General features: G+C 63.9%; 50 protein-coding genes (2 of these 50 cut by a window edge). 20 read left to right on the top strand and 30 right to left on the bottom strand.

Annotated features, from left to right (window positions below):
* On the bottom strand, positions 1 to 1689 hold the 5' portion of the coding sequence (locus tag B9A23_RS10480) for a TonB-dependent receptor (RefSeq protein WP_084278827.1). 1107 nt of this gene lie to the left of the window's left edge; only the first 1689 of its 2796 coding nucleotides appear in the window; the start codon lies at positions 1687 to 1689; its stop codon lies beyond the left edge, outside the window.
* Between the two features lie 390 nt (positions 1690 to 2079).
* Here B9A23_RS10480 and B9A23_RS10475 point away from each other — a divergent pair, with 390 nt between their 5' ends.
* A complete protein-coding gene (locus B9A23_RS10475; RefSeq protein WP_368655937.1) occupies positions 2080 to 2604 on the top strand; it encodes a c-type cytochrome in 525 nt (174 codons plus the stop codon).
* 107 nt (positions 2605 to 2711) lie between these two features.
* Here the strand turns inward: B9A23_RS10475 and hemA are convergent, their stop codons facing one another.
* From hemA to bchF, 14 genes are read right to left on the bottom strand one after another with little or no spacing between them, the layout of a single operon-like run.
* Positions 2712 to 3932, bottom strand: coding sequence for a 5-aminolevulinate synthase (gene hemA / locus B9A23_RS10470; RefSeq protein ID WP_084278825.1), 1221 nt, complete (start codon positions 3930 to 3932; stop codon positions 2712 to 2714).
* A gap of 35 nt (positions 3933 to 3967) precedes the next feature.
* Positions 3968 to 4747: a putative photosynthetic complex assembly protein PuhE gene (gene puhE / locus B9A23_RS10465; RefSeq protein ID WP_084278824.1), complete on the bottom strand. Its 780-nt coding sequence runs from the start codon at positions 4745 to 4747 to the stop codon at positions 3968 to 3970.
* Positions 4741 to 5829 (bottom strand): magnesium-protoporphyrin IX monomethyl ester (oxidative) cyclase, encoded by a 1089-nt coding sequence (acsF, locus tag B9A23_RS10460; protein ID WP_084278822.1) that lies wholly within the window; start codon positions 5827 to 5829, stop codon positions 4741 to 4743. Before acsF ends, puhE begins: the two co-directional genes overlap by 7 nt.
* Positions 5826 to 6116 (bottom strand): hypothetical protein, encoded by a 291-nt coding sequence (locus B9A23_RS10455; protein WP_084278821.1) that lies wholly within the window; start codon positions 6114 to 6116, stop codon positions 5826 to 5828. Before B9A23_RS10455 ends, acsF begins: the two co-directional genes overlap by 4 nt.
* The gene (gene puhC / locus B9A23_RS10450; protein WP_084278820.1) at positions 6113 to 6610 is read right to left on the bottom strand and encodes a photosynthetic complex assembly protein PuhC; all 498 of its coding nucleotides are present in this window, start codon (positions 6608 to 6610) and stop codon (positions 6113 to 6115) included. Before puhC ends, B9A23_RS10455 begins: the two co-directional genes overlap by 4 nt.
* Positions 6607 to 7230, bottom strand: a complete 624-nt coding sequence (gene puhB, locus B9A23_RS10445) for a photosynthetic complex putative assembly protein PuhB (RefSeq protein ID WP_084278819.1) — start codon at positions 7228 to 7230, stop codon at positions 6607 to 6609. The genes puhC and puhB overlap by 4 nt, the downstream gene beginning before the upstream one ends.
* The gene (gene puhA / locus B9A23_RS10440) at positions 7227 to 7991 is read right to left on the bottom strand and encodes a photosynthetic reaction center subunit H (RefSeq protein WP_084278817.1); all 765 of its coding nucleotides are present in this window, start codon (positions 7989 to 7991) and stop codon (positions 7227 to 7229) included. Before puhA ends, puhB begins: the two co-directional genes overlap by 4 nt.
* A 37-nt stretch (positions 7992 to 8028) precedes the next feature.
* The gene (locus B9A23_RS10435; RefSeq protein ID WP_084278816.1) at positions 8029 to 9453 is read right to left on the bottom strand and encodes a BCD family MFS transporter; all 1425 of its coding nucleotides are present in this window, start codon (positions 9451 to 9453) and stop codon (positions 8029 to 8031) included.
* The gene (bchM, locus tag B9A23_RS10430) at positions 9453 to 10157 is read right to left on the bottom strand and encodes a magnesium protoporphyrin IX methyltransferase (protein WP_084278815.1); all 705 of its coding nucleotides are present in this window, start codon (positions 10155 to 10157) and stop codon (positions 9453 to 9455) included. The genes B9A23_RS10435 and bchM overlap by 1 nt, the downstream gene beginning before the upstream one ends.
* Positions 10157 to 11053, bottom strand: coding sequence for a ferredoxin:protochlorophyllide reductase (ATP-dependent) iron-sulfur ATP-binding protein (gene bchL, locus B9A23_RS10425; RefSeq protein ID WP_084278813.1), 897 nt, complete (start codon positions 11051 to 11053; stop codon positions 10157 to 10159). The genes bchM and bchL overlap by 1 nt, the downstream gene beginning before the upstream one ends.
* Before the next feature lie 9 nt (positions 11054 to 11062).
* The gene (locus B9A23_RS10420; protein ID WP_139797420.1) at positions 11063 to 14683 is read right to left on the bottom strand and encodes a magnesium chelatase subunit H; all 3621 of its coding nucleotides are present in this window, start codon (positions 14681 to 14683) and stop codon (positions 11063 to 11065) included.
* Positions 14673 to 16241, bottom strand: a complete 1569-nt coding sequence (gene bchB / locus B9A23_RS10415) for a ferredoxin:protochlorophyllide reductase (ATP-dependent) subunit B (RefSeq protein ID WP_084278811.1) — start codon at positions 16239 to 16241, stop codon at positions 14673 to 14675. The genes B9A23_RS10420 and bchB overlap by 11 nt, the downstream gene beginning before the upstream one ends.
* Positions 16242 to 16244: 3 nt before the next feature.
* Positions 16245 to 17540 carry a ferredoxin:protochlorophyllide reductase (ATP-dependent) subunit N gene (locus tag B9A23_RS10410; RefSeq protein WP_084278809.1) on the bottom strand — a complete coding sequence of 432 codons (1296 nt, stop codon included), beginning with the start codon at positions 17538 to 17540 and terminating at the stop codon, positions 16245 to 16247.
* On the bottom strand, positions 17537 to 18049 hold the full coding sequence (gene bchF / locus B9A23_RS10405) for a 2-vinyl bacteriochlorophyllide hydratase (RefSeq protein WP_084278808.1): 513 nt from the start codon (positions 18047 to 18049) through the stop codon (positions 17537 to 17539). The genes B9A23_RS10410 and bchF overlap by 4 nt, the downstream gene beginning before the upstream one ends.
* Positions 18050 to 18439: 390 nt before the next feature.
* Between bchF and B9A23_RS10400 the strand changes: the two genes are divergently transcribed.
* Genes B9A23_RS10400 through B9A23_RS10370 form a run of 7 tightly spaced genes read left to right on the top strand, consistent with a single transcriptional unit; the run spans position 18440 to position 24812 of the window.
* The gene (locus B9A23_RS10400; protein ID WP_217806596.1) at positions 18440 to 19168 is read left to right on the top strand and encodes a cobalamin B12-binding domain-containing protein; all 729 of its coding nucleotides are present in this window, start codon (positions 18440 to 18442) and stop codon (positions 19166 to 19168) included.
* 12 nt (positions 19169 to 19180) lie between these two features.
* Positions 19181 to 20602, top strand: coding sequence for a transcriptional regulator PpsR (ppsR, locus tag B9A23_RS10395; RefSeq protein ID WP_084278807.1), 1422 nt, complete (start codon positions 19181 to 19183; stop codon positions 20600 to 20602).
* Positions 20603 to 20651: 49 nt separating this feature from the next.
* Complete coding sequence (chlG, locus tag B9A23_RS10390) at positions 20652 to 21554, top strand: chlorophyll synthase ChlG (RefSeq protein ID WP_084278806.1); 903 nt, start codon at positions 20652 to 20654, stop codon at positions 21552 to 21554.
* Entirely contained in the window at positions 21554 to 22867 is a 1314-nt protein-coding gene (locus B9A23_RS10385; RefSeq protein ID WP_084278804.1) for a BCD family MFS transporter, read from the top strand. Before chlG ends, B9A23_RS10385 begins: the two co-directional genes overlap by 1 nt.
* The gene (locus B9A23_RS10380) at positions 22864 to 24060 is read left to right on the top strand and encodes a geranylgeranyl diphosphate reductase (RefSeq protein WP_084278801.1); all 1197 of its coding nucleotides are present in this window, start codon (positions 22864 to 22866) and stop codon (positions 24058 to 24060) included. The genes B9A23_RS10385 and B9A23_RS10380 overlap by 4 nt, the downstream gene beginning before the upstream one ends.
* The gene (locus B9A23_RS10375) at positions 24057 to 24551 is read left to right on the top strand and encodes a TspO/MBR family protein (RefSeq protein ID WP_084278799.1); all 495 of its coding nucleotides are present in this window, start codon (positions 24057 to 24059) and stop codon (positions 24549 to 24551) included. Before B9A23_RS10380 ends, B9A23_RS10375 begins: the two co-directional genes overlap by 4 nt.
* A 9-nt stretch (positions 24552 to 24560) precedes the next feature.
* The gene (locus B9A23_RS10370) at positions 24561 to 24812 is read left to right on the top strand and encodes a hypothetical protein (RefSeq protein WP_084278797.1); all 252 of its coding nucleotides are present in this window, start codon (positions 24561 to 24563) and stop codon (positions 24810 to 24812) included.
* Positions 24813 to 24975: 163 nt separating this feature from the next.
* Here B9A23_RS10370 and pufC read toward each other — a convergent pair whose 3' ends face one another.
* The 10 genes from pufC to B9A23_RS10320 form a co-directional block, all read right to left on the bottom strand.
* On the bottom strand, positions 24976 to 26073 hold the full coding sequence (gene pufC, locus B9A23_RS10365; protein WP_084278795.1) for a photosynthetic reaction center cytochrome PufC: 1098 nt from the start codon (positions 26071 to 26073) through the stop codon (positions 24976 to 24978).
* Positions 26070 to 27044, bottom strand: coding sequence for a photosynthetic reaction center subunit M (pufM, locus tag B9A23_RS10360; protein ID WP_084278793.1), 975 nt, complete (start codon positions 27042 to 27044; stop codon positions 26070 to 26072). The genes pufC and pufM overlap by 4 nt, the downstream gene beginning before the upstream one ends.
* 14 nt (positions 27045 to 27058) lie before the next feature.
* A complete protein-coding gene (gene pufL / locus B9A23_RS10355) occupies positions 27059 to 27883 on the bottom strand; it encodes a photosynthetic reaction center subunit L (protein WP_084278791.1) in 825 nt (274 codons plus the stop codon).
* Positions 27884 to 27985: 102 nt separating this feature from the next.
* Positions 27986 to 28171, bottom strand: a complete 186-nt coding sequence (gene pufA / locus B9A23_RS10350; protein WP_039336613.1) for a light-harvesting antenna LH1, alpha subunit — start codon at positions 28169 to 28171, stop codon at positions 27986 to 27988.
* Between the two features lie 66 nt (positions 28172 to 28237).
* Positions 28238 to 28393 (bottom strand): light-harvesting antenna LH1, beta subunit, encoded by a 156-nt coding sequence (gene pufB, locus B9A23_RS10345; RefSeq protein ID WP_082013438.1) that lies wholly within the window; start codon positions 28391 to 28393, stop codon positions 28238 to 28240.
* A gap of 160 nt (positions 28394 to 28553) precedes the next feature.
* Positions 28554 to 29999, bottom strand: coding sequence for a chlorophyllide a reductase subunit Z (gene bchZ, locus B9A23_RS10340; RefSeq protein WP_084278790.1), 1446 nt, complete (start codon positions 29997 to 29999; stop codon positions 28554 to 28556).
* The gene (gene bchY / locus B9A23_RS10335; protein ID WP_084278789.1) at positions 29996 to 31531 is read right to left on the bottom strand and encodes a chlorophyllide a reductase subunit Y; all 1536 of its coding nucleotides are present in this window, start codon (positions 31529 to 31531) and stop codon (positions 29996 to 29998) included. Before bchY ends, bchZ begins: the two co-directional genes overlap by 4 nt.
* 3 nt (positions 31532 to 31534) lie before the next feature.
* The gene (locus B9A23_RS10330; RefSeq protein ID WP_084278788.1) at positions 31535 to 32524 is read right to left on the bottom strand and encodes a chlorophyllide a reductase iron protein subunit X; all 990 of its coding nucleotides are present in this window, start codon (positions 32522 to 32524) and stop codon (positions 31535 to 31537) included.
* Positions 32521 to 33486 (bottom strand): chlorophyll synthesis pathway protein BchC, encoded by a 966-nt coding sequence (bchC, locus tag B9A23_RS10325; protein WP_084278787.1) that lies wholly within the window; start codon positions 33484 to 33486, stop codon positions 32521 to 32523. The genes B9A23_RS10330 and bchC overlap by 4 nt, the downstream gene beginning before the upstream one ends.
* A 118-nt stretch (positions 33487 to 33604) precedes the next feature.
* Positions 33605 to 34732, bottom strand: a complete 1128-nt coding sequence (locus B9A23_RS10320) for a methyltransferase (protein ID WP_084278786.1) — start codon at positions 34730 to 34732, stop codon at positions 33605 to 33607.
* Between the two features lie 89 nt (positions 34733 to 34821).
* Between B9A23_RS10320 and crtD the strand changes: the two genes are divergently transcribed.
* Both crtD and B9A23_RS10310 read left to right on the top strand, forming a co-directional pair.
* Complete coding sequence (gene crtD / locus B9A23_RS10315) at positions 34822 to 36369, top strand: 1-hydroxycarotenoid 3,4-desaturase CrtD (protein ID WP_254895072.1); 1548 nt, start codon at positions 34822 to 34824, stop codon at positions 36367 to 36369.
* A complete protein-coding gene (locus B9A23_RS10310; RefSeq protein ID WP_368655938.1) occupies positions 36342 to 37205 on the top strand; it encodes a hydroxyneurosporene dehydrogenase in 864 nt (287 codons plus the stop codon). The genes crtD and B9A23_RS10310 overlap by 28 nt, the downstream gene beginning before the upstream one ends.
* On the opposite strand, the gene B9A23_RS22770 is transcribed toward B9A23_RS10310, so the two are convergent.
* From B9A23_RS22770 to B9A23_RS10290, 5 genes are read right to left on the bottom strand one after another with little or no spacing between them, the layout of a single operon-like run.
* Entirely contained in the window at positions 37202 to 37351 is a 150-nt protein-coding gene (locus B9A23_RS22770) for a hypothetical protein (protein ID WP_176217955.1), read from the bottom strand. The genes B9A23_RS10310 and B9A23_RS22770 overlap by 4 nt on opposite strands.
* Entirely contained in the window at positions 37348 to 38232 is an 885-nt protein-coding gene (gene bchO, locus B9A23_RS10305) for an alpha/beta fold hydrolase BchO (protein WP_084278783.1), read from the bottom strand. Before bchO ends, B9A23_RS22770 begins: the two co-directional genes overlap by 4 nt.
* Positions 38229 to 39914 carry a magnesium chelatase subunit D gene (locus tag B9A23_RS10300; RefSeq protein ID WP_254895071.1) on the bottom strand — a complete coding sequence of 562 codons (1686 nt, stop codon included), beginning with the start codon at positions 39912 to 39914 and terminating at the stop codon, positions 38229 to 38231. Before B9A23_RS10300 ends, bchO begins: the two co-directional genes overlap by 4 nt.
* Before the next feature lie 22 nt (positions 39915 to 39936).
* Positions 39937 to 40938 carry a magnesium chelatase ATPase subunit I gene (bchI, locus tag B9A23_RS10295; RefSeq protein ID WP_084278781.1) on the bottom strand — a complete coding sequence of 334 codons (1002 nt, stop codon included), beginning with the start codon at positions 40936 to 40938 and terminating at the stop codon, positions 39937 to 39939.
* Positions 40939 to 40982: 44 nt separating this feature from the next.
* Complete coding sequence (locus tag B9A23_RS10290; RefSeq protein WP_084278780.1) at positions 40983 to 42257, bottom strand: DUF3422 domain-containing protein; 1275 nt, start codon at positions 42255 to 42257, stop codon at positions 40983 to 40985.
* A gap of 287 nt (positions 42258 to 42544) precedes the next feature.
* Between B9A23_RS10290 and B9A23_RS10285 the strand changes: the two genes are divergently transcribed.
* From B9A23_RS10285 to B9A23_RS10240, 10 genes are all read left to right on the top strand, one after another.
* On the top strand, positions 42545 to 45508 hold the full coding sequence (locus B9A23_RS10285; RefSeq protein ID WP_084278779.1) for a TonB-dependent receptor: 2964 nt from the start codon (positions 42545 to 42547) through the stop codon (positions 45506 to 45508).
* A gap of 125 nt (positions 45509 to 45633) precedes the next feature.
* Entirely contained in the window at positions 45634 to 47181 is a 1548-nt protein-coding gene (locus B9A23_RS10280; RefSeq protein WP_084278778.1) for a tryptophan halogenase family protein, read from the top strand.
* On the top strand, positions 47178 to 47897 hold the full coding sequence (locus tag B9A23_RS10275) for a SapC family protein (RefSeq protein ID WP_084278777.1): 720 nt from the start codon (positions 47178 to 47180) through the stop codon (positions 47895 to 47897). The genes B9A23_RS10280 and B9A23_RS10275 overlap by 4 nt, the downstream gene beginning before the upstream one ends.
* A gap of 67 nt (positions 47898 to 47964) precedes the next feature.
* Entirely contained in the window at positions 47965 to 48912 is a 948-nt protein-coding gene (locus B9A23_RS10270) for a cupin-like domain-containing protein (protein ID WP_084279222.1), read from the top strand.
* Positions 48909 to 50411, top strand: a complete 1503-nt coding sequence (locus B9A23_RS10265; protein WP_084278776.1) for a tryptophan halogenase family protein — start codon at positions 48909 to 48911, stop codon at positions 50409 to 50411. The genes B9A23_RS10270 and B9A23_RS10265 overlap by 4 nt, the downstream gene beginning before the upstream one ends.
* Entirely contained in the window at positions 50408 to 51313 is a 906-nt protein-coding gene (locus B9A23_RS10260) for a glycoside hydrolase family 16 protein (RefSeq protein WP_084278775.1), read from the top strand. The genes B9A23_RS10265 and B9A23_RS10260 overlap by 4 nt, the downstream gene beginning before the upstream one ends.
* A gap of 6 nt (positions 51314 to 51319) precedes the next feature.
* The gene (locus tag B9A23_RS10255) at positions 51320 to 52378 is read left to right on the top strand and encodes a LacI family DNA-binding transcriptional regulator (protein ID WP_084278774.1); all 1059 of its coding nucleotides are present in this window, start codon (positions 51320 to 51322) and stop codon (positions 52376 to 52378) included.
* Positions 52375 to 53559, top strand: coding sequence for an MFS transporter (locus tag B9A23_RS10250; RefSeq protein WP_084278773.1), 1185 nt, complete (start codon positions 52375 to 52377; stop codon positions 53557 to 53559). Before B9A23_RS10255 ends, B9A23_RS10250 begins: the two co-directional genes overlap by 4 nt.
* Before the next feature lie 122 nt (positions 53560 to 53681).
* Positions 53682 to 56057, top strand: a complete 2376-nt coding sequence (locus B9A23_RS10245; protein ID WP_368655936.1) for a glycoside hydrolase family 3 protein — start codon at positions 53682 to 53684, stop codon at positions 56055 to 56057.
* A 161-nt stretch (positions 56058 to 56218) separates the two neighbouring features.
* Positions 56219 to 57512, top strand: the 5' portion of a protein-coding gene (locus B9A23_RS10240) for a sensor histidine kinase (RefSeq protein WP_084278771.1). It continues 110 nt past the right edge of the window; the window shows 1294 of its 1404 coding nt (coding positions 1-1294); the start codon lies at positions 56219 to 56221; its stop codon lies beyond the right edge, outside the window.

Genomic DNA, 57512 nt, shown 5'->3' with positions numbered 1-57512 from the left:
CCGCGCTGCATCGCTGTACTGACGCATCTTGTCGGTGTCGAAGTAGCGGAAGGTGTAGCCCATCGCGATCTTGCCGAGGAATGGCTGATCCAGCGAGAAATCGTTGTAGTTGGTCGGAATGCCGATCCTGGCATAATCGGCCGTGGTGTTGATCAGGATCTGGCTTTCGTCCACCACTTTCGTGCGCTGGTCAAACTGGAAACCGACCTTTAAGCTGGCATCGCCCCCAAGCACGCTTGCATCCTTGGCGATGATCAGGCGGCCGGTGTAGGCCTTCGTGGTGTCCACGGCATCAAGCACCCGCAATTCCGCAAGCGGCTTGGTGAAAGTGTCGATCGCGGTCACCGGCGTGCCGGCGGCATAGCGGGTTGGGCCGGAAAGCTGCACTGTGGTGAAAAGCTTCGGGGTACTTCGCAGCGGATCGCTGAAATCGTACGTCACCGTCGGGCGCAGGTTGCGGGTCGACGGGCTGTTCCACCGCGCTTCGCCAACGACCGAGCGATCATCCTTTGATTCGGTGTAGTTGCCCAGCCAGTTTATCTTCCAGCCGCTTTCGAACTCGTGCGTGCCTTCCAGGGTATTGGTGAAGATCGATTGGCGGAATGCGCGCAAGGTCGAGCGCTGGTTGATGTCGATGCCGTAGACCGTGCCGACCAGCGGCGTGTTGCCAATGCAGACATCGGCATAGCCGGTAGTCGTCGGCAGGGTATTGGCCACGATCGGGCAAGCGGCGGCTGAACTGGACAGATCGCTCTGACGGTCATCGAGATCGAAGATGTAGTTGTCGCGCGCTTCATCGTCAGTGAAGATCGTGTAGACCGAACGCAGCGAGATGGTGTTCTCGCTGTCTGGCTTCCAGTCCATCCGCCCTGATACCGACCAGTTGCGGCGACGCAGGCGGTAAAGTTTGTTCTCGGTCTCGCGCGCCCAGAAGCGCGTGCCGTTGCCCGGGCGCTGATCCTGCGAGACACGTTCCCAGTCGGTCTCGAAGTTGTCGGTGATCATGTTGCGCTCGAAGAAGCTGCCCGAAAGCAACAGGCCGATCTCGCCATCCCCTGAGCGGAAGCGGTCGGACACGACCACCGACCCTTCATACTCGCGGCGATCGCCCAATTCGGCAAAGCCGATGCCGGCCTTGCTCTGGAAATGCAGGCCATCAAAATCGAAAGCCGAGCGGGTGATGACGTTGACGTTGCCTGACACGGTCTCGCCGGGCATGTCCGGCGTGACGGCCTTCGACACGACGACCTGCTTGGCGATTGCCGAAGGGATCGAGTCGAAACGGGCGTCGCGGCCTTCGGGGCTTACGACGTTGATCCCGTCAAAGCTCAGCGTAGTCCAGTAATTCGGAGCGCCGCGCAGGCTGATGTAGCGTGCCTGGCCCTGATCGCGTTCGATCGCAACGCCGGGCAGGCGGCTGGTAGCTTGCGCGATATTCTGGTCGGGGAGGCGGCCTGCGCTATCCGACGAAAGCACCGCAACCAGTGAATCCGACTTCTTCTGCACATCGAGGGCAGCGGCTTCGGATTCGGCAATGGGGCGCTCGCCCGTCACCACGATCGGTGTGCTGTCTTCAGCTTCTGCCACGGTTTCTTCGGCAAACGCTGGCGTGGCAAAGCCAATCGCCACCGAAGCGAGTAGCGCGATGCGCAACGAAGAGCGGCCCGCGAAGGGTGCGTGGAAAAACATGATTTGAAGAATCCCCTGAAGCAATGATGCTGCGCTGCGGCTAGGGATGGATTCTGACAGTGGAACGTCAGTTCGGTGACGAAACCGTGAAAGCCATTTCAGCGCTGTGACACACTGAACGATTTTCCAATTTGGAAACTTTTTGACACATTTACCGAGGGATAGTGCGCTGCTGTATTCTGTAGGGGAGGGATCGAAAGTAAGTCGGTTGCGAGCAGTGAGTTTGCTGCAGTGCGGAAGGGTGCGGGCAAGAAAGCATCTGTTTCCTCGCAATAATGCGCCGATATGGTTCCCGCCCAAAATACCGTGTTGTTATGGGGTTATGAGCGTGTTTTACTGCTGTGCCGTTTAATCAGAACGCGCTTGATTCCGGAAAGAGGGTGGATGCAAATGAGGCATGTTATCCAATACGTTGCACTGACAACCGCTACCCTGCTCCTCGCGTCCTGCGGTGGTGGCGGAAGTGCTGACAAGGCAGCAGAAGAAACCGCAGCGAAGCCTGCGGAAACAACTGCGGCTGCAGCCGCTGCTCCTGCTGCTGCAACAAGCGCCGCTGCGCCAACCGCCGATTCCACCGATACTCTCGATGGCACGACGCTCGCTTCCCTCACGCCCGATGCCGCACACGGGAAGACCATCTTCACCCAGTGCAAGGCCTGCCATGCCATTGAAGCTGGCAAGAACATGATCGGTCCGTCGCTCGCAGGCGTCGTGGGTCGCAAGGCTGGCACGGAAGCAGGCTTCACGTATTCGGCCGCCAACAAGAACAGCGGCATCACCTGGACTGCGGAAAAACTGTTCCAGTACCTCGAAAAGCCGCAGCGCGTCGTCCCGGGCACCAAGATGTCGTTCGCTGGCTTGCCCAAGGCGCAGGACCGCGCTGACGTGATCGCATATCTCAAGGCTCCGAACTGAGCCCACAAGGCCCTTCGGGTCGCAAGAAGGGGCGCGGACCACACCGGTCCGCGCCCCTTTCATTTGCTGCAATCCAGGCCGCCGCAGGGCGGCCTGACAGTTCGCCCTCAAGCCGCAGCGGAGCGCCGCGCGAGTTCACATTGTGACCAGATGTCGCTCAGCGCTTCGATCAGCTTGTCCACGTCACCATCGCTATGGACGGGCGATGGCGTGATGCGCAGGCGCTCGGTTCCGCGCGGTACGGTTGGATAGTTGATCGGCTGTACGTAGATGCCGTGGTTGTCCATCAGCCAGTCGCTGATGCGCTTGCACTTGTGCGGATCGCCCACCATCACCGGAATGATATGGCTGGGGTTCGGCAGGTGCGGGATGCCGATGGCGTCGAGCCGGCGGCGCACCGTTGCCACGCGCTCCTTGTGTCGGGCGCGCTCCATCTCGCTCGTCTTCAGATGCCGGATGCTGGCAGCAGCGCCGGCAGCAAGGGCAGGGGGCAGGGCAGTGGTGAAGATGAACCCACTGGCGAAAGTGCGGATGAAGTCGCACAGCGCCTCTGACGCGGCAATGTAGCCGCCCATCACGCCAAATGCCTTGCCCAGCGTCCCCTCGATCACCGTTATGCGGTCCATCAGGCCTTCACGCTCTGCGACGCCGCCGCCGCGCGGTCCATAGAGACCGACTGCGTGAACCTCGTCGATGTAGCTCATCGCGCCGTGCTTTTCGCAGACGTCGAGAATTTCCGCGATCGGGCCGATGTCGCCGTCCATCGAATAGACGCTTTCGAATGCCACCAGCTTGGGCACGTCCGGGCCGTATTCCGAAAGCAGTTCGTCAAGATGCGCCACATCGTTATGACGCCAGACCCGGCACGTCGCGCGCGAATGGCGGATGCCCTCGATCATCGAGGCATGGTTCAGAGCATCGGAGAACACCACACAGCCCGGAATCTTCGCTGCCAGCGTGCCAAGCCCTGCCCAGTTCGAGACATAGCCAGACGTGAACAGCAGCGCGGCTTCCTTGCCGTGCAGGTCGGCCAGTTCCTGTTCGAGCAGAACGTGATGGTGGTTGGTGCCTGAAATATTCCGCGTGCCGCCTGCGCCCGCACCGCATTCGTCGAGCGTCTTGTGCATGGCATCAAGCACCGCGGGATGCTGTCCCATGCCGAGGTAATCGTTCGAGCACCACACCGTGACCTGTTCGGTCCGATCGTCGACATAGCGCGTGGCGTGCGGGAAGTTGCCGCACCTGCGCTCGATCTCGGTAAAGATCCGATAGCGCCCTTCAGCCCGGACCGAGTCCAGTTCCCCCTTGAAGTAGCCCTCGTAGTCCATGGTTGTCGGTCCTCTTCGTGAATTCTTCTTCTATTTCAGTTCGCAGGTCGACGGGTGGGCAAGGCCCAGCCCCAGAGTGCCCCGTCGCGGATCGGCAGGGCCAGAAACAGGTGTTCGAGAGCGCCAAGGGCGGCCAGCGCGAACAGCAGGCTGGCGCCTGATGCACTGGCGCTGCCCTCGGGCGCATTGATCGCGATCAAACCGAGCCACCCGGCCAGTGAGGAAGTGCCTGCAATCGCAAAGAAAAGTTCAGGCCCCATCCGGCGCGGCCCAAAATATGTCTTGAGATAGGCGAGGTGCGGCGGAAAGATCTCGGTGCTCATGTTCGGTACGCCGAAGAAGATCACCAGCTTTGTCGAAAGCCGCATCGCCAGAAGCAGCGTGAAAGTCATCGCGCCGATCTGGTTGGCCGCGTTCCAGCTCAGGGAAATGAGCCCGATCGCGCTCAAGGCCAGCGCAATCTCGTGCCAGGCTACAGCGCTCACGGCGTGGAAGAACCTCTCCAGCCCGCGCGCTTCTGCGGGGCAAGGCTCGCGCCGCGGCCCCGTCACCGCCCCGGTCAGGAAGCTGATCTCGTGCCATGACCAGATCAGGATCGCACCGGCAAAGGCGGCATAGACGCCCGTGAGGGTCGGCTTGTTCATCGACCAGCCCACGACTGCCAGCCCGCCAACACCGGCAATTCCCGCCAGCATCAGGCTGCGCGGGAAAGTGCGGCGTTCGCGGTTGTCCGCCCAGGCGATCAGGCCGGTCGCAAGGAACCAGACCACGATCGTGGCGATAACCGGCAGGACATGGCCGGTCCAGCTTACCACGCGGGCTGCAGCCGCACGGTTGCCGGCAGTTCGTTGCGGCGGGGGCGCAGCAGGTACATCCTTGCGAAGTTGGCGCCGGCACCCATCGCACCTGAAGCCCGCATCAGCACGCCGGCAATGCCGCCGCGCTTCTTGCCTTCCTCGATGCGCTGGCTTGCCACCAGCAGCCGCTTCATCGCCCGGCGGAAGCGCGGATCGTCGGTATCGAGCTCGACCGGAAAGACCTGGCGGCTGATCGCGGTGCAGATCTCGAACACGCGGTAGTCGTAGGTCTCGGGATCGAGACCGAGCGCCTTGTGGAACACCGGCCGTGCATGATCGCGCACGTACATCGTCGAATAGACGGCGAGCAGGAAGAAACGCACCCACAGCTTGTTCATGCCGGTCAGCAGCTTGGGGTCAGCCCGCAGCAGCAGCGCAAACGCCTCGCCATGGCGGAACTCGTCGTTGCACCAGCTCTCGAACCAGTTGAAGATCGGATGGAAACGCAGTTCCGGGTGCGCGGCCAGCTGGCGATAGATCGCGATATAGCGGGCATAGCCGATCTTCTCGGACAGGTAGACCGAGTAGAAGATGAACTTCGGCTTGAAGTAATGGTACTTCTTGGCCTTGGTCAGGAAGCCGAGGTCGATGCCGATCCCGGCGTCTTTCAGCGATTCATTGATGAACCCGGCATGGCGGCTTTCATCGCGCGCCAACAGCTTGAACAGCAGCTTCATGTCAGGGTTCTTCGTGCGCCGTGCCATTTCGGCGTAGAGGATGCAGCCAGAAAACTCCGAGGTAAGCGAACTGACGAGGAAATCGATGAACTCCGCCCGCAGCTCCGGCTCCAGCCCCTCGATCACCCCGGCAAAGCTTTCCTGACGCTTGAAGTGCTTCTTGTTGGGATCGCTGACCATCTCGGCCATCAACTCGTCCCATTCCTCGCGGACAAGCGAGACGTCGATGGCATCGAGCGCGGCGAAATCGGTGGTGTAGAAACGCGGGCTCAGCACCGTCTCATGCTGCACCATCTTGTGAACGTCGGGCTTGGGCGCGCGCTCCGGCGCTGCCACGGGGCGTTCGAGTGTGATCGCGTTCATCTCAGGCTCCCAGGATTGAAGCTGACCTCGTAAAGCTCGGTCAGGCCAAGGTAAGCGACAAGCCGCATCCACCCCCGCAGCAGGGGGCCTGCCCGGACGACGGTCGCCGTCCGCTCGAACACGGCGCTTTGCCCGAAGGCCACGCGGATCGGTTCGCCATGAACGCGAACCTTGTCGCCGGGCTGGACAGACAAGTTGCCCGCCAGCTCGACATGCGCGTGGAAATGCGCCTCGCTCTGCTCCACCGCCACGCGGCAGGGCACTTCGAAGGCGCGGGCGCGGATCATGCCTGATTCCCCTTTGCTGCCGTTCCACCGAGGAACCTGGCAAAGGCGGCCCGGTTGGTCGCGCCGAATGAGCCAAGCTCGATCGAACGCCCCGTTGCCGGGTCGCGCAGCGAGAGCGATCCGTTCTCCCACTGCGTCAGTTCGAAGGGAGCCGCTGGGCCGATCCCCTTCATCTTCCTGTCGCGAGCCATGCCGCGCATCACGCCACGCACGAACCCGCCACCATCGTTCTCGCCCATCAAGACCGCGAGCGTCGAACCTGCATCTGCATCCTTGACCACGACAGCGCCGTCAGCACGATCCTCGAAAGCGAGGTGCCGCACTTCCACGGCGACCACATTGTCCCTGGCGCGCGCCACAGCCGGCACCGCCTCGCGCTCCAGCACCCCGACGCGCACCAGCCCGGTCAACGCCAATGTCGTTGCCACCAACGCACCTGCAAGGATCAGCGCCGGGCGCGGAACGGTGTTTTCATGGTCGTGAACGAGGCTCATGCCGCGGCGCCCTGCAGGCCATGACCGCGAACGGGCGTGGCCTTGGCGCGTACTGCAGCAGCCTCGTTCGGAACGACAGCAGCGCAGGCCCTGGCCAGAACCTTGGCGACTGCTACTGCATCGGGCATGGCGCGCAGCATGGGACTAGGCTGGCCAAACCGCCAGGGCCGGGCATGCGGCCAGAGCATCGCAAAGCCAAGCCGATGACGGCCGACCAGTGTCAGCGCAATATCACCATGCCCGCCACCCTGCGGACGAAGGTCTGCCGAGCCGATCGTCGCCAGCGGCAAGTTCACGCACTTGTTCAGTGCCACGCCGATGCGCAGCACCACGCGGCGGTTGGTGATGGTGTAAACCGTCGTCCGCGCCACGGCGATTGCGAACACCGCCAGCAACCCTTGCGTGATTGCTCCGCCGACAACGGCCGCACCAGCACCGAACAGCTTGCCAGTGGCAAGGCCGAGCACGGCCAGTGCTGCGAAATAGCTGCTCACCCAGCGGGTATGCAAGGCGCTGCGGGCGAAGGTCCGCCAATCGGGCGAACCTTGCCACAGGATGCTTTCGCCGGCCGGCAGGTCGCCCGGCAGACCGCGGATCGGCTCGTGGTCGTACTCGCTCATATCAGCGGTTCCAGCCGGTTTTCGTTGGCATAGAGATAGCCGGTGCCGAAGTAGGCCACGGTGCGCTCTTCCTCATACCGGGTGATCTCGCCCGGATTGGCGGGGAAGGGGGCGCCCGCAAAGTCGGCGGCATTGATCGCGTCGATGATCACCGCGTTCTTCTTCACCACGGCCATCGGCATCGGCGCCAGCACGGTCGACGTGCCGGTATCCACGGCCAGATAACGCACCATGTGTTCGGCCCGGTCGACCCACATGTCGGTCACCACGCCGGCCTTGAGGCCATCGGCGCCATAGACTGGCAGGCCACACGGGTCGGTGCTTGCCGTTGCCACGCTGATCTCCGGCGCGAGGCCCATCGGCACGATGCGCGGATTGCCATGGGCATCGATGTCCGCCCACTTGGCACGGTCGGCATAGGAACCGGGGCCGACGCCAGCGGCAAAAACGTCACCAGTCGGGCTCAGCGGCGCGCCGCCAAAGGTTTCGCGGCGCTTGGCGTTCACTTCGAAAGGATCGCGCTCACCGGTCGGGACAGACTTGGTGCCCTTGCCGAACGGCAGGATGAAGGTCTTGGGTGCAGCAGCCGAAAGCGGTCCACCCTCGCTGAGCAGGCGCCCGGTCAGCGCGTCTTCCAGCGGATAGCCCTCGCGCCGATCCTCGCGGCGGAGCCAGAAAACAAGGGCGATAAAGAACCCGATAAAGGTTATCATCGCGATCTGAGCGGCATCGATCGTGCCGACGATATTGCCGTAGTTCATGTGCGTGTCCTCTTCGCGTTCCCTTTGCCCCTGCTGCTCATGTGGGGAATTCCGTCAGTCCGAAGCTTCGTCCCTCCCGCCGGATTCCCGCCGGGGTCTGGCCGACCAGCGGGCCCAGCACGACGAGCGTGGCCAGCAGCAGGCAGATTTCGATGATGTAGATCGTGGCATAACCCGTGGCGCGGTTGGCCAGCGTCAGACCCAGCTCGTCGGAGACAGCGAGGCCGGAAACCAGATCGCGCAGCACCCCGCCCATGGCGATGGCGAGGCCCGCAAAAGTGGTCTGCACCGCGCCCCATGCGCCAAGCGCAAGTCCGGAGGTTTTCTCGGTCGCCAGCGTCATGGCCGTTGTCAGCGTGCCGACAAGGAACAGCCCAGCACCCGCGCCGATACCGGTCGCGCCTGCCAATAGCGCCGGCGGGCTGCCGAGCGGCGCTGCAAAGATCACCAGCATGAACGCGGCGATCCCCACGACCGCGCCGAACCCGGCGATCCGCAGTGCGTCCATGCCGCGCGAAAGCCAGCGGCCCGAAAGCGTGAAACCGACCAGCGCGCCAAGCGACCAGCCCCCGGTCAGGAATGTCGTTGCGCCAACCGAAAGGCCGAGGATCTCGCCGCCATAAGGCTCGAGCAGCGCGTCCTGCATCGAGAAGGCCGTCGCCCCAAGGCCCACCGCCACCAGCAATCGCATCGTGATCGGCTCGGCCACGAAGTTCTGCCACACGTCGGTAAATGCGGGGCGCGGGGTGTCGGCAGAAGCGATCGCTGCGCTGCGCGCCTCCTGCTTCCACAGGGCAATCACATTGAGGAAGAACGTCAGGATTGCCGAGCCCTGAATCACCTGCACCAGCCGGGTCGGCGTGAAGTGGGCCAGCAGCCCGCCGATCACCAGCGCGGCGATCATCATGCCCGCCAGCAACGCGAGGTACAGTAGCGCCACGGCGCGTGGGCGTCGTTCGTCGTCGACAAGGTCACCGGTCAGGGCAAGCCCCGCGGTCTGCGTCGTGTGCATGCCAAAGCCTGCCAGCAGGAACGCCAGCGCGCTTGCCGCAACGCCAATCGCGAACAGTTCGGGCCGCGCCATCAGCAGCAGCGCGAAAGGCATGATCGCTAGGCCGCCGAACTGCATGAGGGTGCCGAACCAGATGAACGGCACGCGCCGCCAGCCCAGCACCGAACGGTGCACATCGGACCTGTGACCGATCAGCGCGCGGAATGGTGCCGCCAGCAGCGGAATGGCGATCATCAGCGATACCAGCCACGCAGGAATGCCCAGTTCCACGATCATTACGCGGTTCAGCGTGCCATTGAGCAGCACGGTCATCATGCCCACGCTCACCTGGAACAATGACAGGCGCAGCAGGCGCGACAGCGGGATTTCGGCACTGGCCGCATCGGCGAACGGCAGCCAGGTGAGGGCCACCTTGCTCCATTTCGCAGAAAGGGCCTGCCGCTGCGCCATCAGATCTTCACCAGTTCCATCGCGTGGCTCTTGTAGAAGCCGCTCGAGATCCGGCCTGACCGGCCGATTTCCCAGCCTTCGATCTGGCCGAGCGCTGCGCGCAGTTCGCTCTCGGCAATCGGCACGATGGCGGGCGAGCGATCGGAACGTGGGAAGACCTTGCCCACCGTGTGCATCGCGCCGAGAAGCGGGGTGTAGGGCGCGAATGTGAACAGGATCGAGCCGGTGCAGCGGCGGGTCAGCGCAGACAGCGCCCAGACCATGTCCGGCAGGGTGTAGTGGATCAGCGAGTCCATCGCCACGACGTGATCAAAGCTGCCCAGACCCGCGTCGAGCATGTCGCCAACGCGCCAGTCGATGCGCCCGTGGCCAAGGTAGGACGGTGCCCGCTGCGCCGCGATATCTACCAGGCCCTGCGCCACGTCGATGGCGGTCACCACCGCGCCCCGGCAGGCGGCGTCGACGCTGAGGCTGCCGGTGCCGCAGCCGGCATCAAGTATCTCGCGGCGGCGCAAGTCGGTTGGCAGCCAGCCCAGCAACTGCGCCCGCATTGCGTCGCGGCCTGCCCGCACGGTCGCGCGGATGCCGCTGACCTTGGCGTTCGATGTCAGGTCGATCCACGCCTTCTGCGCGGTGCCGTCGAAGTACTGTGCCAGCTTCTCGCGCTGGCTGTCATAGCGGTTGGGAGCAAATTGCGTGGCCATCATTCGAACCCCAGGAAGTCGAAGATATCGCGGTCCTTCATCGGGTTGGCCGCAACCGGGTCAACGCCGTCCCACAGCATTTGTGCAAGCCGCAGGTATTCCTGCTGCGCAGCAATGACTTCGGGCGAAGGCTCCATCTCGAACAGCGTGCACTTCTTCAGGCGGCTGCGGCGGATCGCGTCGACATCGCGGAAATGTGCCAGACGCTTCATCCCGATCGCCTCGCTGAAGCGGTCGATCTCGTCCGTCGCGGCAGAGCGGTTGGCAATCACGCCAGCAAGCCGCACGTTGTAGTTCTTTGCCTTCGCACCGATTGCCGCAACGATGCGGTTCATCGCGAAGATCGAGTCGAAGTCGTTCGCGGCAACCACGAGCGCGCGCTCGGCATGCTGCAGCGGAGCTGCAAAACCGCCGCATACCACATCGCCCAGCACGTCGAAGATCACCACGTCGGTATCTTCCAGCAGGTGGTGCTGCTTGAGCAGCTTGACCGTCTGTCCCACGACGTAGCCGCCGCAGCCAGTGCCCGCAGGTGGCCCTCCGGCCTCCACGCACATCACGCCGTTGTAGCCCTCGAACATGTAGTCCTCGGGCCGCAGTTCCTCTGCATGGAATTCGACGCTTTCGAGCACGTCGATCACCGTCGGCATCAGCTTCTTGGTGAGCGTGAAGGTGGAATCGTGCTTCGGATCGCAGCCGATCTGCAGCACGCGATGGCCAAGCTTGGAGAACGCGGTCGAGAGGTTCGACGATGTCGTCGACTTGCCGATCCCGCCCTTGCCATAGACCGCAAAAACCTTTGCGCCCTTGATCTCGTCGCGGGGATCCAATGAGACCTGTACCGATCCTTCGCCGTCTGGCTGGCTGAAGCGCGCCCTTGGGTCGAGCAGGTTCATCGCAAACTCCTATTCCGCCGCAATTGCGGAAGTGATGGTTGAAGGGGCAGGCCCTGCGAACACGCCTTCCAGCCTGTCCTCAAGCTCGTCGCTGGCCATGCGCAGCGCTTCGAGCGTATCGTCGTCGGGTTCCCACAAGCGCCGCTCGCAGGCCTCGAGCAGCCGGTTCGCCACCCGCGCCGAACTCGTCGGGTTGAGCTGCGAAAGTCGTTCGCGCATTGCCGGGTCGAGGACGAAGGTCTCGCTGATCTTCTGGTAGACCCACGGCGCCACCTGGCCCGTTGTGGCCGACCAGCCTACCGTGTTCGTCACGTGCTGTTCGATATGGCGCACGCCTTCGAAGCCGTGCTGCAACATGCCCTCGAACCACTTGGGGTTGAGCGTGCGCGTGCGCGTCTCCAGGTCGATCTGCTCGGCCAGCGTGCGCACCTTGGCCTCGCCCACCGTCGCATCGACAATATAGACCGGCGCCTCTGTCCCCTTGGCCCGGGCGATCGATCGGCTGACCCCGCCCAGGCTGTCGACGTACTGGTCAAGATCGGTAATCCCGACCTCGACGCTCTCGAGGTTCTGATAGACGAAATCGACGTCCTTCAGTGCGCTGCGCAGCAGGTCGCGTTGCGCCACCGGCGTACCCTTGACGCCATAGGCATAGCCCTTGCGCGTCTCGAAGGCATTGGCCAGCTCGTCCGGGTCCGCCCAGACACCGCCCTCGATCAGCTGGTTTACGTTTGCGCCATAGGCTCCTTCGGCGTTGGAGAACACCCGCAATGCGGCCGTTTCCATGTCGCAGCCGTGCTCGCTCATGTGCGAAAGGCTGTGCTTGCGCACGAAGTTCATGTCCAACGGCTCGTCGGCGTTTGCGGCCAGGAGCGCTGCCTCGGCCAGCATTCGCGTCTGCAGCGGCAGCAGGTCGCGGAAGATGCCGGAAAGCGTCACCACCACGTCGATGCGCGGGCGGCCCAGTTCTTCCAGCGGGATCAGTTCGGCACCCGCAAGACGGCCGTAACCGTCGATCCGCGGCCGCGCGCCCATCAGCGAAAGCACCTGCGCGATCTGCGCGCCCTCGCTCTTCATGTTGTCGGTGCCCCAGAGGACCATCGCCAGGCTTTCCGGCGCAGCTTCCCCGTTCGCGGCATGGCGCGCCAGCAGGCGCTGTGCCTGAAGCTTGCCCTGCTCACATGCAAAGCGCGTGGGCAGGCGGAACGGATCGAAGCCGTGCAGGTTGCGCCCGGTCGGCAGGACTGCGGGATTTGCCAGCAGGTCACCACCCGGGGCAGGGCGGACATAACTCCCGTCAAGCGCGTGGATCAGTGCGCTCAATTCATCGCAGGAATCCAGCGCCGTCTCGATCGCCTCGGCCGAGCCGTGGCCTGCTTCCAGCAGTGCTTCCACAAGTTCGGCGCGCTCTGCTCCCGCAGGGGCTTCGCCAAGTACGTGCAGCCCATGCGGGATCAGCGTCCGCTCAAGCTCGTAGAGATTGGCGCTCAACTCGTGGACGCTCTCGCCCGTCACATCGAGCGCATCGCACTCGTCCCAGATCAGCTCTTCGAGCGCGAGGCGCTCGGCTTCCTCGGTCGTCACCCGCCAGCGTTCGATGCTGGCCTTGAGATCGGCAAAACCGCGATAGAGCCCGGCCCGCGCCAGTGGAGGGGTCAGGTAGCTCAGCATCGTTGCGCCCGAACGCCGCTTTGCCAGCACGCCTTCCGATGGGTTGTTCGCAGCAAAGAGATAGAAGTTGGGCAGGTCGCCCAGCAACCGCTCGGGCCAGCACTTCCCGGTCAGGCCCACCTGCTTGCCCGGCATGTATTCCAGTGCGCCATGCGTGCCGAAATGCACCACCGCGTCGGCGCCGAAGTCCTCGCGAATCCAGCGATAATAGGCAGAAAACGCGTGGGTCGGGGCAAAGTCGCCGTCGAACAGGAGGCGCATGGGATCGCCTTCGTACCCGAACCCTGGCTGCACACCCACGAAGACATTGCCAAATCGCGCACCCAGCACATGCACGTGCGATCCGTCGCTCTGGATCTTGCCGGGTGCCGGTCCCCACTGCGCCTCGATCTCGGCGAGGTAAGGCTCGCGCCGCACATGCTCGTCGGCATCGATGCGCGTATAGACGTTGGCATCTGCACCGAAGCGCTCGGCATTGCCCTTCAGGATCGCATCGCGCAGCGTATCCACGTTCTCGGGCACATCGACGCAATAGCCTTCGCGCGCCATGCGCCGGAGCGTCGCCAGCAGCGATTCAAACACCGCCAGGAATGCGGCAGAACCGGTGGCCCCCGAGTTGGGCGGGAAGTTGAAGATGGTGATCGCCACCTTGCGCCGCGCCCGTTCCGCCTTGCGCAGCGCAACGATCTTGACGACCTTCGCGGCCAGTGCCTCCACCCGTTCAGGGCAGGCCCGCATCGCGTTGACCGGGCCAGTGCTTTCAAAAACGCAGCCTCTGGAGCATCCCGCACAGGCTTGGCCGGCACCGTCGGACCGCCCGCCAAAGACCGTCGGCATCGTCGCGCCGTCAAGCTCGGGGATTGCCACCATGATGGTCGATTCAAGCGCCAGCAGCCCCTGCCGCGATGCCCCCCACTGCTCGAGCGTCTGGAACTCCAGCGGATGCGCCGCGACATAAGGCACATCCAGACTGGCCAAAATCTCCTCGGCGGCCTTGGCATCGTTGTAGGCAGGCCCGCCCACCAGCGAGAAGCCGGTGAGAGAGATTACCGCATCGACCACCGGCTTGCCGTCTTTCAAGAAGAACTTCTCGATGACGGGGCGCGAATCCAGACCGTTGGCAAAGCCCGGGATGACCCGCAGGCCGGCGGCTTCCAGCGCCGCGATCATGCCATCGTAATGGCCGGCATCTTTCGAGATCAGGTAGGAGCGCAACAGCAGCAGGCCTACCGTGCCGTTCTGGCCCTGCTTCGTCGGCAGAAGCCGCAAGCTGTCCGAGAACTTCTGCTCGGTACGCGGATGGTAGACGCCGACCTCGGGATAATCGCGCGGCGCTTCCGCCTTCGTCATTCCGCGCCGTGTCAGGCGTTCGCCCGCAGCATAACGGTCGATCAACGCGCGGACCATCGACACGACATTGTCGTCCGATCCCGCCAGCCAGTATTGCAGCGTCAGGAAATAGGCGCGCACGTCTTGCGCGGTGCCTGGAATGAAGCGCAGGATCTTTGGCAGGCGGCGCAGCACGCGCATCTGCCCGGCACCCGAGTTGGCCCCGGGCTTGCCCGATCCGCGCAGCTTCTTGAGCATTGCGAGCGGGCCCTTGGCCGGTGCATCCATGCGATAGCCACCCATCCGGGTGAGGCGCACCACTTCGCCTGAAGACATCAGGCAGACCATCGCGTCGCAAGTTTCGCGGCGCGCTTCCAGCGTCGGTAGGATTGCGCGGATGTGATCGTCGAGGAACAGCATCGTCACGATCACGATGTCGGCTTGCGCAATCGCCGTCTTGGTCGCTTCAAGCGCCTTGCTGCCAGGCCGATCCCAATCCGTCGCGGCATGGAGCGTCACGCAGATGTTGTCCGTGCTTAGCCGGAAATCGGCCCGTTCGACGCCTGCCTTGAGGTGGTTGTCCAGTGTTACGATCGCAACACGGACCTGCGGGGCGCGGCTACCGGGCATAATGGGCCTTCGCATCATAAAGCGTGGCCAGATCCACAGCGCCGCGACCTTGCGAGGCCGCGAAGGCCTCGGTGTTGCGGCGGACCTTCCCGCGCACGAAGAACGGGACTTTCTTCAATTCCTGCTCGGCTTCTGCCGTCCACTCGATGGTCGTGGCGGTCGGCATTTCTGCAACTTCGCCCATCCTTGATGCCGGCGCTGGCTCTGCCTGTGGCCGGGCAACGGGCGCGCCACCGTGCAGGTGCGATGGTCCGGCCTCGTCGGAGAACTCGAAGTCGTCGCGGAACATCGTCAGCAGGTGTTCTTCCAACCCCATCACCAGCGGATGGACCCAGGTATCGAAGATCACGTTGGCGCCTTCGAAGCCCATCTGCGGACTATGCCGGGCCGTGAAGTCCTGCACGTGCACTGGTGAGGAGATCACCGCGCAGGGAATGCCGAAGCGCTTGGCGATATGGCGTTCCATCTGCGTGCCCAGCACCAGTTCGGGCGAGGCATTGAGGATCGCGTCCTCCACTTCGAGATGATCGTCCGTAATAAGCGGATCAACACCGTAGAACGCAGCCGCTGCTCGCATCTCGCGTGCGAATTCGCGATTGTAGCAGCCAAGGCCACAAACCTCGAAGCCCAGCTCCTCATGCGCAATTCGCGCAGCAGCGATCGCGTGCGTCGCATCGCCGAAGATGAAGACGCGCTTGCCGGTCAGATATGTGGAATCGACCGAACGGCTCCACCACGGCATCCGCGACTGCGGATCGACGAGCGCGGCGGTTTCGTCGACACCGGCCAGCGCCGCAACTTCCGCGATGAATTCGCGTGTTGCACCAACGCCGATCGGCACAGTCCGGATGGAAGGCTGGTGCAGCGCCTGATCCAGCCAGCGCGCCGCTTCGCCACCCGTTTCGGGATAGAGCACGATGTTGAAGTCGGCGCGCCCGAGGGTGCGGATATCGTCGGGCGCAGCATCGAGCGGTGCCACGCAGTTCACGTCGATCCCGATGCTGTCCAGCAGCTTGCGAACTTCGGCCACGTCATCGCGATGGCGGAAGCCCAGGGCGCAAGGGCCGAGCAGGTTGACGAGCGGACGGCGTCCCTCGCGAGGCGCGGGGCGTATGTCGCGATCGACCAGTTGCCGCACCACGCGGTAGAACGTCTCCGCTGCGCCCCAGTTCTCCTTGCGCTGGTAGCTGGGAAGTTCCAGCGGGATCACGGGGCAGGGCAGTTCCAGCGCTTCGGCAAGGCCGGCCGGGTCGTCCTGGATCAGCTCTGCTGTGCATGATGCCCCGACCAGCAGCGCCTTGGGCGCAAAGCGTTCGTAAGCATCGCGCGCGGCGTTCTGGAAGATGCTCGCGGTGTCCTTGCCCAGGTCGCGCGCCTGGAACGTGGTATAGGTGACCGGTGGGCGCTTGCCGCGCCGTTCGATCATGGTGAACAGCAGGTCGGCGTACGTATCGCCCTGTGGGGCGTGCAGTACGTAATGCATGTCCTGCATCGCGGTGGCGACGCGCATGGCGCCAACGTGTGGCGGACCCTCGTATGTCCAGACCGCCAGCTGCATCGCCTATACCCTCAGGATGTCGCGACGACGCAGCGGCCGCGCGAAGAGCTCGGCGAGATCACCCGCCTGCTCGAAGCCGTGGATGGGCGAGAACACCAGCTCGATCGCCCACTTGGTCGAAAGCCCTTCGGCCTCCAGCGGATTTGCAAGACCAAGGCCGCAGACCGTCAGGTCGGGGCGGTCGAGGCGGACACGGTCCAGTTGCAGGTCAACGTCCTGTCCCTCGCTCAGCCGTGTGCCTGCAGGCAGCAGCGCCAGTTCGCGAGCGTTGAGCTCACGGTTGAGGTAAGGCGTGCCAACCTCCACCGGCACCATGCCAAGTTCGGTGCTGAGGAAACGTGCCAGTGGCAGCTCCAGCTGCGAATCCGGCAGGAACGTGATGCGCTTGCCATCGAGCCGGTCGCGACGGTGCGCAATCGCGCGCTTGGCCCGCTCGCGGCCGGGTGCGACCACCCGGTTGAAGTGCATCCGGTCAATCCCGAAAGCCTCTGCTGCGGCGCGCAACCAGTCGGTTGTGCCTTCGGCACCGAACGGGAACAGTGCGTCGAGCCGCTTGGCCCCGCGCCGCTGCAAGGCGCCACAGGTCTCGGTCAGAAACGGCTGAGCCAGCAGGAACACGCTGTTTGGCCCCACCTTCGGCAGTTCGGCCATGCGCTTGGCGGGCAGGAAATGCACCGGCCCGATGCCCAGCTCGTCGAAGAGGCGCTTGAACTGGTCCTCGACGATATCGGGCAGGGCACCCACCACCAGCAGGTTCGGCGCATCGCCAGCCAAGGCGGCGGGCATTTCCGGCACCAGCGCGGTCAGGCAGGCGTCCTCGCCCTCGGTAAAGGTCGTCTCGATCCCGCTGCCCGAATAGTTGAGGATGCGGACCGAGCCGGCAAACTTTGCGTCTAGCCGCTGTGCCGCCTTGCCCAGATCCAGCTTGATCACCTCCGATGGGCACGAGCCCACCAGAAACAGCGTGCGGATTTCAGGGCGACGCACCAGCAGCTTGTCGACGATACGGTCAAGCTCGTCCTGGCAATCGGCCATGCCGGCCAGATCGCGCTCCTCGATGATCGCCGTGGCAAAGCGCGGTTCGGCAAAGATCATCACGCCCGCCGCGCTCTGCAGCAGATGCGCGCATGTGCGTGATCCCACCACAAGGAAGAACGCATCCTGCATCTTGCGGTGCATCCAGATGATGCCCGTCAGCCCGCAGAACACCTCGCGCTGCCCGCGTTCACGCAGGACCTGCGGCTGTGCGGCCGGGGCGCAACCCGAAGACGGTGCGGTCAGCAGACTCTCGCCGCTCATGCCGCTGCCTCCAGTCTCGCTGCACGCAGCTTCAGCAGGAACTGTCCAGCATTGATGACATAGGCGGCATAGCCGGCGAGCGCGATCTGCATCCGCTGTTCGAAGCTGCCATGATGCCCAAGCAGCATCACCAGGTAGGTCGTGTGCAGAGCGATGACAAGCATCGAGAACACGTCTTCCCAGAAGAACGCGCGGGCAAACAGCCACTTGCCGAAGACGACCTTCTCCCAGATCGATCCCGTCACCATGATCGCATAGAGCGTGAGCGTCTTGACCACGACCGAGGCGTCCGCCGCTGCGGCGCCTTCGCCCCACGCAAGACTGCGTAGCACCAGCGCCAGGCTGACAAGGAAGACCAGGAACTGGAAGGGGGCAAGCAGTCCCTGGACGACAGTCCAGCGAGTCGCATCCCGCCTTGCGCGTTCCTCCGGCGTATAAAGCGCGGCACGCTTGGCAGGCTGGCCAAAGCCTTGGCCGGCAACGTCAATGCTGAATGCGTCCCCTCTCATTCTTGCCCCTTTCACGGGCTGAGGCACAAGGCCTTCAATGAGGGGAGACTACGCCTCGTCTCGCAGAAGTGTCAATCTATCTTGACGACAAATAAAAATGACAGATGGGGGTTTGTCAGCAACAATTAACAGGCGTAGACTGCGGGAACCGAACAGAGTCGAAATATCGAGCCGACAGTCCGGAAGAGCGCGAATGACGCTCTCAACAGGCCGGAGGGGTCTGACATGGCGACTGTATTTGGGGCAGAGTCATCAAAACGACCACATCGGTCGGGACGTACCTCGCGAGGTACGCCGGCTCGTGCTATCGGGAGTGGCAGGGATTTGGGGCGAGGGGCTCCTTCTCCGCTCAATTCTCTGATTCAGGAGCAGATCATCCCGCGTTTGCTGATGGCACACTCGAACGGGATGGCGCGTGGTCGCGTCCCCGGCGTGCTGTCTGTCGATCCTGCAGACGCGGCAAGCTTTTCTGCGCTGCCACTGGATCTGGAAGCTGATGAACTGCTCGACGTGGTCGAAGGCTACATCGCAAGGGGCGTTTCGGTAGAGTCGGTGTTCGTCGATCTGCTGGCGCCATCTGCGCGCCGGCTTGGCCAGTTCTGGGAGGAAGACGAATGCGACTTCCTCGACGTCACCATGGGGCTGTGGCGCATCCAGGAAGTGATGCGCCAGGTCGCCGTCAGGCACCCTCCACTCGGAACGGGCGGGCCGGGCCTGCGCAGCGCATTGTTTTCGCCCGTGCCGGGCGACGATCATTCACTCGGTGCCTTGATGCTCGAGGAGATCTTCGCGCGAAACGGGTGGCAAACCGAAGCGTTGATCAATCCTAAGCGTAAGGAATTGCTGCAGATTATCGCAGATCGTCCTTTTGACGTGGTGGGCTTGACCGTCAGTTGCGATTGTCCTAACGGACTTTTGGCCGACCTAATTTCCGCCATGCGCAGCGTCTCCCGGACGCCGGGAGTTCAGGTTTTAATCGGTGGAAGAATGGTCAATGCCAATCCTGCGATCGTCGAAGAGGTGGGGGCCGATGGCACTGCCACTGATGCGCGTGGAGCATTGGCGCTCGCCGAAACACTCGTCTCAAGGTCCGCGTTCTCGTCCGATCCGCTCGCATAGCCGAGCGTTCTGATGTCATCCCGCAAGAACAGCCTTGAAGGGAAGCTTCCCTTCACCAGCGCCGACCGCCACTTCGATACTCTCGGAGCCGATGTCGCGGCGCGGTTGGCAATGGTGGCAGGCGATATCGCGCTGGTTATCGACGATGCCGGGAAGATCATCGATCTGACGGTCAATCCGCGGGAGTTTCCCGAAGCGACGCAATGGCTTGGCTGCAACTGGCTTGATACCGTCAACGTCGAGAGCAAGCCCAAGGTCATGGAAATGCTGGCAAACGCGCGCAAGGGCGTCACCCAGCACTGGCGGCAGGTCAACCAGATCACTTCCGATGGCGAGGTGCCCGTTCGCTTCGTCGTGGTCAGTATCGGGCAAGGCGCGGGGAGCATCGCCTTCGGGCGTGACATGCGCGATGCCGCTGCCCTCCAGCAGCGCGTGCTCCAGGCGCAGCAATCGCTTGAACGCGACTACTTGCGTCTTCGCCAGCTTGAAGCCCGCTACCGCATGCTGTTCGAGCATACGGCCGAGCCGGTGCTGATCGTCGATGCCGAAACGTTCCGCATACGTGAAGCGAATCAGGCCGCGCATCAGCTGTTCCGGGCGCGTCCGGGCGCGCTTCCCGGGGGCAAGCTGACCAATCTGTTTGCCCGCGCAGGGCGTGAAAGCCTGATCGCCTTTCTCGGATCGGCGATGGTTTCCAACGGCATCCCGCCGCTCGAGGTTGAAACGGTCGAAGGTGCTGAAATCATTTCGGTTTCGGCAAGCGGCTTTCGAGAGCGTGGCGGCCAGTATCTTCTGATCCGCATCGCTGGTGCGCCGGGTGCGTCGGAGCAGACCGACTCCGCCATGGCCCGCGTCATTGACGCCATGCCCGATGCCTTTGTCCTGACGGATGGCCGGATGCAGATCCAGGCTGCCAACATGGCCTTCGTCGAACTTGTCTCGGCAGCCACCGCAGACCAGCTGCGCGGGCGCCCGCTCGGCGATTTCCTTGGCCGACCGGGCATCGATCTCGATCTGATCGAAGGGCAACTGGCCAAGCACGAAATCGCACGCAACGTGAACACCGTTATCGGAGCGCGCGATGGCTTCGAAGGCGAACCGGTCGAACTGTCGGCCGTGCGGACCGTCGATGACGAGCCGTGCTACGGCTTCGTCATCCGGCCCATCGGCAGAAGGCTGCGCGATCTTCCGGCGACCAACGAAGCGCCGCGTTCCGTCGAACAGCTTACCGATCTGGTCGGGCGCATGTCGCTGCGCGACATCGTGCGCGAGTCGACCGACCTTATCGAGCGTCTGTGCATCGAAGCCGCGCTCGAATACACTTCAAACAACCGCGCATCTGCCGCCGAAATTCTCGGGCTGAGCCGTCAAAGCCTCTATTCCAAGCTGCATCGCTATGGCTTGGGCAACATGGCTGACGGCGTTGATGGATAAAGTGTCAATTTGATTTGACGGTCTGGTGTGATGGGCATAGTCTCTGCCCATGGCGCGATCTGCAGTCTTGACTGGGATGACGCCGCCTCCGGCGGCTCGCGATGTCTTGGAACTCCTGAAGCCGATCACCTGGTTTCCACCGATGTGGGCCTTGCTGTGCGGCGTGGTCTCTTCAGGCGTTGCTCCGCTTTCGCGCTGGTCCTTCCTGCTTGCCGGCATTGCGCTGACCGGCCCTCTGGTCTGCGGCACCAGCCAGGCCGTGAACGACTGGTTTGACCGCCATGTCGATGCCATCAACGAGCCTGGCCGGCCGATCCCTTCGGGGCGCGTCGCAGGCCGCTGGGGCCTGTTCATCGCCATTGTCTGGACGATGCTGTCACTCGTCGTCGCCGGGTTCACCGGAAAGTGGGTGTTCTTCGCCACGGTATTCGGGTTGGCCTGCGCCTGGGCCTACAGTGCGCCGCCGTTCCGCTTCAAGACCAGTGGCTGGATCGGGCCTGCCGTGGTTGCCCTGACGTACGAGGGATTGAGCTGGTTCACCGGCGCGGCGGTCATGGAAGGCGCGTTGCCATCGGCGCGCGTGCTGGCGGTCCTCGCGCTTTACAGTCTTGGTGCGCACGGCATCATGACCCTCAATGATTTCAAGGCGGTGGAAGGTGATCGGGCGACAGGCCTGCGATCGCTTCCGGTGGTGCTGGGCGAACGTCCGGCCGCGATCCTTGCCAGCGCGGTCATGGCGCTGCCGCAGGCGATCGTCATCGTGCTGCTGCAGGTATGGGGATTGACCATTCCGGCCGTGGCCGTCGCCGTTTCGCTCGCCGTGCAACTTTGCCTGATGCCGCGCCTAGTCTCGGCGCCTGCGCGCAACGCGCCCTGGTACAACGCCACCGGCGTGTCGCTCTACGTGCTCGGCATGATGGCGGCCGCTCTGGGTCTTGGAGGTTATGTGTGATGAAAGCCGGGTTCGGATGGTGGTCGATCATCCGTCTGGGTGCAGTTCAGGCCTCGATCGGTGCGATCGTCATGCTGGCAACTTCGCTGCTCAACCGCCTGATGGTGCTGGAATACGGGCTTGCCGCCGGAATTCCCGCCGGCCTCGTCGCCTGGCATTATGGTGTGCAGCTTTCGCGTCCGATCTGGGGGCATGGCTCCGATCTCGGCAAGCGGCGCACTCCATGGGTGGTTGGCGGGATCATCGTGCTCGGCGCGGGCGCGCTGCTGGCCGTTCAGGCCACCACGATGCTCGACGGTTCGCGCATTTCAGGCCTCGCGCTGGCGGTCGTGGCGTTCACCATGATCGGCGCCGGGGTCGGTGCTGCAGGTACGTCGATGCTTGCCATTCTCGCGTCGGGCGTGGCGCCCGAACGCCGTGCAGCGGCTGCGGCAACCACGTGGATCATGATGGTCTTCGGCATTGTCGTGGCGGCAGGCACTGCAGGTGCCCTGCTCGATCCTTATACCGAGGCGAGGCTTTTCCAGGTTGCTGGCGGCGTGGTTCTCTCGGCCATCGTTTTGACAAGTCTGGCGATGGCCGGGCTGGAAAGGCGCATGGGGCAACCGCAGCACGCGGCACAGACCGAACCACCTGCCGATTTCCGCGAAGCCCTGCGCGAAATTTTCGAAGAGCCTGAAGCTCGGCGCTTCACGCTGTTCATTTTCGTGTCGATGCTTGCCTACTCGATGCAGGACCTGATCCTCGAACCCTTTGCCGGGCTGGTCTTCCAGATGACGCCGGGCCAGTCGACCAGCCTTTCAGGCGTGCAGCATGGCGGCGTGCTGGTGGGCATGATCCTGACCGGGATCGGCGGCAGCGCCTTTGCCGGGCGCATGCCGATCGAACTCAGGGTATGGACGATGCTCGGTTGCTTCGGTTCGGCCTGTGCGCTGGCAGGCCTGACCATGGCCGCCCGCTTCGGCCCGGGCTGGCCGCTTGCCGCCAACATTGCTGCCCTGGGCTTCTTCAATGGCGCCTTCGCGGTCTCTGCCATTGGCTCGATGATGGGTTTGGCAGGCGCCGGCAAGCGCACGCGCGAAGGGGTGCGCATGGGTGTATGGGGCACGGCACAGGCAATTGCCTTCGGGCTTGGCGGACTGTCGGGCGCGCTTGGCGTCGATATCGTCCGCAGCCTCACCGGCCATGCCGCAGAAGCGTTCCAGCTCATCTTCGCTGTCGAGGCCGCCCTGTTCCTGCTTTCTGCCGTCCTGGCGATGCGGGTTGCGGCGCGCCGACCGAATGGAATGGCATTGGGAGCAGCGGTGATATGACCGAAGAGCAATTCGATGTCGTCGTGATCGGTGGCGGACCTTGTGGCGCCACGGCCGCATGGGACCTCGCGCGGGCGGGACGCAGCGTGCTGCTGCTTGACCGGGCCGGTCGCATCAAGCCCTGCGGTGGCGCTGTTCCGCCCCGCCTGCTTGAAGAGTTCGAAGTGCCGCAATCGCTGCTGGTTGCCCGCGCCCGCTCGGCCCGGATGGTCGCCCCGTCCAACCGCGCGGTCGACATGCCCGTGGGCGAGATCGGGTATGTCGGGATGGTCGACCGGGAACACTTCGACGAATGGCTGCGCCAACGTGCTGCCGATGCCGGGGCCGAGCGCCGCACAGGGACCTATGAGCATGTCGAACGTGATAACGGACAGGGAGCAATTGTCTGCTTCCGCAAGGACCGCGGTGGCGCGATCTCGAAAGTGCGCACCAGCCTTGTGATCGGCGCAGACGGAGCGCGCTCTGGCGTTGCGCGCGAGAACATCCCCGGCGCGGAACGCAACCCTTGCGTGTTCGCCTATCACGAGATCGTCCGCTCGCCCAAGACCACGCCGCAGGGCTTCGACGGATCGCGTTGCGATGTGCTCTACCAGGGCAAGCTCTCGCCCGATTTCTACGCGTGGGTCTTCCCCCATGGTGCAACTTCCAGCATCGGCGTCGGCAGTGCCAACAAGGGCTTCTCGCTGCGCGGGTCGGTCAAGCAGATGCGCAGTGAACTTGGCCTCGATGGCTGCGAAACAATCCGCAGCGAAGGTGCGCCGATACCGCTCAAGCCGCTGAAACGCTGGGACAACGGGCGCGACGTGCTGGTGGCTGGCGATGCAGCGGGCGTGGTCGCGCCGGCTTCGGGCGAGGGCATCTACTACGCAATGGCGTGCGGCCGGATTGCCGCCAGCGCGGCGCTCGGCTTTCTGGCCACCGGCAACCCTGCCATGCTGCGCCACGCCCGCAAGGCATTCCTGCGCCAGCATGGCCGGGTGTTCTGGATCCTCGGGATCATGCAGTATTTCTGGTATTCCAGCGACAAGCGCCGCGAGCGTTTTGTCGAGATGTGCGCAGACCGGGACGTGCAGCAGCTGACCTGGCAGGCCTACATGAACAAGCAACTTGTCCGGGCTAAGCCGATGGCGCATGTTCGGATTTTCCTCAAGGATTGCGCCCACCTGCTGGGCCTGAGGCCTGCTGCAGGATGAGGCGCGCCTCGCTCGTTCCCGCCGGGATCCCCGTCGGCATTGCCTCGCTCGCGGCCTTTGCCACGGCGATGATCGGCGGCACGATCACCGATCTGGGGCCTTGGTATGATTCGCTGATCAAGCCTGATTTCACGCCGCCGCGCCCGATTTTCCCGATCGCCTGGACAACCATCTTCGCGCTCTGCGCCATCGCCGGCGTTTTCGCATGGCGCGCAGCCCGCACGTCGCGCACCTCGGATACCATCATCGGCCTGTTCGCCCTGAACGGCTTCCTCAACGTGTTGTGGAGCCTCATCTTTTTCCGGATGCAGCGACCAGACTGGGCTTTCTGGGAACTGTCCCTGCTCTGGCTCTCGATCGCTACCCTGATCATCTATTGCGGGCGGATTTCGCGGCTCTCCGCAGTCTTGCTCCTGCCCTATCTCGCGTGGGTCACTGTGGCTGGTGCGCTCAACTGGGAGATCGTCCGCCTCAACCCGCCCTTCGGCTGAGCTGCAGGCATGGATGCGCTGTTTTCTTCTGGCTATGCTGCCGACATCGTGCTGGCCGCGCTTCTGATCGAAGCGATCTGGTTGCGCTGGCGGGGATGGAGCGTCGGCGATCTCCTGCCCATGCTGCTGCCCGCCGCGCTCATCGTTGTCGGGCTTCGGGCGGCGCTCACCGGGGCGGCCTGGTGGTGGATTTCCGCGCCGATTGCATTGTCGTTCCCGGTGCATATCGCCGACGTCATCAGGCGTGGTCGAAAGCTGTAGTTCTGCCTGATCCAGCAGGGCGAAACCTGCGCGAACCTACCTTTCACCTACCTTTCACCTACCCTTGACCTGCCCCAAACCTGCGCATGACCTTCGGGACGAAAAAAGGGCCCGCCGGGCAGTGCCTGGCGGACCCTTGAGATGCCCACATATTTGCGGGGGATCAGTGTGTTGCGGTCGTCACTGCTGCCGCTGCCACGGGGGCGGCAGGTGATGCAGGCGCAGCCGGAGCTGCAGGCACCGTTGCCGGCATCGCCAACGGAGCGCCCCACAGTGCCTTGTAGTCCTTGGCCATCTGGTACCCGCCCATCGGCTTGTTCTTGCCCTGGTGGCAGGTTGCACAGCTAACCTTGAACGGATCGCCCATCGGCCCCTTGCGGTGGGCAGGGAAGGCGTCCTTGAGCGAACTGATGTACTCGCCGTTGATGTTGCGCACCATGCGCAGGCCGTACCATGCCGTGGCGCGTTGCGGGGTGCTGATGTTCCATGGCTTGAACGCCTGCGCGTTGTGGCAGAACGTGCAGTTCACGCCCAGCGACTGCGACAGGTGCATCATCAGCGCATACTGCGGCTCCGTTTCCTTGATCGAAAGCTCGTTCGCCTTGGTCGGATGCAGCGTGTTCGAAACGACGCGGATGTTGCGGTCGGTCTTTGGATCGCCGGTCAGGTACAGGGCCAAAGCCGAGTTCGGCAGCGACGAATAGGCCGAGGCTGCAATCGGATTGTTCTGGCCGTGGCGGTTGCCGATGATCCCGTTCTTCTCGCCTTCGGGCAGGGCCCAGTAGTTTGCGGGAATGGCGTTGCCGCGGTGGCAGGTCCAGCAGGTGACGCCGGTCTGCTTGACGTGGCTGGACCAGTTCCCGTTGATGTTGCGCGTCATCTGCAACATCTTGCGCGCCACGACCTTGGTGTACTTTTCGTCTGACGCCATGTTTTCAGGATTGTGGCAGTAGTTGCACCCTTGCTCCGGTGCGATCCACGAAGTGATCGCGGCCATGGTGTAGGTAAACTGCTCTTCCGAAACGTCGCCCAGAACCTGGACGTTCTGGTAGGCGGCACCGGCGCGGGGGCCGTCATTCGAGGGCGGATCGTAGGGCGGGGCAGGGACCTCGTCCTTGGCCAGGGCGACCTTCTTGAGGACGACCTGGTCCATTCCGGTGCCCCGATGTCCGTTCTGCACCGACTGCTTGGGGCCAAGCTCGCACCCGGCGAGTGTCAGGCAGACACCCGTCAGTGCGGCGATTGCGATTGTCCGTTTCATTGGCCCGCACTCCCCAGCGTTGCGGGATCGATGACCCCGGTATCGGGGTACATCGGAGCATAGCCATGCTGCTGCGCCCAGAGGTACCAGTTATCGACCACGGTCCCGGTCAGCAGGATGCCGATGCCGCCGGTCAGCGTCGTCAGCACGGCAAACCACCATGCCCAGCGGTGGATCGATTCCATCGTGGCGTTGAAGCCCATGGTCCAGCGCCAGAACAGCGCCGCGCGTTCCGAGGCCGTCCCGCGATCGGTGATCTGCTCGATCTCGCGCTCACCACCATAACGGCCAACCGCAAGGATGGTCGCCCCGTGCATCGCGAAGAGCAGGGTCGAGCCATAGAGGAAGGCGATCGAGAAGGCGTGGAAGGGGTTGTAGAACAGGTTGCCATAGCGGATCGAAAAGGCAGCCGTCCAATCGAGGTGCGGGAAGATGCCGAAGGGCACCGCTTCGGCCCAAGAGCCCATGAAGAAGGGACGGATGAAGCCCAGCACGAGGTAAAGCCAGATTGCAGAGGCGAAAGCCCACGCAACGTGCGTCCCCATGCCCAGCGCCCGAGCGCGGGTATAAGTGCGGACCCACCACAGAATGATCGATGTGGTCAGGAAAAAGCCTGCCATGATCCACCATCCACCTTCGGCCAGCGGCACGAACGGGGTGAAGCCATACTTGGGCGCCGGCGGTTCAAGGCTGAGCCAGGGCAGCATGCGCACGAACTGGATCGGGTTCCAGTTGACCGAGGCGAGCATGTTGAGCCCGATGATCTCGATCGCGAAGAAGCCGAAGATCAGCGAAAACACGCCGGTCCAGCCCAGATAGACCGGGCCGATCTGCGCATGGCCGATCAGGCCCATGAGGTGGTTGAACGATCCCTTGCCGATCCGCGGCTCGCTGCCGGGTGGGAGGGCGATCCCCGCTTCGGGTTCGCCCCGCAGCTGGACCTGGGTGAAAATGTTCTGATAGGTCGCCATCGCTCAGTGCTCCTTCACGACCAGATCGGCAGGTTGAGCCACCAGGTCCACCATTCGGGCCAGCCCTTGGTCCACAGGGGCCCGCTGATCACGATGCACACCGCGCTCCAGAAGCCCGCGTTGAGGGCAAGCAGCAGACCGACACGGTGAATGCCCAGCGTGCCGACCGAGTAGCCGATGAGATCGCGGAAGAAGGTGTCCTCGTACTCGGGAGACTTCACTTCGCCGCCCTCTGGCGGATTGACTGCCGAAAGCACCAGCGCGCCGTGGAGCGCGAGGGCCAGGGTGGTCGTGAAGAAGAACGAGACTGCCAGCATGTGGGCCGGGTTGTAGTGGAAGTGGAGGTACTGGTACCCCGTGTTGGAGACCCAATCGAGGTGGCTGAAAATTCCATAGGGGAAGCCGAAGTGCCAGCCGCCCAGAAGGACGGGGCGGATCACCACCAGCGTGAAGTAGGCGAAGATCGCCATGCTGAAGGCAACCGGGACATGATAGCCCATGCCGAGCTTGCGGCAGATCTCGACCTCGCGCAGCGCCCAGCTGCTGAAGGATATCAGCGCGCAGACGGTGATGACCTGCCAGAATCCGCCCTGGGCCAGTGGCGCAAGCCCCAGGCCATACTTGAGGTCTGGCGGCTCGATCGAGATGAGCCAGGGATTCCACGTCGGCCCTTGCGAGGCGGCGTAGAAGATGAGCGCAGTGCCCAGCGATGCGAAGATCGCGGTCACCACGCCAAAGAAGCCGACGTAGAATGGACCCACCCAGAAATCGAACAGGTCGCCGCCGATCAACGTGCCACCGCGAACGCGGTATTTTCGTTCGAAACTAAGGAGTGCCATGGTTCTACCCCTCCCCGCCGCGGCGCGACGGGCTTAGCTGTGTTCTGATTGCCTGCCACAGGAGGCGGCGACGGAAGCGCCGCCGCCTCTCGCACAGTTGCGTCAGGGCGCTGCGGGCGCCGCTGCTGCTGCGTTCGCCATGCCCTGGGCCGAGTTGGGGCCATCGAGCCAGTTGAACGTATCGGTGCTGAGCAGGATGAAGTGAATCACCAGCGCGAGCACGAACAGGAACGCGAACAGGGCAACCAGAGCCCTGCGCGGATCGAAAATAAGCCAAATCCTCCACATGGTCTTAGTCCTTGTGCAAGTGTTGAAGGTGCTGCCTTTGGCCGGAGCCGATGGCAGGCCGATGCGTCAGAGCCAGGGCTTCCACATCCAGACGAGGACATGTGCGACCACTGCGACGGCGGTGAAGCCGACGAAGCTGCTCATGAAGAGTTTGTGGAATTCCTTTGCTTCCTCTGGGGTGAGGTAGGTCCTCAGCCCGAAGCGATCGTCATGATCACTCATTGCCCAATCTCCAGTCGTTGTTGATGTGCGAGAGGCGGAAGACCTCTTTCGGTATCCGCGCGGAACTGACCCGCGTGGATGGGGGAACACGGGCGACCGGAGAGCGGCGACCGTGCAAGCTGATGCGCCTGGGATGAGCGCGGAAAGACAAGTGCGCCGGTCATGTGACCTGTGCCTCGAGCATGGCGTCGGCCAGCCTGTCGGCGCTGACGCGGGATTCGTTGTGGCGGCGCGCGATGCGCTCGGCTGCATCGCGCAGGCGCTTGGCGGCAGAGATGCGCACCAGCACCGGCTGCGCTTCGACGATCTGGTCAAGCCGCGCCTTGGCGTCCTCGTCCCAAGCCAGCTCGCGGTTGTCGCGCGCGGGCGTTGCCTCCACGGCATCGAGTTGGGTCGCCAGCGGGATGATGTTGAACAGCGCATCGAACAGCGCGTTGCACACTTCCTGCACGAGATAGGTGGCGCCCGAATAGCCCATGAAGGGCGTGCCGATGTGGCGGCGGATTGCGGCGCCCGGGAAACTGGCCGGAATGTAGATCGACCGGCCGCCCTTCTCGGCGCTGTACATGCGTTCGTTATAGCTGCCGAACAGCACCAGCGGCGGGTTCGCGTGGATTGCGGCGCGCACGTCCTCGTTCCTCGGCTTGATCCCTGCGCTGCGCGAGAATGCAAACGTGCAAGGCAGGCCCATGTCGTCTTCAAGAAACTTGCGAATGCCGCGGGCATAAGTCTCGTTGGCGACGATGCCGAAGCTGGCCGTGGCGAAGAAGTCCTGCGTGACCGAGCGCCACAGGTCCCACAACGGCTTGATCGTGGTGTGCTTCTCGCGCTCGATGAACGGTTCGGGATCGAGCCCGAGTTCGGCAGCCAGCGCGCGCAGGAAGCGGGTGGTGCTGTCGAGCCCGATGGGAGCCTGGAAATAGGGCCGCTCCATCAGTTCGCACAAGTTGCGACCAAATTCGCGGTACATGCAGACGTTTGCCTGGGCATCCGCCAGCTTGCGGACATCGGCCAGATGGCTGCCCAGCGGGAAGACCATGTTGACCTCGGCGCCGATGCCTTCGATCAGGCGGCGGATCTCGTGAACGTCGCTCGCCATGTTGAACATGCCGTACGAAGGGCCGAGAATATTGACCTTGGGCTTTTCGCCTTCCTTGACCGGCTTGACCGCGGGGACGGTCTTGGGGCCGAATTCCGACCAGAGCCAGCTGAGGGCGCGATCCGCACACTGCCACTGATCCTCGTCAATGGTGCGCGGCAGGAAGCGCTTGATATTGGTGCCTTGCGGGGTAACCCCGCCGCCGATCATCTCTGCTATGGAGCCGGTGACGACCACGGCCGGCAGTTCGGGATCGAGCACCTTCCACGCGCGCTTCATCGCGCCTTCGGTGCCGGTCTTGCCGAGTTCCTCCTCGCCAAGCCCGGTCACGACGATCGGCAGTTCGTGTGGTGGCAGGCCGTCGGTATAATGCAGTACCGAAGTGACTGGCAGGTTCTCGCAGCCCACCGGGCCGTCAATGATGACCTGCAGGCCTTTTACTGCAGTGAAGACATAGACGGCGCCCCAGTAGCCGCCAGCCCGATCATGGTCGAGGACAAGGGTCATGTGCCCACCGCATCTGCCGCCTTGCGCGCGGCTTCGTTGAGGGCGGCATATTTCTTCTTGAAGGCCGGGCGATCCTGCGGGGTTTCTTCCCAGATCCCGGCGGCCGGGCCAGTGCCGACGCCTTCGAAGAACGCGGTCATCCTGTCGAAGCGTGCCTTGTTGGCCATCGCGGCGTTGATGACCTGCGCCAGGCTGCCGGCGCCGGCCACGCCCATCAGCGGACGGGCGGAGATCAGGTTGGTGAAGTAGAGCGCCGGGATGGCCTGGGCCTTGGCGTGCTGGACCACCGGAGTCGTGCCGATGGCGAGATCGGGGCGGAATTCCTCTACCGCGGCAATGTCCTGTTCGAGGCTGGCACGGAACTGGACGCGGACTCCGCGCGCCTCCAGCCATTCGCGGTCAGGATCGGACCAGCGGGTGCGCGGGCAGGCACTGCCGACGTAGGGGACGTCCGCGCCGCTTTCGATCAGCAGGCGGGCGACGAGCAGTTCGGAGCCTTCATAGCCCGAGACCGTGATGCGGCCGGTGATCGGATTGGCGGCGAGCGCTGCGCGGATCATCGGCACGAAGCGGGCCTTGGCGGCCTCGACCTTTTCGGCGGGCACATTGCAGGCGGCGCCGATGGCATCGAGCCATGCAGCGGTGCCTTCAGCGCCGACCGGGGCCGAGCCGACGACACTGCGTCCGGCGTGTTCGAATTCCCGGATGCTGGCGGTGTAAAAGGGATGGATCGCTGCGACGACTGCGCAATCGAGCGCAGCATAAAGCTCGCGCCATTCGCGGGTGGGGACGACCGGCCCTGCGGCAAGCCCCAGCGGTTCAAGCATCATGCCGATGCCGACGGGGTCGGCCGGAAACATCTCGCCCAGCAGAGTGACGGTGGGCTTGTCGGTGCGGGTGGCGGGAGCTGCGACCGGGCCCTGCGCCACTTCCTCGCGGGCATAGGCGAGCATGGCGCCCGCCAGCACATCCTTTGCCTCGGCGTGGGTCGGGATGCCAAAGCCGGGTACATCGATCCCGATGATGCGCACACCGTTGATCTGTTTCTTGAGTAACCGAAGCGGTACGCCGCTCGCGGTCGGAACGCACAGATTGGTTACAACGATCGCGTCGTAGTCAGCCGGATCGGCAAGACCTTCGACAGCCTCCTTGATGTCCTCGAACAGCTTGCCGGTGACCAGCGTTTCGGAACTGAACGGCACGTATCCGACCGTGCGGCGCGCGCCATAGAAGTGCGAGGTGAAGGTCAGGCCGTAGACGCAGCAGGCCGAGCCCGAGAGGACGGTTGCGGTGCGGCGCATACGCAGGCCAACGCGGAGCGAACCGAACGCCGGGCACATCGATTGCGGCTGGTCATGCGGGCCGACCGGGTAGTCAGCCGCGTAGCGGTCAAGCAGTTCGGACCCTAGCGCCTTGTTGGTCGCCTCGCGCAGCACGTCCGCGCCGGCGTGGCAGCCGCCGCCTTCGACCGGAGGATCGAGGTCGATCCGGTCTGGCTCGCGCGTGAGCGCCTGGCCTGCGAGGTCGGTCATGCCCTAGGCCTCGTCATAGACCACCTCGAGCGAGGGGCGCTGCTCGAATGATCCGCCGCGCATGTCAGCCTGTGTCGCCGGGACCAACTCGACGTTGCCTCCGGTGTCTTCGGGGGAGAAGAGGCCAAGCAGTCCATCCTGGTCGAGGGGCGTGGGCTGCCGCGGCGGTGCCGACGCGACATTGGATGCAAGCTCCGCAAAGAGACTGCCCCATTGCCCGCCGGGCTTGCCGATAATCTGGTAATTGGCCGACTTGCGCCGGATGTCCTCGTCCGCCGGAATGGCGCAAAGGACCGGAATGTCGACCGCGTTGGCGAATGCCTGCGCTTCGCCGGTGCCATCGTCCTTGTTGATGATCATGCCGGCGACACCGACATTGCCGCCCATCTTGCGGAAGTATTCCACCGCCTTGCAGACGTTGTTCGCCACATAGAGCGACTGCAGGTCGTTCGAGCCGACGACGATGACCTTCTGGCACATGTCGCGGGCGATCGGCAGGCCAAAGCCGCCGCAGACGACGTCACCGAGGAAATCGAGCAGGACGTAGTCGAAGCCCCAGTCATGGAAGCCAAGCTTTTCCAGCAGCTCGAAGCCGTGGATGATGCCGCGCCCGCCGCAGCCGCGGCCAACTTCGGGCCCGCCCAATTCCATCGCGAACACGCCGTCGCGCTGGAAGCAGACGTCTTCGATGCGCACATCCTCGCCAGCCAGCTTCTTGGCCGACGAGGTCTCGATGATCGTGGGGCAGGCCTTGCCGGCGAACAGCAGGCTGGTGGTATCGGACTTTGGATCGCAGCCGATCAGCAGCACGCGCTTGCCCTGCTGGGCGAGCATGTAGCTGAGGTTGGATAGCGCAAAGCTCTTGCCCGAGCCGCCCTTGCCGTAGATCGCGATGATCTGCGTTTCCTTCTTCACCTCACCGGTGTGCGGCGCGTCCGGCTCGATCGCGGCTTCATCGCGCAGGGCAGCGGCATGTGTGTCCAGCATCGTCATGCGCAGTTGCTCCAGTCGAGAACCATCTTGAGGCAGTCGGCATCGAGAAAGGCTTCCGGATAGGCATCCGGGGCTTCCTCTGCCGGGCGCTGGTGCGAAACCAGGCCAGAGAGATCGAGCGCGCCGCTTTCGATCAGGGCGCGGGTCGAGGCGAGATCATCGGGCCCCCATTCGGCCGCCACGCGGAAGCGCGCCTCGGCCCGGAAGGCGGGGGCAAAGGCAAAGCTCGGACGGTTCGCATAGAAGCCCGCCAGCACGATTTCGCCCTTCTTGCGCAGGCGCGGGACGAGCAGGTCCAGGCAATCGGCATCACCGCTGGCGTCGTAGATATTGGCGTAATCGCGGCGGTCATCGTCCTTTGGCGCGATGACGCTGTAGCCCCGGGCGCCATTCCGCCGGGCGGGCTTGTTGTCCCAGACGACAGGCGGCGGCGCGCCGGCAGCAATAGTCATCCGCGCGAGCAGGCGACCAAGCGTGCCATGACCGACGATGAGATCGGGCGGTTCGCCCCCATTCATCGCGTGAAGCGCCGTTGCGGCAAGCGCGAAGAGCACGCCATCGGCACCAAGCGACTCGGAGACGGGCAGGGCGCGAGCGGACGGGACGATGACACGTCGGGCCGTTCCGCCAAACAGTCCGCGGGCGTCGCGATAGCAGGTGGCGCCAGGGACGAAGACCCATTCACCGACCCGGGTTGCCACTTCGTCGCCAGCATCGACGATGCGACCGACAGACTCGTAGCCCGGTACCAAGGGATAGCCCATGCCGGGAAAATTGGGCATTTCACCCGACCACAGAAGCTTTTCTGTGCCCGCGCTTATGCCGCTCCACTGAATTTCGACGAGAAGATCGGACGGGGACAACAGGTTGCCACCAACTTCGGCGTCACCGCTTCCGCTCAGCTCAAGCTTGCGCAGCGCCAGGCGCCTTGGAGCTTCCAATATGACCGCCAGCGACTCCATGCCGGTCTTCCCCTCTCAGGCCTGATCGGCCGGTCTGAAGGCCCAAATGAGTCCGTCAGACACCATTCACCATACGCTAACGTTGATAGGTGTCAATCATATTGGACGGCATGTGATGTCAATATGAACAGACAATGACGCTGGCAATTACCGGCATTGCAGTGGTGCGGATGACGCAGCGGGAGAATCCTGCTGCGCTGGCAAGAGCTTCGTATTCCCTTGCGGTGCGCGGCCGTCCCGAATTCATCGCCCATAAGTAGAGGCCGAAATAGGCATCGCCCATCGGCTTGGCGTTGCGCGCGCCGGCCATGGGTTCTGCAATGACGAGCCTGCCACCGGGTGGCAGGGCTGTGCGGGCTGCCCGAAGGATCGCAAGGCATCGATCGTCGTCGTGGTCGTGCAGAATGCGAACGAGCGTCATGCAATCGTAGCCGGTCGGCAGCGGAGTCGCGAAGAAGTCTCCGGGGTGGAGAGCGATCTGCGCCATGTCCGAACCGCATCCGGCCAGAACCGGGGGGAGATCGAACACGCCGAAGGCCAGGGCAGGGCAAGCCTTTGCCACGGCCCTGACGAAGGCGCCGTGCCCGCCGCCTATGTCGAGCAGGCGGCGATGGCGGGCAAACGGGTAGGCGGCAAGCGCTTCGCGAGCCACCATCGCTTGCGAGCCGGCCATGAGTTCTGAGTAGCTCTGTGCCTTTCGGCCTTCACTTTCAGATGCATAGTGCCAGAAATCCGAGAGCTTGGTGGCGCTGGCGCGATCCTGCCTGAGGAGGGCAAGGGGATCGGCCAGATCGCTGTAAAGCAGCGGATGATGGCGAACCATCGCCAAGGCACCGGGATTGGACAGAAGGGCAGCGCCCTGTTGCCCCAGCATCCAGCAGCCCGGTGCGACTTCTTCGGCAAGATCGAGCGCGGCTGCCGCGCGCACCAACCGCAGTGCAGCGTCACGACTGAGTCCCGTGGAGTGAGCCAGTTCGGCGGCGTCCTTGGGGCCTTGGTCCAAGAGATCGAGCAACCCTGCCTGCACGGCTGCAAGCAGGACCTGTGAGTAGCAGAACCCGGCAACGAGATCGAACGCACTTGCTGCCCGCCGCCGCGATACTGCCGCGAAGAAGGGCAGGCGGGCGGCCCAGTACTGGAAGGACTGGTCCTGAAGAACGCGGTTGCGCCATTGCACCCATCGCTGCCGCCAGCGTGGGGGCGCGTTTGCCAGCTTCGGCGGATCGAGTGGCAAGACATCAAGCATTTGTCCAAACTATTGGACATTTATCATGTAAAGGTCAATTGTATGCTTGTCGGGCTGGAGTCCGGGGAGAGAGTGTCTTGCCATCGCGCGTGACGATCATTGGTGCGGGGATTGGCGGACTTGCTGCGGCTGCGCTGCTCGCTTCGCGCGGATGCGAGGTCACCGTGATCGAAAAGGCCTCGGGACCAGGTGGAAAGGCACGCCAGCTGATTGTCGATGGTGCCGCCGTCGACGCGGGTCCGACCGTATTCACCATGCGGGATGTGTTCGAGGCTCTGTTCGCCGAATGCGGCGCGGAATTGACCGACTTCGTCACAGTCCGGCGTGCCGAGGTGATTGCGCGCCACGCCTGGGACGCAGAGCAGCAGCTTGATTTCCACGCCGATCCGGAAGCGAGCGAGGCCGCGATCGGCGAGTTCGCCGGGGCAGAAGCAGCAAGGGGGTACCGCGCCTTTCGCCACGAAGCAGCCCGCATCCATCGGATCCTCGACCAGTCGATGATGCGGGGAAGCAAGATATCCTGGCCATTACCGCTGATGTGGCGCATCGGGCTGTGGCGCGTTGCAGATCTGATTGCGATCAGGCCCTACGAATCGATGTGGAAAGTGCTGGGCGAACACTTCGCCGACCAGCGCCTGCGCCAGCTATTCGCCCGATATTCGACTTACTGTGGATCCTCGCCGTTCGAGACACCGGCAACCCTGATGCTGGTGGCGCATGTCGAGGCGACCGGGGTGTGGCTGATCGAAGGCGGCATGAGCGCTCTGGCAGCAGCGCTTGTGCGGCTTGCCCAGATGCACGGCGCCAGGTTCCGGTTCGGCACGGCAGCAGCCCTGATCGAAGCCGACCAGGGCCGCGCATCGGGCGTGATCCTGCAAACCGGCGAGCGCATAGCCGCCGATGCGGTCATCGCCAATGCCGACCCCGAAGCCCTGGCGAGCGGCGGGTTCGGGCCCTTGGCAGCTATGGCGGTGAGTTCTCATGGCGTGCGCAAGCGGTCTCTGTCGGCGATGGTCTGGCTTGCCCATGCCCGGACCGAGGGCGTTGCGCTGCAACGCCACAACGTGTTCTTCTCGCCCGACTATCCGCGCGAATTCGCAGACATTCGGGCAGGAATGCCGCCGGTCGATCCCAGCGTCTACATCTGCGCGCAGGATCGCGACGCTGCGGAGCCGATTTCCCCCGGCACCCGTGAGCGCTTGCAGATCATCGTCAATGCGCCGGCCAACGGCGATACCCACACCTACACTGAAGAGGAGAAGGCGCAGTGCACACTGGCCATGAGGCGCAGCCTCGAGCGCTGCGGATTGCAACTGGAGACGGGCTTTCCGCACACGCTGCTGACGCCCAACGCCTTCGAGAGCTTTTTGCCCTCGACCGGGGGAGCGATCTATGGTCGGGCCTCGCACGGCTGGGCGGCGTCCTTCCTCCGGCAGGGAACGCGGACCCGGATCCCTGGGCTCTATTGCGCGGGTGGAAGCACCCATCCGGGGGCCGGGGTGCCGATGGCCGCCTTGTCCGGACGGCTGGCGATGCAGGCGGTGCTGCAAGACCTCGCTTCGATGCGCAGGTCCCACCCGGTGGCTATGGCTGGTGGTATGTCGATGCGATCAGCGAGTGCGGACGCCACGGTCTGACGATCATCGCATTTATCGGCAGCGTTTTCTCGCCTTTCTACAAGAAAAGCGGGAGGGGTGATCCGCTGCAGCACTGCGCGCTGAACGTCGCGCTTTATGGGCCCGGCGCACGGTGGACGATGACCGAGCGGGGGCGTGGCAGCGTGACACGCGATGCCGACAATCTCCAGATCGGGCCCAGCTCGGTGCGGTGGACGGGCAACGCGCTCGAGATCGACATCGAGGAAATGGACAAGCGTGTCGGCGTGCCATGGCAGCGGCGGGTTGCCGGAAAAGTCCGCGTGATTCCCGAAGCCCTGAACGAGCGCAGTTTCGCGCTGGATCCGCAAGGCCGGCACCGCTGGCATTGCATCGCGCCGCGGGCGCATATTGAAGTGACGATGGCCAAGCCGGGGCTGAGATGGAAAGGCAGCGCCTACCTCGATTCGAATTTCGGATCGGAGTCGCTCGAGGAAGGCTTCCGCGTCTGGCATTGGTCCCGGGCCCATGGACGGAGCGGGTCGGTCGTCTGCTACGAAGGCATTCGCCGCCATGGAGAGGGCTTTGCCAGCGCCCTGCGTTTTGGCGCTGACGGCGTGCCGCACGAACAGGAAACCTTGCCGCCGGTCGCGCCCTTGCCAGACACGCTGTGGCAGATGGAGCGCAGGACGCGGGCTGATCGCGGCCATGCCAGCGTGATCCGGACGTGGGAGGATGCGCCGTTCTATGCCCGGTCCACGCTGTCCGCACGACTGTTCGGAGAGCCTGTGACCGCCGTGCAGGAAAGCCTCGATCTCGATCGTTTTTCCTCGCCGATCGTGCAGTTCATGCTGCCTTATCGGATACCGCGAGGCTAGCCTTCTGGGCTGTCGTTCTGCTTCCTCGCCTTGTCGCGAGCGATTTCCTTGTTGATCGAGCGCAGTTGCCACAGGCCGAAGCCCAGCGCGATAGCGGCAAACACGACGATTTCTATCCAGCCGAAATTCTCGCCGATGGCATTCATGTAGGGTTTCCCTGCTGTTGGTGGGCGAAGCTGCAAATCTCGTCCGCGACCAGATCGGGGCGCTCTTCGTGCGCGAGGTGCCCCAGTCCCGGCAAGACCAGCAGGCGGCAATCGGGAAGACGCCGTGCCGCTTCCTGCACCGATTGCAGCGGTATTGCCGCATCAGCGCTCGAATGGATCAGCAGGACCGGGCGAGCAAATTGCGGCAATGCGCGGCTCAGACCTTCAAGATCCCAGCTTGCCATCATCTCCATGGCACCAGCGCAATGCCGGGTGTTGCCCATGAGCACCTCGTAGGCGGCAATCCCGCGGGCATCGATCGTGGAGGCGGTGGCACGACGCAGGAACCGACCGGTTTCTCCGGGGATGCGCGCGATTCCCGCGAGCATGCGGGGCACGAACGGGTTGATGAACAGCATTCTGGCAAGCGATGGAAACAGTTTCGCGGCAAGGCCGGGGAAGGGCATGAGCGCGGGGTTCAGCCCGACGACTGCCACGTCGTTGCCGCGTGTGCTGGCCAGTTGCAGGGCAATTGCCGCCCCGGCCGAATGTCCGACGATCAGGCGTGGCTCCACGTGCAGAGCCAGCAGCAGGTCGGACAGCGAGGCTGCTATGGCCTGCAGCGCCAGGCCACCGCGCGGACGACCAGAGGTAAAGCCATGGCCGGGAAGGTCGGGTGCGATGACGGTGAAGTGCTTCGCCAGCATCGGCAGCAGATCGCGCCAACTGTGCGTTGCGGCGCCGGTGCCATGCAGCAGGAACAGGGCGGGGCCTTCCCCGGCGACCTGCACATGCCATTTCAGCCCGGGTGTCTCCACGAAGCGGCTGGCTTCGCGGTTCGGCCAATTGCCGCCCTCGACCGACCATCGCGGCCCGCTCATGCGCGTTTCTTCTGTGGTTCGGCAGCGATCGTCACGGCAGCCTTGAGCGCCTTGGCATCGGCGAAGGGCAGAGCCAGGTAACGGGCGTGCATGGCCTGCGCGATGCGGGCAGCTTCGGGCCGGGGGCGGGGAGAGATGTCGATGACGACGGCGTCGAGGCCGGCGCTGGCGATCCCCTTTGCCGCAGCAAGAGCATCTGCGTTTGCCCTCGCGCGGCCGGCTGATCCGTCGGCCGCGATGTTGGCGCTGCCGTCGGTCAGAAATACGAGGAACGGCGTGCGGCCACGACTTGCCACTGCGTCTGCAAGCTGGCGGGTGAGTGCGATTCCCCGGGCCAGCGGGGTGCCGCCCCCGCCGGGCAATTCCGCAAGCGCGCGCTTGGCGCGCGTGAGCGAGCGCGTCGGGGGTAGCAGCACCTCTGCGTCGGTCCCGCGGAACGCGATCAGGGCCACTTCGGCGCGTTTTATGTAAGCCTGGGCGAGGATCAGTTCGACTGCGCCCTTGGCTTCGGACAGCCGGGCCAATGCGGCAGATCCCGAGGCGTCCACCGCGAAGATCGTGACGGACGTTGCGCGCTCCTCGAAGCGGCGGACGCGCAGGTCGTCACGCCGGAAGCGGATCGGGCCTGCACCTTCAGGAGCGGGATCGCGGCGGCGCAGCGGCTGCCACGGGATCGCTGCTCGCAAGGTATCGACCAAGGCCATGCGTCTGCCGCCGCCGGGAACGCCGGGTCTCGCGCCAAGGGGCTTGCCTCGCAGTGCCGAGCTGGTTCGCCGCCCCGCGCCGCCCCCCCGGGCCGAGCGTTGCGCGCGGCCCGATGCGATCAGCTCGAGAACGTCGGGCGGGATAGCTGCGCGCGCAGCCTCGATCAGCAGCTCTTCAGGGACGCCGGGCGCATTTTCGTCGTCGTCATCTACATTGTCATTCTGGGGCTGCTCGGCCTGTTCAGATTCCGGCTCTGCTTCGGGGGAAGGCGGGGCTTCAGGTTCTGGCGGAAGCTGGGTGGCACGAGGGACGAGCGCGAGGCGGACAGCCGCTTCGAGATCAGACTGGATAGCAATTTCCCGCCCGGCCAGCCTGGCGTGGGCCCTTGCCGCCGCTGCCGCTTGAAGCACTGGCCGCATCGATGCGATGCCGAACGCGGCTGCCGTTGCGGCAAGGGCGGACAGGGCTTCATCTCCGAGCAGCGGCAATGATCCACCAGGGATCGGCGCGGGCAAGGCGCAGTCACAATCCGCGCTTCGCACATCGTGCAGACCGAGATCGAAAGCCACCCGTTCCATCAGCGCGAGGGGAGGGCGCTCATCCGGTCCATCACCGTCGTCGAGGAGGACAAGCAGGAAGTTGCCGCCATTGTCGAGCGCCTGCGCAATCCGGCCGGCGATGTCCTGCCGGAGTCGTTCGGCCATGGGCACGATCAGCACGCCGCCGGCACTTTCCGCCAGCAATCCCCGCTGCAGCACCAGCGTTCCGCTGACGAGACTGGAGGTGATATCGATCCCGCCTGTGAGCCGGTCTTCGTCGATATGGCCGGGCAGGCGTCGGACAGGCGTGTCTGCGGGAAGCAATGCGCGCAACGCCTGCACCACCATATCGCGGGCAGGCCCTCCGCCACGCAGGACCATGCCGCCAAGCTTGCGATCCGCGGCCAGCAGGCGCGCTGCAAGGAGCGCATCTGCCATACCCGAAGTCATCGCGCCGGGTTCATGAGAAGTGTTCGGCTATCGCGCGGTCGATGCGGGCTGTCGATCCGCTCTCGTCAAGAACGTCGCGGCGAAGGCGGTGGCGAAGGGCCATCGGGGCAATCTGCAGCAGGTGATCGCGCTTGACGATCCTTGCTCCCTTCAACGCAGCGTAAGCCCGAGCCGCACGCATCAGCGTCAACTCTCCGCGCAAACCGTCGACGCCAACCGCACTGCAGATCTGCGCAGCATCGATCAGGACGCTTTCGGGCATCTCGATCTTCGCAAGCTTCTTCTGGCCGCGCGCAATCAGCTGAAGGGCCTTCTCATCCCATTCCGCCCACTGAGCGGCGAAAGCTTCACTGTCGGCGTCGTGCGCGGCGCAGCGGCGCATGATCTCGACCCGTTCGGCAAGGATCTTCGGGGTGCGCACTTCGACCGAGAGACCAAAGCGGTCAAGAAGTTGCGGGCGCAATTCACCCTCTTCCGGATTGCCGCTGCCGATGAGCACGAACCGAGCCTTGTGCCGGATCGACAGACCCTCACGCTCGACGACGTTTTCACCTGACGCCGAGACATCAAGCAGGAGGTCGACGAGATGGTCCTCGAGCAGGTTTATCTCGTCGATGTAGAGGAAGCCGCGATGCGCACGGGCAAGAAGGCCGGGTTCGAAAGCCTTTTCACCGGTGCGCAAGGCACGTTCCAGATCGAGCGAACCGATGACGCGGTCTTCGGTTGCGCCCAGCGGCAGGTCGACGAATGGGACCGGACGCTTGCCAGCTTTGGTAGACCGGCAGGGATCGGGGCAGGTGTGGGGGGCTTCGGGCGAACAGCCGTAGCGGCAATCCTCTACCACCGCGATGGGCGGGAGCAGCGCGGCAAGAGCGCGGGCCGCGGTGGACTTTCCGGTGCCACGGTCACCGAACACCATCACCCCGCCGATGGATGGATCGATCGCAGCGATCAGGAGAGCGAGCTTCATCTCGTCCTGACCGACGATCGCAGAGAAGGGAAAGCGCGCCATCTGTCCAGAAGTGTGGACACATATCGCCGTCAGGACAAGAACAATTATTGCTGCCTTGAAGTCTTCATCAGACGCGACTTGAGGAGGTGCATGGTCCACCAGACGCCAAGCACCATCGGCACGACAAGCAGGCCGACGATGAATTCATCCGAAACGCCCAGCGCCGTGTCAGGCAAGGCATAGAGGGCATATTTCAGAAGGCCGAGGACATAATAGCTGAGTGCAACGGCCGACAGGCCCTCGACCAGCTGTTGCAGCCGCGCCTGCATGGTGATCGACTGCTCCATCGATCGCAGCAGCTCGGCGTTCTGATTTTCGATCCGGGTATCGATCCGGGCCCGCAGCAGCGATGCCAGTTGTTCGGTGCGGTGCGCAATACGCTCGATCCGCTCGGTAGTGGCGCGGCACGTGTTCATCGCCGGGCGAAAGCGCCTCTGCGTGAAATCGACCAGCGACGCATAGCCTTCGACAGGTTCGACCCCGAGCTGTTCGAGTCGCTCCTCGACGATCTGGCCATAGGCGCGGGTTGCATCCATGCGGAAGGAAATGGCAGTCGAGACCGACGCAAGGTCGAGCGCAAGGCCTGAGAGTTCCTCCAGCAGGCTGTCGTCGCGTGCATCGCTGTCGGCGATGCGGTTCGAAAATTCGCGCAAGCGGTCTTCTGCAGCATCGAGTTTGGGCCAGCATTCGCGGGCAATCGGCAGGCCAAGCAGTGCCTTGTTGCGATAATTGCCCAGTTCCTGAAGTCGCTGGATCTGACGCGTCAGGTCACGCCGGTCGATGCCGTTGGCGGCGACGAGCAGACGGCCGAAACCATCGTCCTTCAGCCGGAAGTCCGACCAGATGCGGATACCGCCCGCAAGCCGGCTGGAAACCAGTTCATCACGATTGAACGAATGACGTTCGAGCAATCGTTCGATTGCGGCATCATCCTCGCCCAGCCAGACCCGGGTGCTGCGCACCACGCGCCCTGGCAAGGTGTTGGCCCAGGCGATGGCTGCTGCAAGTGGCGGATGACTGTGCGGATCCAGAAAGCCAGGCTCGTCGCATGATGAGCAGAACAGGGTAAGGCTGCTGCCCTCGCTCTGCCTTTCCCATGTGAACGAGACATGCTCGTTGACGTGGCCTTCGCGATGGGTGGGGTTGCCGACACTGTCGTGCGTCGCGGTAAGTGCTTCGATCAGCGAGAGTTCTTCAGCGCGTTCGGCATCCTCGACGGACAAGGCCCATTGCACGATGTGGCAGGGAACCGGGAGCAGCGGCCAGCGCCGCAAGTGCATTTCACCGACCGCCCTGCTTCTGAGCTCGTGATCGCGCATCGGTTGGCCCCCCGCGGGGCTGACGGCAAGAAACCCGATCTGGCCTGTCGCCGCCCTGTCCGGAAGCTAGGCGATGTTTGCGGTCAGGCCAAACGGATTCCCGGCCAATCCCGACCGAGCGACCGGGGATTGCCCAAAAGCACTACGCCGCCATACGCCAAACGGCGAAGGCTATTGACCGCGTGAACGTTCTCAATTAGGTGAACGTTCACAAGGCGGCGGTTGCCGTGCGCCTTGCGTATTTTTCCGAGCGCTGAATTCATAAGGCGCCGGAGAAGGGGAGGATCATGAGCGTTTCCACCACCCGTTCCGCTGCCGTTCGTGCGACCAGCGTCTTTGCCCTCGCGCTGGCCCTCACCGGGCAGGCGGCGTTTGCGCAGGAAGTCGCGGCCGACGAACCGGCCGAGGGCGATGCCATCGTCGTCACCGGCATCCGTGCCTCGCTTTCCAAGGCGATGGACATCAAGCGCACCGCGCAGGGCGTGGTCGACGCGATCTCGGCCGAAGATATCGGCAAGTTCCCGGATACGAACCTTGCAGAGTCGCTGCAGCGCATCACGGGCGTTTCGATCGACCGCAACAGCGGTGAAGGCTCGACCGTCACGGTCCGCGGCTTTGGTCCCGATTTCAACCTGGTGCTGCTAAACGGCCGCCAGATGCCGGCTTCGAGCCTTGGCGGCAGCAGCGGCGCTCCGGCCTCGCGCTCGTTCGACTTTGCCAACCTTGCCTCAGAAGGCATCGCCGGCGTCGAAGTCTACAAGTCGGGTCGTGCTTCACTGGCCACCGGCGGTATCGGCTCGGTCATCAACATCAAGACGGCGCGGCCGCTTGATCGTGCCGGCTTCCATGGCAGCATCGGTGCCAAGGCGGTCTATGATACCTCGTTGTTCGACGGCACCAGCATCACGCCTGAAGTCTCGGGCATCATCAGCGATACCTTCGCCGACAACCGTATCGGTGTGCTGCTGACGGGCTCCTACCAGGACCGCAAGGCCAGCCAGGCGCAGTTCAACGCGGGTTGGCGCGAAGGCTATCTCGGTTCGGAAAACAACTGGGGTTCGCTGGCGCAGCCGGGAACGCCTGCCGCCGCCAACATCCAGAACCGTCCCGGCCCGAACGACATCTACCAGGTGACGCAGAACGCCGGTTACGACTTCACCACGTTCCGCCGCAAGCGCATCAACGGTCAGGCTGTCGTGCAGGTGAAGCCCACCGACACGCTGACGGCGACCGTCGACTATACCTTCTCGCAGAACACCATCGACGCGCGCACCAACTCGATTGGCGTCTGGTTCAACCACGGCGACACCTCGAGCAGCTGGACCGACGGTCCGGCTGCAGGGCCGAACTTCTATGCCGAGAACTTCGGGCCCGGCAAGGATCTTGCCATCACTGGTGCGGTCGCGGCCAACCGTTCGCGCAACCAGTCGATCGGTGGCAACCTGAAGTGGGACGGTCCGGGCGGCTTGCGTCTTGAGCTCGACGGTCACCACTCGACCGCAGAAAGCAAGCCGACCAAGCCTTATGGTTCGGGCATTGCCGTGGGCAGCGCGATCTTCGGCGTGCAGTCGCAGAAGGTTGACTTCACGCAGGACATGCCGGTCATCAGCGTCAAGATGTTCCCCGGCTCCGAGATCAAGGCTTCGAACATCCGTCCGGCCGGCAACGCATTTCGCACTGCCTACCAGCGTGACGAGATCAACGAAGTCACCTTCCGCGGCGGGTACGACTTCGATGCCTCGTTCATCGACAGCCTCGACTTCGGCGTGACCTACACCGAAAACAAGGTGCGCTCGGCGTTCGGCGTCATCCAGAACGATACCTGGGGTGGCACGCTGACGGCAGCAGAAACGCCCGACGATCTCTACCAGGTCCGCGATCTGCCCAAGGATCTTGCCGGAATGTCCGGTGCGAACGATCCGTCGATCATCCCGAACTATTTCGACATCAATACCGATGGGCTGATCCGTCTGCTCGACAGCAAGCTGGGTATCTGCAGCACGGCTGTCGCTGCCGGCACCTGCATTGCCAAGTACACCACCGACCGTACTGTCCGCGAACGTACCTGGGCGCCCTACCTGCAGACCACGCACTCGTTCGATCTGGGCGCTGGCACCGCGCATCTGCGCTTCGGCCTGCGCTACGAGAAGACCAAGATCGACTCTTCGGCTCTCGTGCCGATCCCGGTTCGCACCGTGTGGACGGGTGGCAACGAGACTGCCATCGACTACGGCGCGACGCCGACCATCGCTGCCAGCACGCTCAAGGGCGAGTACGAGAACTGGCTGCCCGCGATCGACTTCGACATGGAGCCGGTCGAGAACGTCCGCCTTCGGGCATCGTACAGCCAGACGATCACGCGGCCTGACTACAACTCGATGCAGGGCGGCCTGACGCTCGCGTCTCCGATCCGCATCGGTGGCAGCACGGCATCGAGCGGCAACCCGGGGCTGCTGCCTTACAAGTCGAACAACGTCGATCTTTCGGCTGAGTGGTACTACGCGCCGACCAGCTATGTGTCGGTCGGGTTCTTCCACAAGAACGTGAAGAACTTCATCAGCCAGACGCAGGTCAACCAGCCCGCGTTCGGCCTGACGAATGCTGCCGCTGGTGCCAACGCTGCCGCTGCCCGTGCCGCGCTCGGCCCGAATGCAACGGCGCAGCAGTTGCTCGACTATATCGGTCAGCGCTTCCCCTCCACCGTTACCCGCGATGCTGCTGGCAACGTGACGGGCGTGATCGGTCAGGCGTCGGACCCGTTGGTGAACTTCATCACCACGCAGCCGACCAACAGCGATCAGCAGGCCAAGCTGTGGGGCTGGGAATTTGCTGTCCAGCACAGCTTCTGGGACACCGGCTTCGGCACGATCCTGAACTACACTGTCGTCAAGAGCGACACCAAGTTCGACAATGCCATCCGCTATACCGTGCCGCAGTTCGCGGTGAACGGGGTCAGCGACAGTGCCAACGCCGTCCTGTTCTACGACAAGAACGGCCTGCAGGCTCGCGTCGCCTACAACTGGCGCGCAGGCTTCCTCTCGGGCTACGGTTTCGACCCGTACTACGTGAAGGCCTATGGGCAGTTCGACGCCAGCGCATCGTACGAAATCCGCAAGGGCGTGACGGTGTTCGTCGAGGGCATCAATATCACCAACGCCGATCGCAAGGGCTATCAGCGTAACGAGCAGACCGTGTTCTTTGCGGCACCGGGCTATGCGCGCTATGCTGCCGGTGCACGGTTTACCTTCTGAGCCTGATGGGATGACCTTCGGGTAACGAAGAACCGGCGGCCCGTATTGCTTCGGCAGTGCGGGCCGCAGGGGTTTTCAAGACGGACGCGCTGGCCGGATCAACCGGCAGTCGGGATGGGTGAGAGATGATCGGGTCGGTGGAGCAGGTTGTCATCGTCGGGGGCGGCACCGCAGGCTGGCTTTCGGCGTGCCTGCTGGCCGCCAGGCGGCCCGAGCTTGCCATCACCCTTGCCGAAGCGCCCGACATTCCGACGATCGGCGTGGGCGAGGGCACATGGCCGACCATGCGCGAAACGCTCGCCACGATCGGCATTGCTGAAGCGGAATTTCTCTCGGAATGCGACGCCTCGTTCAAGCAGGGCTCGCGGTTCGATGGCTGGGTCGATGGTTCGGCTCAGGACAGCTACCTTCATCCGTTTACGCCGCCACCGCCCGGCGACATGGCCGCGATGCTGCAGGCCTGGCGCACCGAAGCACCCGGGTTGCCCTTCGCGCGGGCAATGACGCCACAGGCCCTGGTTTGCGATGAAAACCTTTCGCCCAGGCAACGCGCAATGCCGGATTATGCCGGGGCGCTGAATTACGGCTATCACCTTGATGCCGGCAAGTTTGCCGCGTTGCTGAAGCGCCACGCCACTACCCGCCTCGGGGTGACGCATGTCTCGGCGCAAGTGACAGCAATTGCGGATGACGAGCAAGGCAAGATCGCCAGCCTCTGCCTGCACGATGGGCGCGAGCTTGCCGGGGACTTCTTCATCGACTGTTCCGGCCTTGCATCCATCCTGATCGGCAGGCACTGCGCCGTGCCGTGGGTCGACCGCTCGGACGTTTCGTTCAACGACAGTGCGCTCGCCGTCCAGGTGCCGGTCGAACACGGCACCGCGATCGCCTCGCAGACCATTGGAACTGCGCATGAGGCAGGCTGGATCTGGGACATCGCCCTGCCGACGAGGCGCGGCATCGGCTGCGTGTTCTCTTCCCGCTTCATGGACGATGCCCGGGCCGAGGAAGTGCTGCGGTCCTATATTGCGGTCAAGGTGCCCGGGGCTGACATCGCGGCACTGCGCCCGCGCAAGCTGACGTTCTCGACCGGGCATCGCGAGCGCTTCTGGCAAGGCAACTGCCTTGCGGTCGGGCTTTCGGCGGGGTTCATCGAACCGCTTGAAGCGTCAGCCATCGTCACAATCGAACTTTCGATCAAGGCGCTGGCCGAAAACTTCCCGCGCCGCGCCGAAACGATGGGCCTGCTGGCGGATCGCTTCAACCAACTGTTCCGCTACCGCTGGGACCGCATCGTCGAATTCCTCAAGCTGCACTATGTCCTCAGCCGCCGGACCGAGCCCTACTGGCAGGCGCAGCGCGATCCCGCCACCGTCCCGGCACGCCTTGCAGAGGTGCTTGAGCTCTGGCGCGATCAGCCGCCGTCGGTGTGGGACTTCCCCCGCATGGACGAACTTTTCTGTGCGGCCAGCCAGCAATATGTGCTTTACGGGATGGGCTTTCCCGTTCCCGCCGGAGCAGCAGATCCTGCCGCAGCGCAGGCGTTCGCCGATGTGCGCCAGCGGTCTCGCGCGCTGGCTGCGGCGCTGCCGTCGAACCGGACCTATCTCGATGCCCTGCGCCCTGTTGCGGATGCAGACCCAATTGCCATGCACGGAGCCGCAGCGAAATGAGCAACCACGCAGTCCTCAATCCCGCCGATCATGGCGAGTTGCGCATCGACACTGCGGCCAGCGCAGAGCTTGGCGACAATGTCCTGGCCTGCGCCACCGTCCCGGCGGAATTCCGGTCGGTGCAGGCGCATTATCCGATCGTGCTGCGGCGCGACCTCTCGACCGGCAAGCTGGAAGCGCTGGCGCTCCTTGGGTTCGAGACGGGCGAGAACCTGTTCCTGCGCGATGGCAACTGGGATGCGCCCTACCGTCCGCTGTCGATGGCGATCCGTCCATTTCTCATCGGCCGTCCGGCCACGCCCGATGCTGTGCCACAGGTCCACGTCGATCTTGACCACCCGCGCGTCAGCCGGACAGGTGAGGGCATCCGGGTGTTTGACGCGAACGGCCAGCCCACGCCCTATCTCGAGGATATCGCCGCCAAGCTGGGGGACCTCGATCATGCTCACCGCGAATCCGCCGACTTCTTTGCCGCGCTCGATCGCTACGAACTCGCTGAATCCTTCACGCTCGAAGTGACGCTCGACGATGGAGCGAAGAACTCGCTCGTCGGCTATCACACGATCAACGAGGAAAAGCTCGCGGTTCTCGATGGCGCGGCGTTGCAGGACCTCATGGCGAGCGGCCACCTGGCACGGATCTACATGATCGTCGCCTCGCTTTCGCACTTCGGCGATCTCGTCGCCCGCAAGAACGCCAAGATACGTGGTGGCTGAAACGAGCGCCTTTCCGCTCCCTGCCGTTGTCGAGAGAACGCTTGGTGCGCCGGACGATCTGGACGTGATGCTGCAAGGCGCGCGTGAACCGTTCGTGCTGCGTGGGCTGGTGCGCGATTGGCCGCTCGTGCAGGCCGGCCTTCGATCCGCTCGCGACGCCCGCGCTTATCTCGTCGAACGCGCGCGGCCCGTGCCGTTCACCGTCTCGCTCGCTGACCCCGGCAGTGGTGGCCGTCTGTTCTACGACGCGGCCATGCAGATGAATTTCCGCACCGCGCGCGGAAAGCTGTCGGATATCTTTTCCGGCTTCGACGCCAACGAAGGGCGCGCGGATCATCCGGTCATCTATCTCGGTTCAATCGACGTGCCGACGCATTTCCAGGGCGTCGATGCCGAAAACCGGGTGGACCTCGGGACGCGCGATCCGATCACCAGCCTGTGGATCGGGTCGCCCACGCGCATCGCGGCGCACAACGACTTTCCCGACAACCTTGCCTGCTGCGTTGCCGGCCGCCGCCGCTTCACGCTGTTCCCGCCCGAGCAGTTTCGCAACCTCTACCTCGGTCCCATCGACAACACGCCGGCGGGTCGCGCCGTCAGCATGGTCGACTTCGGCGCGCCGGACTTTCCGGCGCATCCTCGCTTCGCCGAGGCGCTCGAGCATGGGCAGGTCGCCGACCTCGAGCCGGGCGACGCGCTGTTTGTGCCCTCGATGTGGTGGCACCATGTCGAGGCAACCGAGCCATTCAACATCCTGCTCAATTACTGGTGGCGCGATACTCCCCGCTACCTGGGGCAGCCGCAGACCGCGTTGACCCATGCTTTGCTCGCCATTCGCGACTTGCCCGACGCGGATCGCGCGATCTGGCGCGATCTGTTCGATTACTACGTGTTCTCGGGCGGCGATGAAGCAAGGGCGCACATTCCCGAAGAGGGTCTGGGCGCGCTTGGCCCCATCGACGCGCAGGGCGCTGCCCGCATCCACCAGTTCATACTGAGGAGCCTCAGCCAATGACCGCTTCGCATCTGCCCCGCCGCATCGTCATTGCCGGAGGTGGCACCGCCGGATGGATGACCGCCGCAGCCATTGCCCGCACGCTTGGGGCCGTTGCGCAGGTTACGCTTGTCGAAAGCGAACAGATCGGCACCATCGGGGTTGGCGAAAGCACGATCCCCCCGCTCGTCATGTACAATCGCCTGCTTGGCATCAACGAGGCAGAGTTCATGCGCGCCACGCAGGCGACGTTCAAGCTTGGCATCAATTTCGAGAACTGGCGGGTGCAGGGGGAGAACTATTTCCACTCGTTTGGCGGCACCGGCAAGGACCATTGGTCGGCAGGCTTCCAGCACTTCTGGCTCAACGGGCTGGAGCGCGGGCACACCGAGCCTTATGGCGAATACTGCCTTGAGTTGAAGGCAGCCGAAGCAGGCAAGTTCGCGCATCTTCCCGATGACAGGATGAACTATGCCTACCAGCTGGATTCCGCGCTTTATGCCAGGTTTCTGCGCGCGATGGCCGAACGCGACGGCACGACCCGGATTGAAGGCAAGATTGCCCACGTCGAACTCGATGGCGAAAGCGGCGACATTGCAGCACTGGTGCTCGAAGGAAACCGCCGTATCGAGGGCGACCTGTTCATCGACTGCACGGGCTTCCGTGCGCTCCTGATCGAAGGAGCGCTACGGGCGGGCTATGATGACTGGACCCACTGGCTCCCCTGCGACAGCGCAATCGCCATCCAGACCTCGAGCGTGCGTCCGCCGGTGCCCTATACCCGCGCCATCGCGCACGAAGCAGGCTGGCAGTGGCGCATTCCGCTGCAGCACCGGCAGGGCAATGGGGTCGTCTATTGCAGCGATTACCTCAGCCACGAGGCGGCTCTTGAAAAGCTGCTCTCGACCGTGGAGGGCGAAAAGCTGGTGAAGCCCAACCACATTCGCTTCCGCACCGGCGCGCGGCGCAAGCAGTGGCATCGCAATTGCGTGGCCGTCGGCCTTTCGGGCGGGTTCATGGAGCCGCTCGAGTCTACCTCGATCCACCTGATCCAGCGCGCTATCCTGCGCATCGTGCGGATGCTTCCTGCAGGCGCGATCAGCACCCGCGATATCGACGAGTTCAACGACCAGCAGTTTACCGACATGGAGCAGATCCGCGATTTCCTCGTCCTGCACTACAAGGCGACCGACCGTCGTGACACACCGTTCTGGCGGCACTGCGCCAGCATGGAGATCCCCGCGAGCCTCGAGCACAAGATCGAGTTGTTCCGCGAGACCGGCCGCGTCTTCCGCAAGAACGAGGAGCTCTTTGCCGAGAATTCGTGGGTTCAGGTTATGATGGGGCAGGGGATCAATCCGCAGAGCCACCACCCGGTTGCCGCCAAGCTGCGCGACGAGGAACTGGCGCATCTGCTTGGCTCGTTGCGTGAGCAGGTGAGCCGCACCGTCGCCGCGCTGCCCGCGCACGGCGATTACGTGGCGCGCTATTGCGGTGCCGAAGTCCCGGCTGCGGCATGACCTTTCTGCTTCTGGCCGCAGCGGCGGTCCAACCCGATTGGCAACTTGTCTGGGCCGACGAGTTCGACGGCTCTTCGCTCGATCGCAACCGCTGGGTGCTGGCCGAGGACTGCTGGGGCGGCGGCAACGAGGAGCAGCAGTGCTACACTGCGCGCAGCGCCAACCACCGCGTGAGCGACGGGGTGCTGGAGATCGTCGCCCAGCGCGAGAACTTCACCGGCCCAGCTTTCCCGCGTGACCAGCGCAATAGTCCGGAGAAGGCGGAGGCGAAGCGATCCAAGCCCTTTACCTCGGCGCGGCTTTCCACGGCAGGCAAGGCCGCGTGGCTTTATGGCAAGGTGCAGATCCGCGCGCGCCTGCCACAAGGGCAGGGCACCTGGCCCGCGATCTGGATGCTGCCCGAAGATTGGGCCTATGGCGGCTGGGCACGCTCGGGCGAGATCGACATCATGGAGGCGGTAAACCTTGGCCAGCCCTGCGAGACGTGTGAGGGCGGGCGCGAGAACCGCGTGCTGGGCACGATCCACTTCGGTGGCGAACCGCCGCGCAATCGCTACATTACCGAGGACACGCAGCTTGCCGATCGGGCAGCCTTCCACACCTACGAAGTGGAGTGGGACAAGGACGGCATGGTCTGGCGCGTCGATGGCAAGGACTATGCCCGCCGCGCTCCGCACGAATGGCACACGCTAGCGTCCGACAAGGCAGGCGCACCATTCGACAAGCCCTTTCACCTGATCCTCAACCTCGCCATCGGCGGGCATCTTTCGGAAAGCCGTAACAGCAAGGGTGTTGATCCGGCGGGCTTTCCCAAGACAATGGCCGTGGATTGGGTCCGCGTATGGCAAAAGCGTGACGATGCGGGTAACGCAGGCGCGGGAACGAAAAGCGGGGGTAACTAACAGCCCATGGCGCGCAGGCGGCAGGCGGTAACGATCAAGCACGTGGCGGCCGATGCGGGCGTCTCGTTGCAGACGGTCAGCCGCGTGATCAACAACGAGGCCAATGTCCGGCCAGAAATGCGCGAAAAGGTCCAGGCCTCGATCGACAAGCTGGGCTATGTGCCTTCGATCGCGGCGCAACGGATGAGCGGTTCGCGCTCCTACCTGATCCTTGCCTTGAACGACCGGGAGCGCACGATTGCCGACTGGCGGGCGCGGCAGGGCACGGACTGGGTCGACCAGATGCTGCTGGGCGGCATGCTGGAATGTGCCGACCATGGCTATCGCCTGATCTTCGAACTAGTCGACACGCACAACGATCATGTCGAGCGCGAACTGGGTGCGGCGATTGCGGCACTTCAGCCCGACGGCGCGATTCTGACCCCACCGCATTCCGACAACCCGCAGATTCTCGAGACGCTGACCCGCCACAACGTTCCCTTCGCACGGATCGGCGCGCAAGTGCACGAGGAAGGCCTGCCCGATGGCATCATGGTCTCGATGGACGATGAGGGCGGCGCGCGCATGGCGACCCGGCACCTGATCGGTCTTGGCCACAAGCGCATCGGCTTCATCTCCGGACCTTCTGAATATCGCCTCTCGGAAAAGCGCATCGATGGCTGGAAGGCGGAAATGGACTCAGCCGGTCTCGTGACTGACGGTCTGCTCGAAGCGGGCGACTTCACTTATGCCTCGGGCGTCCGCGCAGCCCGTGCCCTGCTTGCCGGCACACAAAGGCCAAGCGCGATCATCGCCAGCAACGACCAGATGGCACTGGCCACGGTAGAGATTGCGGATGAATTGGGTCTCGTGATCCCCGCCGACCTATCATTGGTCAGCTTTGACAACACGCCGCTGGTGCGTTTCACCCGCCCCGCGCTAACGGCGGTGGATCAGCCGATTGCCGAGACGACAGCAACTGCTGTGCGCAGTCTGATCGCAGCGCAGAAGGGCGAGCCTGTCGCAGGCGCGGTTATACTGCCCATGGGCTTCGAGGTCCGCGGCTCGACCGGCCCCGCGGCGTGAGCCCGGCGCGGGGCCGCGAACGTCGCTTCCTTGGTCTCTATGCACTGGCATGGGCAGGGTCGACGATTGCCTATGTGCCGTTCCTGACCCTGCTCCTGCCGATGCATGTTGGCCAGCTGGCCGGGAACGAGGCGGTGCGCTGGCTGGCTGCAACGACATTCCTCGGGGCGATTGCCGCCAGCGCATGCAACATCCTGTTCGGCTGGGCGAGCGACCTGGCTGGCAAGCGCCGCCCCTTCGTGCTGGTGGGTCTCCTGCTATCGAGCGTCATGCTTCAGATTGCGCCGCATACGGGGACGTTACTCTCGCTGGGCGTGGTGATCGCGCTGTGGCAGGTCGGGCTCAACATGATGCTTGGACCGCTTTCGGCGTGGGCAGGGGATCAGGTTCCGGACGGACGCAAGGGGATGCTCGGCGGCTTGCTGGCCTTCGCACCGGCATCCGGTGCTCTGGCTGGCGCGCTGGCGACTACGGCGGATGCCCTTTCGCTCGAGACGCGCTTCGCGCTCGTGGGTGCGATAATCGCTCTGTGTGTCCTGCCGCTGGTCGTCCTTGGCGACGATGGCCTGGCGCAGGCTTCCACTGCAACGCCTGCGGATGGCGGCGAGGTTGCGCGCAAGGTTCTGCGTGGCATGGCCACTCGCATGTGGCTTGCGCGGTTGCTGGTGCAGATTTCGGAAGCGTCGCTGTTCGCCTTTTTCTACCTCTGGCTCCGTTCGGTCGATCCGGGCCTTGCCGACAGCGCGATTGCCCGCGTGCTTCTTGCCGCCATGGTCATAGGCGCGTTGGTAGCCGTGCTGGCCGGGGGCAGGGCCGACCGGACCGGGCAACCGGTGACACCCCTCGTCCTCTCATCGATTGGCGCTGCGCTGGGTCTGTCGGTCATGGCGATCGCAAGCAGTCGCAATGGCGCGATTGCGGGGTACATCTTGTTCGGCCTGTCGACCTCGGCCTTCCTTGCTCTGCACAGCGCCCACACCCTGCGCGTCCTGCCCGATAGCGCAAGGCGCGGGCGTGATCTCGGGCTGTTCAACCTGACCAACACCATCCCGTCGCTCGCGATGCCGGCCCTTACTTTGGCACTGGTGCCGAACCTTGGCTTCGACGCGCTCTTTGCGGTGCTGGCGCTGCTTGCGCTGTGCGCCACCGTGCTCCTGTCCGGATTGCGACGGGCAGCCTGACCCCTGCTCCGTCGAGGCTTGCTTTCCAATTGCAAACGTGTGAGATGAGCGATTGAGAACGTTCACAGAATTTGGGGAAGTAGATGTCGAAGGGAAGCTTGCGCCCAGCCAAGGCTAGTCTGGTGGCGCTATCGTTCCTGCTGGTTACCGCACCAGTCTCTGCGCAGGAAAGCCCGGTTGCCAATCCTGCGAATTGGCCAGCTGCCCACAGCCCGTCGACCATCACTGACGCGAAGACCGAGAAGGCGATAACAAAGCTGCTGCGGAAGCTGACCCTTGAACAAAAGGTGGGACAGGTAATCCAGGGCGATATCAGCTCGGTAAAGCCTGAAGACCTTGCACGTTATCCGCTTGGCTCGATTCTCGCAGGTGGCAACAGCGGCCCCTATGGAGACGAGCGTGCCGATGCCGCCAAGTGGCTCAAGCTGGTGAACGAATATCGCGCCGCCTCGCGCAAGGCGGGCGCAGGCGTCCCGATCCTGTTTGGCGTAGACGCTGTCCATGGCCACTCGAACCTGCCTGGCGCCACGATCTTTCCGCACAATGTCGGGCTCGGCGCGGCTCGCGATGCAGAGCTGATCAAGCGCATCGGAACAGTGACTGCGGCGGAAGTTGCCGGATCGGGCATCGAATGGACATTCGCCCCGACGCTCGCTGCGCCGCAAGACCTGCGCTGGGGCCGGGCCTATGAGGGTTATTCAAGCGACCCGGCGGTGATCGCCAGCTATTCCAAGGCGATGGTCGAAGGGCTGCAAGGCCCGTTGCTGGCCGGAAAGCCGCTGACGTCCGAGAAGGTTGCCGCCAGCGCCAAGCACTTCCTCGCCGATGGCGGAACCGAGCAGGGCAAGGATCAGGGCGATGCCAAGCTGGCCGAGACCGAGCTCGTTCGGCTTCATGCCCAGGGTTATCCGCCCGCGATCGATGCAGGTGCGCTGACGGTCATGGCCAGCTTCTCGAGCTGGAACGGGGCGAAGAACCATGGCAGCCGATCCCTGCTGACCGACGTGCTGAAAAGGCGCATGGGCTTCGAAGGTCTGGTTGTCGGTGACTGGAACGGGCACGGCCAGGTTGAAGGCTGCACGCCGACCGATTGCGCCGCCTCGCTCAACGCAGGGCTAGACCTCTACATGGCGCCTGACAGCTGGCAGGGCCTGTTCGACAACACCTTGCGCGAAGTGCGCGAAGGCAAGATTCCGATAGCGCGCCTCGACGATGCGGTGCGCCGCATCCTGCGGGTCAAGTACAAGCTGGGGATCATGGGACCCCGGCTGGTGGAGCGTGGCAACCCGGCAGCCGTTGGCGCCCAGGCGCACCTCGACGTGGCCCGAGAAGCAGTCGCCAAGTCGCTGGTGCTGCTCAAGAATGAAGGCGGACTCCTGCCGATCAAGCCGGGCGCGAAGGTGCTGGTGACCGGCCCCGGGGCTGACAGCATGGCCATGCAGGCCGGCGGTTGGACCGTGACTTGGCAGGGCACGGATACGACCGCTGCCGACTTTCCCAAGGGCCAGACGGTCGGCCGGGCGATTGCCGATGCGGTTGTAGCAGCAGGAGGCGCGGCAGAAATTGCCGAAGCCATGGGCGCGACCAAGCCTGATGTTGCTGTGGTGGTTTTCGGAGAGCAACCCTACGCCGAGTTCCAGGGCGATGTGACCACGCTTGCCTTCGAAGCGCGTCGCGGTGAGCTTGATCTCCTGAAGGGACTGAAGGCTCGCGGTATCCCCGTTGTTGCAGTGTTCCTGTCGGGCAGGCCGATGTTCGCAGGCGCCGAGATGAACCTTGCCGATGCCTTCGTTGCAGCCTGGCAGCCAGGTTCGCAGGGGCAGGGCGTCGCCGATGTTCTGGTTGCACGACGCGACGGGAAGCCTGTGCGTGATTTCACTGGCACCTTGCCATTTGCATGGCCGCGCGATGCGCGATCACCCATGAGCGCGCCCCTTTTTCCGCTGGGCTATGGATTGTCGTACGCCAAGCCAGGCAGCGTTGGCCGCGTCAACGAGGATCCGGGAGTAGAAGTCGGGTCGAAACTGGCCGAGACGACCTTCATCCGCTCGGGCAAGGTCATCGAGCCGTGGCGTCTGGGACTCGACAGCGTCGTGACAGTGCGGTCGGTCGACCTGACGGCGCAGGAGGATGCGCGCCAGTTCACATGGTCCGGCAAGGGTGATTTCGCGCTGGACGGGCCAGTGGTCGACATGCGGCGCCAATTGGGTGGCGGCTATGTGCTTCGGCTCGATTGGAGAGTGGACTCGAACGGGGCTGGTCCTGTGTCTGTCAGCTTCGGCGGCGCCAAGCTTGACCTCGGTGCCACGCCCGGCACCGTGGGCCAGATCTCGACAGTCCGTATACCGCTGACCTGCTTTGCCGCGCAAGGTGCCAACCTGGAGACGGTCACCTCGCCGCTGCGCGTCGGAGCAGAAAAGGGCTTCGGGGCAACGATCCGCGATGCGCGGGTCGAGGGTGTAGGCGAAAGCTTGCCTTGTCCTCCGGCCAGCCGGTGACCGGGTCTATCCCGCCGCACGGTTAAGATTTTCTGCCGGCTCGTTAAGGCTTTATCTTCAGGCGCTTGATGCTGTCATTTGAGGTTGCAGCCAGTTGACGCGGGTGTGCTACACGGCATAGTGCACCGCGTCTGACCCAGGCGCGGTCAAGGGGACGGGTCATGGATCGGGAGCTTCCGGCTGAAGATGAGGGCCTGTGGGGACGCTGGCCCTTGTCCATGTGCCACACGTTGCTGCACAGGCCCGGTCTGGGCGCGCTTGCAGCTCTCGGACTTGTCGCCGTCGCCGCTGCCATAAGGGTGGGCATGGGGGACGTTGCTCCGGCACCGCTCCTGCCATTCTACCCCGCAATCGTCATTGCCACGTTCCTCGGAGGCCGCTTTTCCGGCTATGTGGCAACCTTTCTGGCGTGGTATTTTTTCACCGATCCGATTGAGCTTTTCGTCCTGCGCGATGGTGCAGCCCTGGCAATGGTGGTCTATGTTCCGACCACGGTAATCGTGCTCGAGGTGGTTCACGCCTTGTGCAACAGTGCGATGCGATTGATCCAGACGACCAACCGGCTGCAGCAGGAAGTGTCCGAGCAGGCCCAGCAGCGCAGCAAGCTTCTGGGAGTGATCGATGAACTTCAGGCGATCTACAACGAGGCACCTGTCGGGCTGGGCTTGCTTGATGCTGACCTGCGCTTCACCCGAGTGAACGATTGCCTTGCCGAAATGAATGGCTTTGCGGTCGAAGATCATCTGGGCCGCAGCGCCTGGGATCTAGTGCCCGATCTGCGCGCATCGGCCGAGCCCATCTTGCGAAAGGTTGTGGACGAAGGCGAGGTAGTCCGTGGTGTCGAGATCACCGGGGAAACGGCAGCAAACCCCGGCGTCAAGCGGACCTGGTCGGAAGTTTTCTACCCGGTGCACGGGCCCGACGGTCAGCGCCGGGGCGTAGGTATCTTCTGCGTCGAGATCACTGACCTCAAGCATGCTCGGGAGCGTGAAGTTCTGCTGACGCGCGAAGTCGATCACCGCGCCAAGAACCTGCTCGCGGTGGTGCAGTCGATCGTCCAGATGATGAAGGCGCAAGGGGCGATTGCCGAGTTCAAGGAAGCGTTGCTGGGCCGGATCGCGGCAATCAGCCGAACCCACAGCCACCTTGCCGAAAATCGTTGGGACGGTGTCAGCTTGCGGGCGCTGATCGTCGACGAGTTGTCACCCTACGTGGTGAACCCCCGTTTCGAAAATGGTGCCTCGCAGGTGGTCCTGCGCTCGGGCGCCGGCCAAGCGCTGGGAATGGTCGTCCACGAACTGGCGACCAATTCCTCGAAGTACGGTGCGCTGTCGAACGATGGGCAGATCGACCTTGCATGCGTGGTCGAGGATGCGGCAGGCGAGGTCTTGGTGACGTGGACCGAAATCGGCGGGCCCATGGTGACCCCGCCGGAAAGGCAAGGCTTCGGCACCA

Origin of the sequence: Novosphingobium sp. B1 (genome assembly GCF_900176395.1) — a bacterium.
GTDB lineage: Bacteria > Pseudomonadota > Alphaproteobacteria > Sphingomonadales > Sphingomonadaceae > Novosphingobium.
Note: the sequence above shows the minus strand (reverse complement) of the source record. Positions and strands in the feature narration are given on the sequence as shown.

Excerpts from the sequence above, each read along its gene's own strand:
- B9A23_RS10475 (WP_368655937.1), top strand. The coding sequence starts at position 2,080 with ATGAGGCATGTTATCCAATACGTTGCACTGACAACCGCTACCCTGCTC.
- hemA (WP_084278825.1), bottom strand. The coding sequence starts at position 3,932 with ATGGACTACGAGGGCTACTTCAAGGGGGAACTGGACTCGGTCCGGGCT.
- acsF (WP_084278822.1), bottom strand. The coding sequence starts at position 5,829 with ATGAACGCGATCACACTCGAACGCCCCGTGGCAGCGCCGGAGCGCGCG.
- B9A23_RS10455 (WP_084278821.1), bottom strand. The coding sequence starts at position 6,116 with ATGATCCGCGCCCGCGCCTTCGAAGTGCCCTGCCGCGTGGCGGTGGAG.
- puhC (WP_084278820.1), bottom strand. The coding sequence starts at position 6,610 with ATGAGCCTCGTTCACGACCATGAAAACACCGTTCCGCGCCCGGCGCTG.
- puhB (WP_084278819.1), bottom strand. The coding sequence starts at position 7,230 with ATGAGCGAGTACGACCACGAGCCGATCCGCGGTCTGCCGGGCGACCTG.
- puhA (WP_084278817.1), bottom strand. The coding sequence starts at position 7,991 with ATGAACTACGGCAATATCGTCGGCACGATCGATGCCGCTCAGATCGCG.
- B9A23_RS10435 (WP_084278816.1), bottom strand. The coding sequence starts at position 9,453 with ATGGCGCAGCGGCAGGCCCTTTCTGCGAAATGGAGCAAGGTGGCCCTC.
- bchM (WP_084278815.1), bottom strand. The coding sequence starts at position 10,157 with ATGGCCACGCAATTTGCTCCCAACCGCTATGACAGCCAGCGCGAGAAG.
- bchL (WP_084278813.1), bottom strand. The coding sequence starts at position 11,053 with ATGAACCTGCTCGACCCAAGGGCGCGCTTCAGCCAGCCAGACGGCGAA.
- B9A23_RS10420 (WP_139797420.1), bottom strand. The coding sequence starts at position 14,683 with ATGCCCGGTAGCCGCGCCCCGCAGGTCCGTGTTGCGATCGTAACACTG.
- bchB (WP_084278811.1), bottom strand. The coding sequence starts at position 16,241 with ATGCAGCTGGCGGTCTGGACATACGAGGGTCCGCCACACGTTGGCGCC.
- B9A23_RS10410 (WP_084278809.1), bottom strand. The coding sequence starts at position 17,540 with ATGAGCGGCGAGAGTCTGCTGACCGCACCGTCTTCGGGTTGCGCCCCG.
- bchF (WP_084278808.1), bottom strand. The coding sequence starts at position 18,049 with ATGAGAGGGGACGCATTCAGCATTGACGTTGCCGGCCAAGGCTTTGGC.
- B9A23_RS10400 (WP_217806596.1), top strand. The coding sequence starts at position 18,440 with ATGGCACACTCGAACGGGATGGCGCGTGGTCGCGTCCCCGGCGTGCTG.
- ppsR (WP_084278807.1), top strand. The coding sequence starts at position 19,181 with ATGTCATCCCGCAAGAACAGCCTTGAAGGGAAGCTTCCCTTCACCAGC.
- chlG (WP_084278806.1), top strand. The coding sequence starts at position 20,652 with ATGGCGCGATCTGCAGTCTTGACTGGGATGACGCCGCCTCCGGCGGCT.
- B9A23_RS10385 (WP_084278804.1), top strand. The coding sequence starts at position 21,554 with ATGAAAGCCGGGTTCGGATGGTGGTCGATCATCCGTCTGGGTGCAGTT.
- B9A23_RS10380 (WP_084278801.1), top strand. The coding sequence starts at position 22,864 with ATGACCGAAGAGCAATTCGATGTCGTCGTGATCGGTGGCGGACCTTGT.
- B9A23_RS10375 (WP_084278799.1), top strand. The coding sequence starts at position 24,057 with ATGAGGCGCGCCTCGCTCGTTCCCGCCGGGATCCCCGTCGGCATTGCC.
- B9A23_RS10370 (WP_084278797.1), top strand. The coding sequence starts at position 24,561 with ATGGATGCGCTGTTTTCTTCTGGCTATGCTGCCGACATCGTGCTGGCC.
- pufC (WP_084278795.1), bottom strand. The coding sequence starts at position 26,073 with ATGAAACGGACAATCGCAATCGCCGCACTGACGGGTGTCTGCCTGACA.
- pufM (WP_084278793.1), bottom strand. The coding sequence starts at position 27,044 with ATGGCGACCTATCAGAACATTTTCACCCAGGTCCAGCTGCGGGGCGAA.
- pufL (WP_084278791.1), bottom strand. The coding sequence starts at position 27,883 with ATGGCACTCCTTAGTTTCGAACGAAAATACCGCGTTCGCGGTGGCACG.
- pufA (WP_039336613.1), bottom strand. The coding sequence starts at position 28,171 with ATGTGGAGGATTTGGCTTATTTTCGATCCGCGCAGGGCTCTGGTTGCC.
- pufB (WP_082013438.1), bottom strand. The coding sequence starts at position 28,393 with ATGAGTGATCATGACGATCGCTTCGGGCTGAGGACCTACCTCACCCCA.
- bchZ (WP_084278790.1), bottom strand. The coding sequence starts at position 29,999 with ATGACCCTTGTCCTCGACCATGATCGGGCTGGCGGCTACTGGGGCGCC.
- bchY (WP_084278789.1), bottom strand. The coding sequence starts at position 31,531 with ATGACCGACCTCGCAGGCCAGGCGCTCACGCGCGAGCCAGACCGGATC.
- B9A23_RS10330 (WP_084278788.1), bottom strand. The coding sequence starts at position 32,524 with ATGACGATGCTGGACACACATGCCGCTGCCCTGCGCGATGAAGCCGCG.
- bchC (WP_084278787.1), bottom strand. The coding sequence starts at position 33,486 with ATGGAGTCGCTGGCGGTCATATTGGAAGCTCCAAGGCGCCTGGCGCTG.
- B9A23_RS10320 (WP_084278786.1), bottom strand. The coding sequence starts at position 34,732 with ATGCTTGATGTCTTGCCACTCGATCCGCCGAAGCTGGCAAACGCGCCC.
- B9A23_RS22770 (WP_176217955.1), bottom strand. The coding sequence starts at position 37,351 with ATGAATGCCATCGGCGAGAATTTCGGCTGGATAGAAATCGTCGTGTTT.
- bchO (WP_084278783.1), bottom strand. The coding sequence starts at position 38,232 with ATGAGCGGGCCGCGATGGTCGGTCGAGGGCGGCAATTGGCCGAACCGC.
- B9A23_RS10300 (WP_254895071.1), bottom strand. The coding sequence starts at position 39,914 with ATGGCAGATGCGCTCCTTGCAGCGCGCCTGCTGGCCGCGGATCGCAAG.
- bchI (WP_084278781.1), bottom strand. The coding sequence starts at position 40,938 with ATGGCGCGCTTTCCCTTCTCTGCGATCGTCGGTCAGGACGAGATGAAG.
- B9A23_RS10290 (WP_084278780.1), bottom strand. The coding sequence starts at position 42,257 with ATGCGCGATCACGAGCTCAGAAGCAGGGCGGTCGGTGAAATGCACTTG.
- B9A23_RS10285 (WP_084278779.1), top strand. The coding sequence starts at position 42,545 with ATGAGCGTTTCCACCACCCGTTCCGCTGCCGTTCGTGCGACCAGCGTC.
- B9A23_RS10280 (WP_084278778.1), top strand. The coding sequence starts at position 45,634 with ATGATCGGGTCGGTGGAGCAGGTTGTCATCGTCGGGGGCGGCACCGCA.
- B9A23_RS10275 (WP_084278777.1), top strand. The coding sequence starts at position 47,178 with ATGAGCAACCACGCAGTCCTCAATCCCGCCGATCATGGCGAGTTGCGC.
- B9A23_RS10270 (WP_084279222.1), top strand. The coding sequence starts at position 47,965 with ATGCTGCAAGGCGCGCGTGAACCGTTCGTGCTGCGTGGGCTGGTGCGC.
- B9A23_RS10265 (WP_084278776.1), top strand. The coding sequence starts at position 48,909 with ATGACCGCTTCGCATCTGCCCCGCCGCATCGTCATTGCCGGAGGTGGC.
- B9A23_RS10260 (WP_084278775.1), top strand. The coding sequence starts at position 50,408 with ATGACCTTTCTGCTTCTGGCCGCAGCGGCGGTCCAACCCGATTGGCAA.
- B9A23_RS10255 (WP_084278774.1), top strand. The coding sequence starts at position 51,320 with ATGGCGCGCAGGCGGCAGGCGGTAACGATCAAGCACGTGGCGGCCGAT.